At 36.3% G+C, this 57671-nt stretch carries 51 protein-coding genes and 1 riboswitch (1 of these 52 cut by a window edge); of the genes, 4 read left to right on the top strand and 47 right to left on the bottom strand.

The window, feature by feature from the left end; genetic code table 11:
* The 4 genes from metH to murQ all read right to left on the bottom strand — a co-directional run.
* On the bottom strand, positions 1 to 3265 hold the 5' portion of the coding sequence (gene metH, locus B3I52_RS15270) for a methionine synthase (protein WP_293302908.1). It extends 437 nt beyond the left edge of the window; only the first 3265 of its 3702 coding nucleotides appear in the window; its start codon is at positions 3263 to 3265; its stop codon lies beyond the left edge, outside the window.
* Between the two features lie 128 nt (positions 3266 to 3393).
* Positions 3394 to 3497, bottom strand: a riboswitch (SAM riboswitch).
* Between the two features lie 118 nt (positions 3498 to 3615).
* Positions 3616 to 4356, bottom strand: coding sequence for a Bax inhibitor-1/YccA family protein (locus B3I52_RS15265; protein ID WP_293302906.1), 741 nt, complete (start codon positions 4354 to 4356; stop codon positions 3616 to 3618).
* A gap of 34 nt (positions 4357 to 4390) precedes the next feature.
* Positions 4391 to 4963: a hypothetical protein gene (locus tag B3I52_RS15260; RefSeq protein ID WP_293302904.1), complete on the bottom strand. Its 573-nt coding sequence runs from the start codon at positions 4961 to 4963 to the stop codon at positions 4391 to 4393.
* Between the two features lie 119 nt (positions 4964 to 5082).
* Positions 5083 to 5886, bottom strand: a complete 804-nt coding sequence (murQ, locus tag B3I52_RS15255) for an N-acetylmuramic acid 6-phosphate etherase (RefSeq protein WP_293302903.1) — start codon at positions 5884 to 5886, stop codon at positions 5083 to 5085.
* A 163-nt stretch (positions 5887 to 6049) separates the two neighbouring features.
* On the opposite strand from murQ, the gene B3I52_RS15250 reads away from it, so the two are divergent.
* Complete coding sequence (locus B3I52_RS15250) at positions 6050 to 7660, top strand: S41 family peptidase (RefSeq protein ID WP_293302902.1); 1611 nt, start codon at positions 6050 to 6052, stop codon at positions 7658 to 7660.
* Here the strand turns inward: B3I52_RS15250 and B3I52_RS15245 are convergent.
* The 3 genes from B3I52_RS15245 to B3I52_RS15235 form a co-directional block, all read right to left on the bottom strand.
* Positions 7657 to 8571: an alpha/beta hydrolase gene (locus B3I52_RS15245; protein WP_293302899.1), complete on the bottom strand. Its 915-nt coding sequence runs from the start codon at positions 8569 to 8571 to the stop codon at positions 7657 to 7659. The genes B3I52_RS15250 and B3I52_RS15245 overlap by 4 nt on opposite strands.
* A gap of 61 nt (positions 8572 to 8632) precedes the next feature.
* Positions 8633 to 9707, bottom strand: a protein-coding gene (prfB, locus tag B3I52_RS15240) for a peptide chain release factor 2 (protein WP_293302897.1) whose coding sequence is annotated in 2 segments (ribosomal slippage) — positions 8633 to 9646 and positions 9648 to 9707 — 1074 coding nt in all. Because the reading frame shifts where the segments join, the coding sequence is not laid out codon by codon here.
* 247 nt (positions 9708 to 9954) lie between these two features.
* Positions 9955 to 10446 (bottom strand): DUF937 domain-containing protein, encoded by a 492-nt coding sequence (locus B3I52_RS15235; RefSeq protein WP_293302895.1) that lies wholly within the window; start codon positions 10444 to 10446, stop codon positions 9955 to 9957.
* Positions 10447 to 10611: 165 nt separating this feature from the next.
* On the opposite strand from B3I52_RS15235, the gene pgi reads away from it, so the two are divergent.
* Entirely contained in the window at positions 10612 to 12258 is a 1647-nt protein-coding gene (gene pgi, locus B3I52_RS15230) for a glucose-6-phosphate isomerase (protein ID WP_293302894.1), read from the top strand.
* Positions 12259 to 12443: 185 nt separating this feature from the next.
* A complete protein-coding gene (locus B3I52_RS15225; protein WP_293302892.1) occupies positions 12444 to 12962 on the top strand; it encodes a DUF4251 domain-containing protein in 519 nt (172 codons plus the stop codon).
* Positions 12963 to 13091: 129 nt separating this feature from the next.
* Here B3I52_RS15225 and B3I52_RS15220 read toward each other — a convergent pair whose 3' ends face one another.
* The 4 genes from B3I52_RS15220 to B3I52_RS15205 form a co-directional block, all read right to left on the bottom strand.
* Positions 13092 to 14150, bottom strand: a complete 1059-nt coding sequence (locus tag B3I52_RS15220) for a glutaminyl-peptide cyclotransferase (protein WP_293302890.1) — start codon at positions 14148 to 14150, stop codon at positions 13092 to 13094.
* Entirely contained in the window at positions 14143 to 14508 is a 366-nt protein-coding gene (locus tag B3I52_RS15215; protein ID WP_293302887.1) for a YraN family protein, read from the bottom strand. Before B3I52_RS15215 ends, B3I52_RS15220 begins: the two co-directional genes overlap by 8 nt.
* 64 nt (positions 14509 to 14572) lie before the next feature.
* Complete coding sequence (gene dnaG / locus B3I52_RS15210; RefSeq protein WP_293302884.1) at positions 14573 to 16513, bottom strand: DNA primase; 1941 nt, start codon at positions 16511 to 16513, stop codon at positions 14573 to 14575.
* Positions 16514 to 16596: 83 nt separating this feature from the next.
* Complete coding sequence (locus B3I52_RS15205) at positions 16597 to 17253, bottom strand: SGNH/GDSL hydrolase family protein (protein WP_293302881.1); 657 nt, start codon at positions 17251 to 17253, stop codon at positions 16597 to 16599.
* 97 nt (positions 17254 to 17350) lie between these two features.
* On the opposite strand from B3I52_RS15205, the gene B3I52_RS15200 reads away from it, so the two are divergent.
* On the top strand, positions 17351 to 17851 hold the full coding sequence (locus tag B3I52_RS15200; RefSeq protein WP_293302879.1) for a hypothetical protein: 501 nt from the start codon (positions 17351 to 17353) through the stop codon (positions 17849 to 17851).
* Between the two features lies 1 nt (position 17852).
* Here B3I52_RS15200 and B3I52_RS15195 read toward each other — a convergent pair whose 3' ends face one another.
* The 36 genes from B3I52_RS15195 to gmd form a co-directional block, all read right to left on the bottom strand.
* Complete coding sequence (locus B3I52_RS15195) at positions 17853 to 18803, bottom strand: hypothetical protein (RefSeq protein ID WP_293302876.1); 951 nt, start codon at positions 18801 to 18803, stop codon at positions 17853 to 17855.
* A gap of 124 nt (positions 18804 to 18927) precedes the next feature.
* The gene (locus tag B3I52_RS15190; protein WP_293302874.1) at positions 18928 to 20109 is read right to left on the bottom strand and encodes a M20 metallopeptidase family protein; all 1182 of its coding nucleotides are present in this window, start codon (positions 20107 to 20109) and stop codon (positions 18928 to 18930) included.
* Positions 20110 to 20207: 98 nt separating this feature from the next.
* Entirely contained in the window at positions 20208 to 20636 is a 429-nt protein-coding gene (locus tag B3I52_RS15185; protein ID WP_293302871.1) for an SPOR domain-containing protein, read from the bottom strand.
* A gap of 152 nt (positions 20637 to 20788) precedes the next feature.
* A complete protein-coding gene (locus B3I52_RS15180) occupies positions 20789 to 22408 on the bottom strand; it encodes a gliding motility protein RemB (protein ID WP_293302868.1) in 1620 nt (539 codons plus the stop codon).
* A 7-nt stretch (positions 22409 to 22415) separates the two neighbouring features.
* Positions 22416 to 24356, bottom strand: a complete 1941-nt coding sequence (locus tag B3I52_RS15175; protein WP_293302866.1) for a polysaccharide biosynthesis protein — start codon at positions 24354 to 24356, stop codon at positions 22416 to 22418.
* Positions 24357 to 24412: 56 nt separating this feature from the next.
* Positions 24413 to 25387 carry an MraY family glycosyltransferase gene (locus B3I52_RS15170; protein ID WP_293302863.1) on the bottom strand — a complete coding sequence of 325 codons (975 nt, stop codon included), beginning with the start codon at positions 25385 to 25387 and terminating at the stop codon, positions 24413 to 24415.
* A gap of 104 nt (positions 25388 to 25491) precedes the next feature.
* Positions 25492 to 26376, bottom strand: coding sequence for an NAD-dependent epimerase/dehydratase family protein (locus B3I52_RS15165; protein ID WP_293302861.1), 885 nt, complete (start codon positions 26374 to 26376; stop codon positions 25492 to 25494).
* Positions 26373 to 27128 carry a glycosyltransferase family 2 protein gene (locus B3I52_RS15160; protein ID WP_293302859.1) on the bottom strand — a complete coding sequence of 252 codons (756 nt, stop codon included), beginning with the start codon at positions 27126 to 27128 and terminating at the stop codon, positions 26373 to 26375. The genes B3I52_RS15165 and B3I52_RS15160 overlap by 4 nt, the downstream gene beginning before the upstream one ends.
* Positions 27121 to 28197 (bottom strand): glycosyltransferase family 4 protein, encoded by a 1077-nt coding sequence (locus tag B3I52_RS15155; RefSeq protein WP_293302857.1) that lies wholly within the window; start codon positions 28195 to 28197, stop codon positions 27121 to 27123. The genes B3I52_RS15160 and B3I52_RS15155 overlap by 8 nt, the downstream gene beginning before the upstream one ends.
* Before the next feature lie 19 nt (positions 28198 to 28216).
* Complete coding sequence (locus B3I52_RS15150) at positions 28217 to 29443, bottom strand: hypothetical protein (RefSeq protein WP_293302855.1); 1227 nt, start codon at positions 29441 to 29443, stop codon at positions 28217 to 28219.
* Entirely contained in the window at positions 29436 to 30224 is a 789-nt protein-coding gene (locus B3I52_RS15145; protein ID WP_293302854.1) for a glycosyltransferase family 2 protein, read from the bottom strand. The genes B3I52_RS15150 and B3I52_RS15145 overlap by 8 nt, the downstream gene beginning before the upstream one ends.
* Before the next feature lie 11 nt (positions 30225 to 30235).
* A complete protein-coding gene (locus tag B3I52_RS15140) occupies positions 30236 to 31186 on the bottom strand; it encodes an NAD-dependent epimerase/dehydratase family protein (protein WP_293302851.1) in 951 nt (316 codons plus the stop codon).
* The gene (locus tag B3I52_RS15135) at positions 31180 to 31626 is read right to left on the bottom strand and encodes a dTDP-4-dehydrorhamnose 3,5-epimerase (RefSeq protein ID WP_293302848.1); all 447 of its coding nucleotides are present in this window, start codon (positions 31624 to 31626) and stop codon (positions 31180 to 31182) included. The genes B3I52_RS15140 and B3I52_RS15135 overlap by 7 nt, the downstream gene beginning before the upstream one ends.
* Positions 31614 to 32729 carry a CDP-glucose 4,6-dehydratase gene (gene rfbG / locus B3I52_RS15130; RefSeq protein ID WP_293302846.1) on the bottom strand — a complete coding sequence of 372 codons (1116 nt, stop codon included), beginning with the start codon at positions 32727 to 32729 and terminating at the stop codon, positions 31614 to 31616. Before rfbG ends, B3I52_RS15135 begins: the two co-directional genes overlap by 13 nt.
* Complete coding sequence (gene rfbF, locus B3I52_RS15125; RefSeq protein ID WP_293302843.1) at positions 32723 to 33511, bottom strand: glucose-1-phosphate cytidylyltransferase; 789 nt, start codon at positions 33509 to 33511, stop codon at positions 32723 to 32725. The genes rfbG and rfbF overlap by 7 nt, the downstream gene beginning before the upstream one ends.
* 43 nt (positions 33512 to 33554) lie before the next feature.
* On the bottom strand, positions 33555 to 34499 hold the full coding sequence (locus tag B3I52_RS15120) for an NAD-dependent epimerase/dehydratase family protein (protein ID WP_293302841.1): 945 nt from the start codon (positions 34497 to 34499) through the stop codon (positions 33555 to 33557).
* Positions 34477 to 35730 carry a glycosyltransferase gene (locus B3I52_RS15115; protein WP_293302839.1) on the bottom strand — a complete coding sequence of 418 codons (1254 nt, stop codon included), beginning with the start codon at positions 35728 to 35730 and terminating at the stop codon, positions 34477 to 34479. Before B3I52_RS15115 ends, B3I52_RS15120 begins: the two co-directional genes overlap by 23 nt.
* Positions 35727 to 37199, bottom strand: coding sequence for a lipopolysaccharide biosynthesis protein (locus B3I52_RS15110; RefSeq protein WP_293302837.1), 1473 nt, complete (start codon positions 37197 to 37199; stop codon positions 35727 to 35729). Before B3I52_RS15110 ends, B3I52_RS15115 begins: the two co-directional genes overlap by 4 nt.
* 147 nt (positions 37200 to 37346) lie before the next feature.
* Positions 37347 to 37907 carry an acyltransferase gene (locus B3I52_RS15105; RefSeq protein ID WP_293302834.1) on the bottom strand — a complete coding sequence of 187 codons (561 nt, stop codon included), beginning with the start codon at positions 37905 to 37907 and terminating at the stop codon, positions 37347 to 37349.
* A gap of 12 nt (positions 37908 to 37919) precedes the next feature.
* Positions 37920 to 39215 carry a hypothetical protein gene (locus B3I52_RS15100; RefSeq protein ID WP_293302832.1) on the bottom strand — a complete coding sequence of 432 codons (1296 nt, stop codon included), beginning with the start codon at positions 39213 to 39215 and terminating at the stop codon, positions 37920 to 37922.
* A gap of 4 nt (positions 39216 to 39219) precedes the next feature.
* Positions 39220 to 40257, bottom strand: a complete 1038-nt coding sequence (gene pseI / locus B3I52_RS15095; RefSeq protein ID WP_293302831.1) for a pseudaminic acid synthase — start codon at positions 40255 to 40257, stop codon at positions 39220 to 39222.
* A 3-nt stretch (positions 40258 to 40260) separates the two neighbouring features.
* Positions 40261 to 40971, bottom strand: coding sequence for a PIG-L deacetylase family protein (locus B3I52_RS15090; RefSeq protein WP_293302828.1), 711 nt, complete (start codon positions 40969 to 40971; stop codon positions 40261 to 40263).
* Complete coding sequence (locus B3I52_RS15085; RefSeq protein ID WP_293302827.1) at positions 40949 to 41617, bottom strand: formyltransferase family protein; 669 nt, start codon at positions 41615 to 41617, stop codon at positions 40949 to 40951. Before B3I52_RS15085 ends, B3I52_RS15090 begins: the two co-directional genes overlap by 23 nt.
* The gene (gene pseG, locus B3I52_RS15080) at positions 41610 to 43067 is read right to left on the bottom strand and encodes a UDP-2,4-diacetamido-2,4,6-trideoxy-beta-L-altropyranose hydrolase (RefSeq protein ID WP_293302825.1); all 1458 of its coding nucleotides are present in this window, start codon (positions 43065 to 43067) and stop codon (positions 41610 to 41612) included. Before pseG ends, B3I52_RS15085 begins: the two co-directional genes overlap by 8 nt.
* 14 nt (positions 43068 to 43081) lie before the next feature.
* On the bottom strand, positions 43082 to 44389 hold the full coding sequence (locus B3I52_RS15075) for an aminotransferase class III-fold pyridoxal phosphate-dependent enzyme (protein WP_293302822.1): 1308 nt from the start codon (positions 44387 to 44389) through the stop codon (positions 43082 to 43084).
* A 5-nt stretch (positions 44390 to 44394) separates the two neighbouring features.
* The gene (locus B3I52_RS15070) at positions 44395 to 45156 is read right to left on the bottom strand and encodes a glycosyltransferase family protein (RefSeq protein ID WP_293302819.1); all 762 of its coding nucleotides are present in this window, start codon (positions 45154 to 45156) and stop codon (positions 44395 to 44397) included.
* The gene (locus tag B3I52_RS15065; protein WP_293302817.1) at positions 45144 to 46016 is read right to left on the bottom strand and encodes an aldo/keto reductase; all 873 of its coding nucleotides are present in this window, start codon (positions 46014 to 46016) and stop codon (positions 45144 to 45146) included. The genes B3I52_RS15070 and B3I52_RS15065 overlap by 13 nt, the downstream gene beginning before the upstream one ends.
* The gene (pseC, locus tag B3I52_RS15060; RefSeq protein WP_293302815.1) at positions 46003 to 47190 is read right to left on the bottom strand and encodes a UDP-4-amino-4,6-dideoxy-N-acetyl-beta-L-altrosamine transaminase; all 1188 of its coding nucleotides are present in this window, start codon (positions 47188 to 47190) and stop codon (positions 46003 to 46005) included. The genes B3I52_RS15065 and pseC overlap by 14 nt, the downstream gene beginning before the upstream one ends.
* Positions 47191 to 47202: 12 nt before the next feature.
* Positions 47203 to 48213, bottom strand: a complete 1011-nt coding sequence (gene pseB, locus B3I52_RS15055) for a UDP-N-acetylglucosamine 4,6-dehydratase (inverting) (RefSeq protein ID WP_293302812.1) — start codon at positions 48211 to 48213, stop codon at positions 47203 to 47205.
* Positions 48214 to 48291: 78 nt separating this feature from the next.
* Positions 48292 to 49389, bottom strand: coding sequence for a Wzz/FepE/Etk N-terminal domain-containing protein (locus B3I52_RS15050; protein WP_293302809.1), 1098 nt, complete (start codon positions 49387 to 49389; stop codon positions 48292 to 48294).
* A gap of 3 nt (positions 49390 to 49392) precedes the next feature.
* Positions 49393 to 50439 carry a Gfo/Idh/MocA family protein gene (locus tag B3I52_RS15045; protein ID WP_293302778.1) on the bottom strand — a complete coding sequence of 349 codons (1047 nt, stop codon included), beginning with the start codon at positions 50437 to 50439 and terminating at the stop codon, positions 49393 to 49395.
* A complete protein-coding gene (locus B3I52_RS15040) occupies positions 50439 to 51011 on the bottom strand; it encodes an acyltransferase (protein ID WP_293302776.1) in 573 nt (190 codons plus the stop codon). Before B3I52_RS15040 ends, B3I52_RS15045 begins: the two co-directional genes overlap by 1 nt.
* A 2-nt stretch (positions 51012 to 51013) precedes the next feature.
* Positions 51014 to 52132 carry a DegT/DnrJ/EryC1/StrS family aminotransferase gene (locus B3I52_RS15035; protein WP_293302774.1) on the bottom strand — a complete coding sequence of 373 codons (1119 nt, stop codon included), beginning with the start codon at positions 52130 to 52132 and terminating at the stop codon, positions 51014 to 51016.
* Between the two features lie 14 nt (positions 52133 to 52146).
* A complete protein-coding gene (locus B3I52_RS15030; RefSeq protein ID WP_293302772.1) occupies positions 52147 to 53406 on the bottom strand; it encodes a nucleotide sugar dehydrogenase in 1260 nt (419 codons plus the stop codon).
* A 20-nt stretch (positions 53407 to 53426) separates the two neighbouring features.
* Positions 53427 to 55886 carry an SLBB domain-containing protein gene (locus tag B3I52_RS15025; protein WP_293302769.1) on the bottom strand — a complete coding sequence of 820 codons (2460 nt, stop codon included), beginning with the start codon at positions 55884 to 55886 and terminating at the stop codon, positions 53427 to 53429.
* 45 nt (positions 55887 to 55931) lie between these two features.
* Entirely contained in the window at positions 55932 to 57068 is a 1137-nt protein-coding gene (gene gmd, locus B3I52_RS15020; protein ID WP_293302766.1) for a GDP-mannose 4,6-dehydratase, read from the bottom strand.
* Between the last annotated feature and the right edge of the window lie 603 nt (positions 57069 to 57671).

Raw genomic sequence — 57671 nt, 5'->3', positions numbered from 1 at the left:
AGTTTTTCTCGTATTCGGCTACCAACTCATCACAACCAATACCCGTAGTTAAAGCAAATCCACCAAAATAATCCTGTTTACCGCTACCTTCTGGCGCAATAAAATCAGATAAAGCATAATAAGGCTGACCATCTACTTTCTCGGCCTGTTGGCGCAACGTATGGATCCGTACTTTCTCGGCTTTGCCATTTTTTAACGCTGGCGTAACTTTTAAAGTACTGCTTGGTAAATCCAATTCAATATCATCGCCTATGGCTTGTGCCGGCCAAAAACCAAACACCGCCTTTGCTCTCAATAACTTTTCATCTACAATGCGCTTTAGTAAAGCCTGTGCATCATCAAATAGCTTCTTAGCCTCGTCGCCTACATTTTTATCTTCAAAAATTCGAGGATAGCTGCCACGTAGCTCCCAAGTATGGAAAAAAGGTGTCCAATCGATATAAGGAAGTAGCTCTTCTAATGGGTAATCTTCCAATAATTTTGTACCTGTAAAGGTTGGTGCAGGTGAAATTTTTGCTAGATCTATCTGGAATTTATTTGCTCTTGCTTCTTCAATTGTTTTATAGCGTTTATCCGAGCGTTTGTTCAAATGTGCTTCACGAGCTTTATCATATTCGGCTTTAATTTGGGCCACATAAGTATCTTTCAGCTCGCCGTTCATTAAAGTGCTACAAACGGTTACACTTCTCGATGCATCTAACACGTGTATGGTTGGCCCAGAATAGCCAGGCGCTACTTTAACGGCTGCGTGTATTCTCGAAGTGGTAGCGCCGCCTATAATTAACGGAATGGTAAAACCTTCGCGTTCCATTTCTTTAGCAAAATGAACCATTTCATCTAAAGAAGGGGTAATTAAGCCACTTAAACCAATAATATCTGCATTAATTTCTTTGGCTTTTTTAATGATTTCTTGCGCTGGCACCATTACGCCCATATCCACAATTTCGAAGTTATTACAGGCCAATACTACACCCACAATATTTTTACCGATATCATGTACATCGCCTTTTACAGTTGCTAACAATACTTTTCCGGCTGATGAGCTTTGATTTTGATCGGGATTATCTAGTTTTTCTTGTTCTATAAACGGAAGGAGATAGGCTACTGCTTTTTTCATTACTCTGGCCGATTTTACTACTTGCGGCAAAAACATTTTTCCAGCGCCAAATAGATCCCCAACAATGTTCATCCCGTCCATTAATGGCCCTTCAATTACTTGAATTGGTCTTTCGTATTTCTGTCGAGCTTCTTCTACGTCATCATCTAAAAACTCAATTATGCCTTTTACCAAAGCATGCGATAAGCGTTCTTCAACCGTTCCTTGTCGCCAAGCTTCGTCCTTTACAACGGCCTTACCTTTATTTTTTACAGTTTCAGCAAATTCAACTAAACGTTCAGTGGCGTCATCTCTACGGTTTAAAAGCACATCTTCTACACGTTCTAAAAGTTCGGGCTGTATTTCCTGATAAACCTCTAACATACCCGCATTTACAATGCCCATATCTAAACCGGCATGAATGGCATGGTACAAAAATGCAGAGTGCATGGCTTCACGCACTACGTTGTTTCCTCTAAAAGAGAATGAAATATTGGAAACCCCACCACTAACTTTAGCATGAGGCAAGTTTTGTTTAATCCAACGGGTAGCTTCAATAAAATCTACCGCATAATTATTATGTTCTTCTAAGCCTGTAGCTACTGTTAAAATATTCGGGTCGAAGATGATATCCTCTGGGGGAAATCCAACTTTGTTCACTAAAATATCGTAACTACGTTTGCAAATTTCTATTCTGCGATGATAATTATCTGCTTGTCCTTTCTCATCAAAAGCCATTACTACCACTGCAGCGCCATAAGTTAACACAGTTTTCGCATGTTTTTCAAAAACTTCTTCTCCTTCTTTTAAAGAGATAGAGTTAACGATACCTTTACCCTGCAAACATTTCAACCCAGCTTCAATTACGCTCCACTTAGAAGAATCTACCATGATGGGCAACTTGGCAATATCAGGCTCTGAGGCGATTAAATTCAAGAATTTAGTCATGGCCGCTTCCGAGTCGATCATACCCTCGTCCATGTTTACATCAATAATTTGCGCACCACCTTCTACTTGCTGTAGTGCAATAGCCAATGCTGCTTCGTAATCGCCACCTAAAATTAGTTTAGAAAATTTTGGAGAACCTGTGATGTTGGTACGTTCGCCCACGTTCACGAAAATACTTTCGGGTGTGATGGTTACAGGTTCTAATCCGCTTAAACGCAAATAAGGTGCTATAGCTGGTATTTTTCTTGGTTGGGCTGTTGCCGCTTTTTTAGCAATACAACCAATATGTTCTGGTGTAGTACCGCAGCAACCACCCACAATATTCACAAATCCGGAAGTGATGAAATCATCTACCAAATGAGCAGTTTCATGTGGCAGCTCATCATAAGCGCCAAACTCGTTAGGCAAACCTGCATTTGGATAGGCAGACACGTAACATTTCGCTTTCGCAGCCAATTCCTCAATATGTGGGCGCATTTCTTTGGCTCCCAAAGCACAGTTAAAACCAATACTTAATGGATTGGCATGTGCTACAGAATTTAAAAATGCTTCTGCCGTTTGGCCAGACAAAGTTCTGCCCGAAGCATCGGTAATGGTACCAGAAATCATGATTTCCAATTTCTTACCTACTACTTCTTCGTATTGTTTAATGGCCGCAATAGCCACTTTTGCATTTAAAGTATCAAAAATGGTTTCGATTAAAAGTACATCTGCGCCGCCATCTACCAAACCTCTAATTTGCTCATAATAGGCCTCAAAAAGTTCATCGTATGAAATAGCCCTGAAACCTGGATCATTTACATCTGGCGATAGCGATAAGGTACGGTTGGTTGGCCCAATGGCTCCGGCTACAAAGCATTTCCTATCGGGATTTTTAGCCATAAACGCTGTAACCGCTTCTTTCGCAATCTTAGCACCTTCGTAGCTCAGTTCGTAGCTCAACTCTTCCATCTGGTAGTCGGCCATAGAAATACGTTGTGTACTAAAGGTATTGGTCTCGATGATATCGGCCCCTGCTGCTAAATATTCGGTATGGATAGCCTTAATAATATCCGGCCGGGTGATATTTAACAAATCGTTATTTCCCTTTACATCACAGGGATGTGTTGCAAACCGCTCACCTCTAAAATCTTCTTCGGTTAGGGTGTAACGCTGTATCATGGTACCCATGGCACCATCTATAATTAAAATACGTTTTTCTAGTTCTTGTCTAATGCTCATGCTCTTACAGATATGAGATGCGAGAAATGAGATATGAGAATAACCTTGACAACAAATGTGTCAAATCTCAAATCTAATGTCTCAAATCTATTAGCTTACTCTAAAAGTATGGAATTGGTTTCCCTTTAAACTTATCTTCTCTCGCCACTGCTGAGATTAGAAATTAGCACCTTGTTGGCACAGGTTGCTAAGACTTCGTTGGGTCTAGTCCCTCCGTCTTTCTTAATAAGCAGTACAAAGGTGCAACATCCGCTTATCATTTCCAAACATATCAGTAACACAACCAAATAAAATTACAAAGGCCAAGCAAAAATGCTCGGCCTTCGATATAATATTTTGTAAAAAATGAACTAGCGTCTATCTCCAAAAACCCTCAATAAAGAAAGAAACAGGTTAATAAAAGTAATATAAAGCGACAAAGCCCCCATTAATGCTAATTTTTTGCTATCAGCTAATGCAATTTCATTTCCATGCTCATCTAATCCTTCGCCTATTCTTTTAATTTCTTGAACTTTATAAGCGGTTAAAGCTGTAAAAATAGCAATACCCACAAAGCCTAAAACATAACCTAAGGTATCACTACCGATAAACATATTGATGATACTTACCACCACTAAACCAATTACACCAGCCATTAATATAGGACCAAATTTACTTAAATCTACATCGGTAGTATAACCCATAACCGCCATCACAGCGAAAATGATAGCTGCAGCAGCAAAACATATTGCGATAGAAGCAGAAGTATAGATTAATAAAACAAAACCTAACATTACGCCAGTTAAAATAGAGTACAATAAGAAAATACCTACCAAAGCTGGGTAAGATAACCTTTGCATTGCTGCTCCCATTAGCATTACTAAACCAAGTGGTGCAAATATGGCAATGTAGCCAAGCACTGTAAATCCTCTATCGCCTATCAAGTAAGACATTATTCCTGGAGAGGTAGCCAACATAAATGCCGACACGGCAGATACGGCTAATGCTACAAACATCCACAAGAAAACATTAGCAAAGAATTTTTTAGAAACCGATTTTTCCTGTACAAAAACCGAGTGATCTTGATATTGATAATTTTGTTGTTCCATCATTAATTTAAATTGGTTAACGGCTAAAAATACACTTTTAGTTTAATCTTTTGGTCAAAATTTCCTCAACTTTTTTGAAAAACTGTAATGGCTTAAGTGTTCTCCAGTGTAAATCATCTAGTTCGCCACCAAAATTGATATAGTAATCGAGACTATTTTCACGAAACTCTGTAATGACATGTGCATTGAAATTAACACCCGCTATCCACCCCTCTTCATCATCCACTTCCTGAAACCATTCTTCGTAGTAGTTATCGTCTGAGGCATGAAAATTTAAGATATTCTCTCCTATCAGGATAAATTTACTGATTCCTTCATCCATCATTAATTCGAGAATTTCCCTTTTTAAAATCATGATATCATTGGTAATGGCATCATTCCACTCTCCAATAAATTCAATGATGGCATACCTTCTGTCATAATCGGCGTAAAGCACCTTGAGATAAAGCGTGTTAGAGCCAAAGATATCCCACTGGGGGTGAATAAGATAGTTATAGAGCTGTTTGTCGTAATAAAACTCCGAATATTCGGTATCGTAGAAAGGAGACCGCTCATCTTCAGCGGCAATATAATCGTCTCTCCACTGATAATATGGTTCAATCTCGTGCATGAAGCGAAATTACGATTTTAGATTTACGAAAGAGCTAAAAAAACAAGCCACAGATGCACAGATATTTCATTTATAAAAGAAAAATCTGTGTATCTGTGGCCAAAAAATCTATTGTGCGCTTATTTGCTTGCTTCTACAGCTTTACGCACACTACCGTACTTAATTAAAAGTTCTGCAGCTTTTTCTTCGTCTATATTTAATTCTTCCATCACCATGTGGGTGCCTCTATCTACCAATTTATGATTGGTAAGCTGCATATCCACCATTCTATTTCCTTTTACACGACCAAGCTGTATCATCACCGTGGTACTTAGCATATTTAACACTAATTTTTGTGCTGTGCCCGATTTCATTCTTGTAGAGCCTGTTAAAAACTCCGGACCAACCACCACCTCTACAGGAAAATCGGATTCGGCAACTATTGGACCGCCTTGGTTACAAACAACACAACCTGTAAGCACACCATGCTGGCGGGCCGTGTTTAAACCTCCAATTACATAGGGCGTAGTGCCCGAAGCAGCTAAGCCAATTAAACAATCTTTTGCACTAATATTATACTCCTGTAGATCTTTCCAGGCCTGTGCCACATCATCTTCGGCAAACTCTACCGCTTTGCGAATAGCAGAATCGCCACCGGCAATAATACCTACTACCCAATCAAAAGGCACTCCAAATGTTGGTGGGCACTCCGAGGCATCTACCACGCCCAAACGACCGCTGGTACCCGCCCCAATGTAAAACAACCTGCCTCCTGCACGCATACGCTCGGCTACGGCAGTAGCTAGTTTCTCAATTTGAGGCAAAGCTGCTTCTACAGCCAATGGCACCAATTTATCTTCGTTATTGATTCCTTTTAAAACCTCCATAACCGACATTTTATCGATGTCTTTATAGTTTGATTCTTGTTCGGTAATTCTTTTCATTTAATTATTTTTCCTGCTGGTTTTTCATACAAATATTAAAAATACCCGCAATATCACGCAATAGTTTTCAAATATCGGCATTTATTATTTAAAAACTAAATAGTAATTTTTACGTTTCTTCTGAGAACGCACTTATTTTCTTACCTTTGCCTATCTCAAAATAATGAAAAAAAACACCCGTCTCAATCTATTGATAGCGTTGGCCTACTGCGTAACGTTAATTGGAGGTATGTATTTGGGATATAGATTTTTAAAAGACCAAGGCTTTAACGTACAAAAAGACATTAGGCTTGCCAATACCGAAGAAGAAAAGGTAGAAGACATTATCCATATCATTAAAAAAAAATATGTTGATGAAGTTAATGCAGACAGCCTAAAAAACCTACCTATAGATAGCCTTCTGCATCAACTTGATCCGCATAGTGCTTATTTACCGCCAAAAGAAGCTTTTGAACTCGCCGAAACCCTTGAAGGAAATTTTGAAGGCGTAGGTGTAGAATATTATATCCTTAATGATACTTTATTAGTTACCCATGTAGTAAAAGATGGGCCGGCTTTTGCAAGCGGAATTAAGCAGGGCGATAAAATACTAAAGGTAGATACCACCACAGTTAGTGGGCGCTCGCTACCCCGCTCGGCCATGATGGGAAAAATTAAAGGTAAAAAAGGCACTACAGTACAACTTACCGTTTTGCAGCAAGGTGCCACAACACCTACCTTGTTTAATATAAAACGAGGCAAGGTAGAAGTAAGCAGCATTGATGCAGCTTACATGATTAACCAAGAAACGGCCTACATTAGAATTGGCAAGTTTGGCGCCACTACAGATACAGATTTTGCCAACACCCTTAAAAACCTAAAAACCAAAGGCATGAAAAAAATGGTGCTTGATTTAAGGGATAATGGTGGTGGTTACCTTACCGCGGCTACTGCTTTGGCAAATCAGTTTTTACCAGAAAACAAACTAATTGTTTATACCCAAGGCAAACACGAGCCGCGTACAAATTATTTCACCACTGGTGGGGGCGAATTTGAACAAGGAAAATTGGCTGTTCTAATTAACGAAAATTCGGCATCGGCTAGCGAGATTTTTGCAGGTGCCATACAAGACTTAAATAGGGGCATTATTATTGGCCGCCGCTCGTTTGGAAAAGGCTTGGTACAAGAACAATTTGCTTTTGAAGATGGCTCGGCACTTAACCTAACCATTGCTCGTTATTATACGCCATTGGGCAGAAGCATACAAAAATCTTATAAAAGAGGCTACAAAGCCTATCAGCAAGAAATAAAAGATCGACTAGATAACGGAGAGCTTACCGCAGAATCGGCCAAAGCCGATAGCTTAATGAACAATATGCCCTACATTACAAAAGACGGTAAGAAAATTTTTGCTGGAGGAGGCATACAGCCCGACATTTATGTAAAGCTAGATACTTTGGGCTATAATAATTTTTATGCTACCTTACTGCAAAAGAAAATATTTGTAGATTTTGTTTTCGAAACTCTTGCAGACAGATATACTTCTGAATATTTAAATAAAGCAGTATCGGTTTTTAACATCTCCGACCGTGATTATGTAGATTTCTTGAAGTACGCGGAAAGCAAAAAAATAACAATCGACACCAAACAATTAATTCCGGCGAAGCCTTTAATTTATAAAAACCTAAAGTTAATGCTCTACAAGTATTATTTGGGAGATGTGGGTTATTACAAGGCGCACAACCAGAGTGATGCCATGGTTAAACAAGCTTTGGGCTATTTGGCCTCTAATTAAATTTTATTCGCCTGCAACCAGTTCTTTAGGCGCTCAAACCAGTCGTCGTTAGTAGTTTTATTGAAAAGCCCAAAGCCATGGCCCCCAGCTTGGTAAATGTGCAGCTCGGCAGGCACACCGTTTTTTACCAAAGCCTCGTTATACCTCAAGCTATTTTGTACTGGCACCGCTTTATCATTGTTAGCATGCACCATAAAGGTAGGCGGTGTTTCTGCCGTAACTTGACGCTCTGACGAGAAATATTTTCTCTGCTCATCCGTAGGTTTTTCTCCTAACAGCCTTAGTACCGAACCTGCGTGGGTATATTGCCCAAAAGTAATTACTGGATAAATTAATATAGAAAAACTAGGCCTTAAACTAATATTATCTTCATTGTCAATTTTCATATCGGCATAGTGCGTACTTGCGCTAGAGGCGAGGTGCCCGCCTGCAGAAAAGCCCATGATGCCTACTTTAGCAGGATTTACGCCAAATGAAGCAGCATTTTTCCTTACCAAGTAAATGGCCTGTAAAGCATCTTGCAATGGGCCAATTGTTTTATCTTTCATAATTAAATCGCTCGGCAAGCGATATTTCAACACAAAAGCAGTAATACCAATTTCCTGAAAACGTTTAGCTACTTTTAACCCTTCCTTATCCAAAGCCAACAAGGTATATCCACCTCCGGGACAAATAATAACGGCAGCACCTGTTGGATTTTTCGGTTTAAAAATATACAATTCAGGCTTTGATACCTTCGTTATTCGAGCCGTACCATCTTTCACTAAATCATTTTCTTCTACATAACTTGCCGGAGTAGGTTTTGCACCCGGAATAGCGCCTCCGTATAACGAAATTACCTCTTGCGCATTTGCATTTATCATTGTAACTAAAAGGGCGGTTAGCAGTCCGAAAAATCTAAAATTAGTCATTGTTATCTTGCTTAATGGTTAGAGCAAATCGTAAGTCGAAAATCTAATATCGTAAATCCAATTAAAATTCCATCAAATACGCTTTTAAAAACTCATTGATATCTCCATTCAGCACCGCATCGGGATTTGAAGTTTGATAATTGGTCCTATGGTCTTTCACACGTCTATCATCCAACACGTAACTTCTAATTTGCGATCCCCATTCAATTTTTTTCTTGCTTCCCTCTATCGCTGCCGTGGCTTCCATACGTTTACGCATTTCAATTTCGTACAATTGCGATTTTAATAAACGGATAGCATTTTCTTTATTCTGTAATTGCGAACGTGATTCTTGGTTTTTAATGATAATACCCGATGGTTTGTGGTATAAACGCACTGCAGTTTCCACCTTATTTACGTTCTGTCCTCCAGCACCACCAGCCCTAAATGTCTCAAATTCTATATCCGCAGGGTTAACCTCAATATTTATGGTATCATCTACCAAAGGATAAACATATACCGAGGCAAAAGAAGTATGGCGCCGGGCATTAGAATCGAACGGTGAAATACGTACCAGACGATGCACACCATTTTCGCCTTTCAAATAACCATAAGCAAACTCGCCGCTAATTTCTAAAGTTACCGTTTTTACACCAGCTACCTCTCCTTCCTGATAGTCTTGCTCACTTACTTTGTAGCCATTTTTCTCGGCCCACATAAGGTACATGCGCATTAGCATGCTTGCCCAATCGCAGCTTTCGGTACCACCAGCACCAGCAGTAATTTGCAAAACAGCATTTAATTGGTCTTCTTTACTGTTCAGCATATTTTTCAGCTCCAATTCTTCTACTGCCTTCAAGGCCCGTTTAAACTGTTCTTCCACCTCTTCTTCGGTAGCATCGCCAGTTTGCTGAAAATCATAAAGCACCGCCGTATCTTCGTAAGCTGTATTAGCTTGTGAGAAACCATCTGTCCATTTCTTTTTAGTGCTTATTTCGGCCAATATTTGCTCGGCTCGTTTAGGGTTATCCCAGAAATTTGGATCGAGGGTAATTTTTTCTTGTTCACTTATTTGGTATAAAAGCTCATCAACGTCAAAGATACCCCCTCAGAGAAGCTAATCTATCTCTTAAATCCTGCAACTGTTCTTTAGTCATAAGGGCAAATATAGCAAAGTTGCTTATTAAATTATTGGAAGTTTGTAACGTTGAAATGTTTTTGAAAAGCAGTTGTAGCGGTTCTTTGGCTCCGTCAGTTCTGCTATTCACCTTACTTTTTCCGTAAGTTTACCATCAAAGCAAGGTTCGGCAAGTTTCTTTTTGCTTAGTTTAAGAAAAACCTAGAGCTATGTATTATAAACTTTGTTGACAACACAAAACCATTGCCAACAAAGCATTGAAAATATTAAAACAAACCCTTCAATTTGTCGAGCAAACCGCCACCAACACCATTTTTACCTTTTCCACCGCCTAGCATATCTGTAATATCGTTCAAATCAAATTTACCGTCGGCGCCACCTGCTAGTTTCCCAAGAATATCTTGCAGGTCAAACGAACTGTCTTTCGGGTCGGCGGCTTTGTTAAAGAACTTTGCCATAATCATAGGAATTAACGAAGCGCCTATGCTTTTGGCCGTATCCATGTTTATGCCCAATGCGCCTAACTTGCCCGCAAAATTATCAGAAACTTCGTTTACTACTCCGCCAGCATTGCCTTGACTTAGTGAGCCAATTAAGTCTGTAATATTGCCACCACCTATTTGGTTTTTCAGTGCATCTACAATAGAACCAGATGCAGCCTGAATTACCTGTTCATTCTGTTCGTTAGGAATGTCGGGGTTATTAATTACCAGTTCCTGAGCATTATCTCTAATTAATTTTTCTAAATTTTCTAGCATAATCAGTCTTTAATTGAACAACAAGATAAGGAAAACTTTATTGCTAATTTTGAGTAGGTAAAATAATTTTCTCCACTTAGTTGCTCAGCGCTACTTTAAGCCGCTTATTTATTAGCATTTAACCTACAGATTTGTATTTTTACCAAATACTAAAAATACCATTCTATGTTGCCAAAAATTAATTTCACGACTACCAAAGCCTATCAATACTTAGCCGATCACTATATCAACATTAACCAGACCGACATTAAATCGCTGTTTGCAGCAGATCCAGAGCGCTTTAGCAAATTTTCAATCTTATTGGAAGCTATTCTTTTCGATTATTCGAAGAACAGAATTAACGATGAGACGATGGCTTTACTTATTCAACTAGCCAAAGAATGTAAATTAGACGAAGCCATTAAGGCAATGTTTAATGGCGAAAAAATAAACGAAACCGAAGGTAGAGAAGTATTGCACATTGCGCTGCGCAACCAAAGCAATACGCCAATTTTTGCAGATGGCAAAGATGTAATGCCCGAGGTAAATGCCGTTTTGGCCAAGATGGAAAAATTTAGCCATGCAATTATTTCTGGAACATGGAGAGGCTATACAGGCAAAGAAATTACCGATGTAGTTAATATTGGCATTGGGGGTTCTGATTTAGGGCCAGTAATGGTTACCGAAGCTTTAAAGCATTACAAAACAAGGTTAAATCTACATTTTGTATCTAACGTAGATGGCACGCACATTGCCGAAATTTTAAAAACCGTAAACCCAGAAACCACGTTATTTTTGGTTGCTTCTAAAACCTTTACTACACAAGAAACCATGAGCAATGCCAATACGGCAAGGAACTGGTTTTTAGCGCAAGGCGCTAAAGAGTCAGATATTGCGAAGCATTTCGCGGCTTTATCTACCAATGCGAAAGATGTTGCTGCCTTTGGTATCGATACCGAAAATATGTTCGAGTTTTGGGATTGGGTTGGCGGCCGTTACTCTTTGTGGAGCGCCATTGGCTTATCTATCTCATTAGGCATAGGTTTCGATAATTTTAAACAGTTATTGGCGGGTGCCCATGCCACCGACAAACATTTTGCAGAGACTCCTTTTGAACAAAATGTTCCGGTAATTTTAGCGATGTTAGGTGTGTGGTACATTAATTTCTTTGGTGCCGAGACGCAGGCTATTTTGCCTTACGACCAATACTTGCATCGTTTTGCAGCTTATTTCCAACAGGGAGATATGGAAAGCAATGGAAAATACGTTGACCGCAACGGCGATATTGTGATGTACGAAACCGGACCGGTAATTTGGGGCGAACCAGGAACTAATGGCCAACATGCTTTTTACCAATTAATTCACCAGGGCACAAAATTAATTCCTTCAGATTTTATTGCTCCGGCACAAAGCTTAAACCCCATTGGCGAGCATCATCCTATTTTATTATCGAACTTTTTTGCGCAAACCGAAGCTTTAATGAACGGCAAAGACGAAGAAGAAGTAGTTGCCGAATTAACCAAAGCAGGAAAAACACGCGAACAAATTGAAAAATTAGCACCGTTTAAAGTGTTCGAAGGAAATCGTCCAACCAACTCTATTTTATTAAAGAAAGTTACACCTTACAGTTTAGGCAGCCTAATTGCCGTGTACGAACACAAAATTTTTGTGCAAGGTATTATCTGGAATATCTTTAGTTTCGATCAATGGGGCGTTGAACTTGGAAAGCAATTGGCCCAAAAGATACAGCCAGAGCTGAAAGACAATTCATCAATAACATCGCATGATTCATCTACCAACGGATTGATTAACCAGTATAAGAGTTGGAGGTAAAATTAATCCGTCATGGACTGGATCGTACGAAATGGGAAAATCTAACTCAATTGACAGCATTGTGCTAGATTTAACTCCGTTGATTTTCAATTCTCCTATCGTTGAAAACGACGGATAACTTTTAAACTTTTATGGATTTTGGATGTTTTTATCATCATAGCTATAAATTGATAAATAGTAACATTATGAATAAGTTAAAAACATTATATGTAATGGCATTTGCCTTAATTTCTATTAGTGCAACTGCCCAAACCGATAAAGCTACTACCACCAAAATTGTAGCAGCAAAAACATACACTTTTGTGGCCAGAAGTGCGAGCCCATTAAACAGCTCCGACATTAGTAAGGTAATGAGTAAAATGCCAGGCGGTACGGGTAGCGGCACCATTAACCTTAACGAAACCTATTATGAGGTAAAAGTAAGTCCAGATAGTGTAGTTGCTTACCTTCCTTACTTTGGCAGATCATTTTCGGCGCCAATTGGTCAAAATGAAGGAGGTGTAAAATTCAACTCTAAAAAATTTGAATACAAAAGCACCAAAGGGAAAAAACGTGGATGGGATGTTATAATAGAACCGAAAGACGTTAATGAAAACTATCGTTTGGTGCTTAACATTGGCGATGGAGGCTATGCCACTTTGTCTTTAAATAGCAATGTTAAACAAAGCATTACCTATCAAGGTTATTTAAAGGAAAACGAATAGCGCTTTCTGTCTTTTACATCTCTCCCTTTGGGGGAGAGAATATTACGGCATTGGCTGGTGATAACACCAGCCAAACCTACTACCTAATTCGTTGTTGGTGAAAGCACCTACAAGAGGCAAAGTGTGCTTCTAGTTCTCGCCCAACTTAATCTCAAAAAGATTTGGCCACTTCTTGCCGGTTACGAATAAACGTTTGCCCACTGCATCATAAGCGATACCATTTAACACGTTATTGCCAATCTCGTATTCATCTTTAAAAAAATTTTTGGGAACCAGCTTAGTAAGATCTACTTGAGCCTCTACAATTCCTGTTTTGAGATCAATAATTACAATCTTATTTGTGCCATAAACATTGGCGTATAGCTTACCGCCAATATACTCTAATTCATTCAATTGATTAACTGGCCCCTGGTTATCATAAACTTCCACAAAACCTTCTTCTTGATATGTTTTGGCATTCATAAACCAAATGCGGTTACTGCCATCGCTACGTAGCAATTGCTTACCATCATAAGTTAAGCCCCAACCCTCTCTACTGCTTTGGTAAGGGAATGTCGCAATTTCTTCCAATGTGTTAGCATCGTACACTAAACCTACATTTTCTTGCCAAGTAAGTACAATTATCTTGTTGCCAATTTTCACCGAACCTTCGCCAAAATATTCGGGTTTTAGTGGTACACCTTGTGTAGCTTTACCCGTTTGCAACTGCACATACTTTAAGTACGACAATCCTTTTCTGCCGGTACTTTCTAGTAATTTTCCGTCAACAAAACTTAAACCTTGGGTATAGGAAGAAGTATCGTGCGGAAAAGTATTTACCAAGCTATATTTTAGCTTTAGCGGTTTTTTATCGGTAGTGAGAATAATGTTATTGGTAACCGTATCAATTTTATCGCCACTTTTTACAATTGCGGTAAGCATTCTATACCCCAAAGGGAGGTTTTGCGTGTCTAAGGTTACAAACTCTTTATTCGTTTTTTCTGCAAACTGTTTTCCGTCTATTAAATAACTGATATTTTGTATTTCGGTTTTCTCCGGAATGTCCAGTTCTATTCTCACAGGTTTTCCGTTATGAAAGCTCTCGCCCTGTAAAGGGCTTTTAAAGGCGATATAACTAGCTACTTTATTATTACAAGCAAATTGAAATAGGGCAACTAGTACAATTAATAACGAAAATATTTTACGCATAGGGCCAAAAAGCATCTTCTATATGATTAATTTTAAATTGATTATCTTTAGTTATTAGCACTGCCACAATATCAAACCTTATTTCTCCTTTATGTTCCATAATTTCGATATAAGCTTGTGCCGCCAATTCTAGCTGGCGTTGTTTGGCTTCGCTTACAAAGTCTTCGGGCATACCAAAAGCCACTGAACTACGTGTTTTAACTTCGATAAAGATAATAGTATTTGATTTAAGCGCAACAATATCTACCTCGGCTTTGCCGAAAAACCAGTTTTCTTCCAAAATCTCGTAGCCTTTTTGTACCAGAAATTGTACTGCTGCTTTCTCGCCAGCCTTGCCTATATCGTTGTGAACCGCCATAACAAGTTAAATTAGAAAGTTAAAAAGCGCTTAACAGAAAAAGCGGCCACTTAAATTTAGGGCATTATTCGTTAATTACTATACCAAAATGCGAAGAAATGGTCATTTCTACTCTTTTCATTAAAGAAAATTGATTTAAAAGAATCTCCAGATTGGACTCGTCTTTTTCCGTTTTCAACTGCTCCTGAACCTCTTTCTTCATTCGATTTATCTTTTTCCTTTTAAGATGAAAAATACTATCTAAAACTGTTTTCTTTAAGTGCTGCGCTTCTTGCTTTACATAGATACCGTGTTTTTTTTCCCAGTTTGGACTTAACTCGTACTGAGAAGACGATAGGCTTATGGCCAAATCGGCTATTTCTTTATCATCGTTATGAAAAAAGCTGTTTGCGGTAGGCAAATATCCCTTTTCTATACTATTCCAATATAGTTTTACTACCCTATCAAACAAACCGTTCTTAAACACTACATCGGCCAAATTTTGTATAATAAAAGTGCCAACGTACATATTTTCAATACCTTCCCAATAAACCAGCTCATTCCCATAAGTGATGAGCACCCTTAAAACTTCTAACTCTTGCTCCCGATCTTCTTCTGCTATGGGAATTTCTCTAATGGGTTCATCATCGGCGAACAAGTCATCGGGCGGCATATCCATAGATGCCTGGCTAACCAGCTTAGCTGTAGATGTTTTTTTATGCTTAGCTACTTTAATAGCATTAAGTTCGATAAGCAGTACACGCTCTTCTATCTCGAGCAAGTGGCTACATTCTTTAATAAATACCGAAGCCTTAATATTATCTGGAATTTTAGCGATACTCTCTACAATATCTCTAATAATCCCCGCTTTCTTAATGGGGTCTTTTCCGGCTTCGGCCAGTAAAATATTGGCTTTATAAAGGATAAAATCTTGTCGCTGCTCTTCAATATAGGTTTTAAAAGCTCCTGCACCTACTTTGTGCATGTAAGAATCGGGATCATCGCCATTTGGAAAAGAAACCACTTTTACGTTTAGTCCCTCTTCCAAAATCATATCTAAGCCACGCAACGAGGCCTTTATGCCCGCAGCATCGCCATCGTATAAAATGGTAACGTTTTGGGTAAAGCGAGCAATTAGCCTTATTTGCTCTATGGTTAATGATGTTCCCGAAGAGGCCACCACGTTTTCGATATAAGCTTGTTGTACCGCCAATACATCGGCGTAGCCTTCTACCAAATAACAGTTATCATTATCTCTAATGGCTTTTTTGGCCTGAAACAAACCATATAGCACGTTAGATTTGTGGTAAATATCGCTCTCTGGCGAATTAACGTATTTGGGTACATTTTTATCTGTCTTTAATGTACGCCCCCCAAAACCAATTACCCTGCCCGTAAAGTTATGAATGGGGAACATTACCCGTCCGCGAAACCTATCGTACAATTTCCCCTTCTCATTGCGAATGGAGAGCCCTGTTTTTTCCAAATACTCTTCGGTATGCTGGTTTTTAAGGGCTTCTTGTGTGAGCGCATCCCAAACATCGGGCGAATAGCCTAAGTTAAATTTCTTGATAATGTCTTCCCTAAAACCGCGTTCCTTAAAATAGCTTAGGCCAATTGCTTTACCATCATCGCTATTCCACAATTGGTCTTCGAAAAAATTAGCCGCAAATTGCGAAACGATGTAAAGACTTTCTCTGGCACTATTAAGCTCAATATTCTCTTTACTTTCTACCGTTTCCTCAACCTCAATATTGTATTTATTGGCCAAAAATTTCAGTGCTTCTGGGTAGCTGTACTTTTCGTGGTCCATTACAAAGCGAACCGAATCGCCTGCTACGCCACAACCAAAGCACTTATAAATACCCTTACTTACCGAAACGTGAAATGAAGGTGTTTTTTCGCCGTGAAAGGGGCAGTTACCAATTAAGCTAGAACCACGTTTTTTAAGGTGCACAAAATCTCCAACAACTTCCTCAATTCGGGCCGTTTCCTTAATTTTCTCTATGGTTTCCGCTGTAATCATACCCCTAAATCCCGCAAAATGGGACTTCAAATTTAGCAATAAATAATTCGATTAAGCCATTTCCCTCTTTAGCGGCCAGCGGTTTATTTGATAAAAGGCAACATTTGCTCGGCAACAAACTGATTCCCTTTATCATTTAAGTGAACCCTGTCTCTCGTTAAAATATCTTTTTCTAAATCTTGGGGATTATTCTTCTCTTCGTAAGCTTGAAATGCTTTTCTTAAATCGCATAGCGGAAGGTTATTTTTTGCAGCCAACGCTCTAATTCCTTCGGCATATTTATCCAATTCGGTATCCAGCTCGTTACCTCCTGCTTTTTTCTCGCCAATTACCGATGGGGTACAAAGCACTACTTTACTTCCGGCAGCCTGTATTTTGTTAATCAAGGCTTGATAAAACTTTAGATATTTCGGATAATCTGTACCTGTTTTAGCGGTTTGTTTGTGCCAAACATCATTAATACCCACATAAATAAATACTAAGTCTGGTTTTTTTGCCAACACATCATCCTCTAACCTTAAATAAAGATCATAAACTTTATTACCGCCAATGCCCGCTCCTATTAATTCAAATCTATTACTGTCAACCTGCTTTTTAAGCACACTGATGTAACCATTTTTACTTACACCGCCCTGTGTAATAGAGTCTCCAAAAAATACCACACGCTTACGATTTGATTTCATAGCCGTTAACAAAAAAACAACACCAATAACAATACACAGTTTTAAAGTAGTTTTCATTTTCTTCTAAATTTTAAGGGCTAATTTAATTGTTTAAGCTTAAATATCAACATCGTTAATTATTTTCTATCTTTGATTGATAATACTTAATATACTGATGAAATTACTGGTTAAACCTTCATTTACCATCTTCCTATTATTTTTTCTTGTTGGCACAGGCTATGCTCAAAGCAAAAAACAAACAAGTTATAATACGATTGTTATTGCCGAAGGGCAGCGCTTTAGTGGAAAAATTACGGCTATTAACGAGACCGAGTTAATAGTAGAGGACAAAAAAGCGGTTTCGAAACGTATAGGTTATGAAAAAATAAGCAGTATTAAAGTTTTTAAACGCCACTCTGATGTTGGTTATGCCATAATTACGGGCGCTTTAGCTGCGGGAACCATTGTAGCCGGACAGGCTGGCAATGATGGCAATATGGCTATGCTAGTAGGAGTTGGCGGAACGATTGCCGTAGTTAGTTTAAGTATGATTTTGCATAATGTGATACATGGCCCAGAAGTTAAAATGAAGGCCAGCAAAGAAAAAATTAATTATAAAACCGTATCAGAGAAACTGAATAAATACGCTGCCGATCCTACCGAAACGAAGCTTTAAACTACTTCCCTTTCCCCAAGCGGTAATCTTTGTGTAGCACCAAAAAGCTAGCTCTTTCTTCTTTTTTAAACGGATAGTCCCAATTGCCTTGATAGGTAATTTTTGTAGGCAGCTTTACCTCGTCAAAATAGCTCATCTCTATGTTCATCTGCACATCAAAATCGAAAAGCATATTGCTGTATTTCATATCCACATAACGCCCTAAAATTTCGAAGTTGCGTTTATCAAAAATAGTGACCAGTTCTTTTATCATGATTCCATCTTTGGTCCATTTAGATAAATCTGGCTTAACCGAAACCTTAAACCTATACACAGGAATAGAATCTAAATAAGTACCACTATGGAAAGCGTAATCGTAGTACTGGCGCATATTTGCTGTAAATATTTCGGTTTTACTGCCAATAAAAGGTACTCCTTTTATTGGTCGCCCCGGGTTAAATATTAAGGTTTTTAATTTATCCTTGTAACCTTCATTCCCTGTTTTTTTACCCTTGCCGGTAGTTGGAGCAGCGTGGGGTATAAAATCGGTATTATAGGCATTCATAAAAATGTAATCGAACATTTCTACCGTATAGAGCTGGTATTTTCCATTCTTTTTGTAAACCTTGCCATTATCCTCTTTCACTAGATATTCCATTTTATACGGGCCATCATTATTATGGCGTATTTTACGGTAAATCTTTCCATCAACCTGATTTTTTTTATCGTAAGTAAACACACGGTTTTCGGCAATGAAGGTGTATTTTTTCATATTCCTAAATGCCTGATAAAAACTGGTGTCGTTAATGATGGCATCGATAAACGTTTCGATACTTAACCGCTTAGCTTTAATGTTTACCACAGAATCGAGTGTAATTGTCTTAATCGTATCGGGATTAAAACGAGGTATTTGTTGTGCTTTTGCCGCAACAAAAAATAACATACAAGCTATAAAGCAATAAATTCTTTTCATATATAATTAACCACAAAGGCACGAAGAACCCTAAGACAAATTTTTGGGTGCTTACTTAATTCTGAGCAATGACCACGCCAAACTTAAATTTTAAAAGCCTTCCCTTTGGAAGATTTAGGGTGACTTAATTACCTAATTGTTTCAATGCAATGTAAGCCATTAATCCTGTCGAGTTTTTTAACGCATCTTCATCTATATCAAAATTAGGGGTATGCACAGAATGTTTGGTATCTTTCTCTGTATTGCCTGTACCTAAACGATAAAAACAAGCGTTAGTTACTTGCGAATAGTAAGCAAAATCTTCGGCTGCCATCCAAATATCTAAATCAACAACATTTTCCTTCCCTAAATAGTCTTCGGCAAAAGTACGTGCATTGGCCGTCAGCTTTTCTTCGTTAATTAAGAAAGGATAGCCCCTATGAATATCAAAATGGCAGCTTCCGCCCATGCTATCGGCAATACCTTCGGCCATTTTTTTCATTAAACGATGAGCTTCGTTTCTCCAATCTTCATCCAATGTCCTAAAAGTTCCTGCTAACTTTACTTCGTTAGGGATAATGTTGGTTGCCCCATTGGCCATTACTTTTCCAAACGAAAGCACCGATGGTAAACGCGGATCGGCTTTGCGGCTAACAATTTGCTGCAAGGCTACAATAATGTGTGCAGTAATTACTACCGGATCAATGTTTTGATGTGGCTGCGCTCCGTGGCCACCTTTACCGGTAACCGTTACGTACAGCTCATCGGTAGAGGCCATATAAATTCCCGAACGGAAACCTACTTTACCCGCATCCATCATGGGTAAAACATGTTGGCCAACCATTGCCTGTGGTTTCGGGTTTTCCAACACCCCTTCCTTGATCATGATACTGGCACCGCCGGGCAATAACTCTTCTGCAGGTTGAAACACCAACTTTATCGTTCCGGCGAAATCATCCTTTAATTGGTTAAGGATATAGGCCGTACCCAACAATGAAGAAGTATGCACATCATGTCCGCAAGCATGCATTACACCTTCGTTTTTAGATTTGTAAGGCTTATCATTAGCTTCAGTAATTGGCAAAGCATCCATATCGGCACGCAAGGCGATAACTTGGTCTGAAGGTTTACTGCCTGTAATTAAACCTACCACGCCCGTATTGGCCATTTCTGTAAATGGAATGCCCCAAGCTTTTAGTTTATCTTTAACGTATTTTGACGTTTCGTACTCGTGAAAAGACAGTTCTGGATTAGCATGTATATGTTGGCGAAAACCTACTACTTCATTAAATATTTGAGCAGATAGTTCTTGTATTTTTTGTTTCATCGTTTTTTAGTTTTTTGGATGGTTAGTTGGTTTGTTTTTTGGTTTAGCGTGCTTCTCGGTTAACCGATTAAACAGCTTCAACAATTAACCAACTAATTTTATTGCTCTAAAATTGGTGCATTTATCTTCTCTCTAAAAATAAACAGCGTTGGATAGCTTGGCCGTAATTCGTTAAGAAACTTCTGAGCTTCTAGCCTTGTCCTATAATCACCAACTCGCAGATAGTAATTGGGCTCTTTATAAGTGATATAGGTATTTAATTTAGGATAACTTGATTTAAATTGTGCTTGCTGCGAAAAAACCTCTCGCCTATCAGAACCGTAATAAATTTGCACCCTGTAGCCCATTGAAGACACCATAGCATTACTTGTAGGATTAGTGGTGGTTGGTCTTGCCTTATTCAATTCAATTCGTTTTGCAATAAGGCTGTCTATCAACGGGTCTTTTACTACAACAACATCGCCTTTGGTTTGGGCAAAAACTTGACTGCAAAACAAAAAGGAAACTAAGACCAATGGTATTTTCATTTCGTATTAAAATTGTTTCCCCTAAAAATGAATGGGATAAATACAAAAATCGACATTATTGATGGGCAATACAAATGTTTTATAACACAAAAAAAGTCTTCAGTAGCAAAACTGAAGACTTTCTAGTTGATTAAGTTTTAAAAAGTGCCCGCTTAGAAATCGTAATACAAGTTCCTAAAACTGGTCTTTAACCCAAAAGTAACCATGGCCGTTTTATGGCTCACCAAACTATTTTTTTCTTGTCTAAGCACCCCGCCTAGCTCTAACCTTAAATTATATTTTGGATTTAGCAAATAAGCCACTTTTCCTTGCAACATATAAAGCTCTGTTAAAATACCTTGGCCAACATGGCTGCCATATTGTACAGAACGCGTATTATAGCTCTTAAAAATATCTTTACCGTAATTTGCCCCTGCGGGATCTAAGCCGTAAGCCGAGTATAAAGCTTGCCCTTGAAAATCGAATTTCTTAACGCTATAATTTAACAAGCCTAAAAACTCTCTAAAGTTGGCCCCATACGGGTGCGCTAGTGGCTCACTGTAATTGGAATAGTTAGAAAGCCGGTCAAAGTGCGCATAAGTATAAGGTCGGGCAGTATTAAACTCGGCCAAATAGTTCAATTTAGCTATGCTGAACAAATCGGCTCCTCTAAGTCCTAGCTGAATGGCCCATTTATTTGCCCAATAGCCATCGCCTTTAAAAAACTCTTTGGCAGTAAATTCGTCGAACATAAACTGTCCGTACAACGCTGTTTTTTTCAATAGCTCGTATTTTACATTTAGTCCTAGGCGCATTTTATCTGGCGAGGTGGTATTTGTATTTTCTACTGGCCTAGTAAAAATAAAAGGATGGATGTAATTAAAATCGAAACCCCGTTTCCCTTCTACCTCGGCATCGGCCCAAGTTACCGCTTGGAAGAAACCTACCGATAGTCTATTCGTTGCATTCCAATCTAAATAATGTGCAGCCATCCATTTCCCTCTATCGCCTAGTCTTCTATCATTGGTTAATTTAGGTGCGCCAGGATCTAACATATAAGCATAAATGGTTTGGTATTGTAAGCTCCCTAAACTTGCCCTCATTCTAAAAAACGAGTAATTAGATGATACATCTGATAGGAGTACCGAACGATAACCATCGCCTACAAAGTTTTTATCGTAACCCAAGGCAAAGTTCAAATATTTATTAGGCGTATAAGAAAGCAAGGCGGTTACATAGGCCCAATCTTGTTGCTCAGTACTTAGCTTACCATAACCTTGCCCAGGCACAACTTGGTTAGCCACTATATAATCATTCACATAAGTTGCAAATTTGCCCTGATTTTCTAAACCATTTAAATAGAATGAAAATTGCTCCCCAACATTGCCTCCTACCTGAAAACCACGAGTATTTAACCACGTACTTCTATCAGATTTAAAATCTTTACCAATCTGAAAATCAGCAAGAAAGTCAGCAAAGATATTATATTCATCAGTTTTAAACTGAATTAAATGTTCTTGAAACAACTTGCGATGAACCCAGCTTCTCCTATTCAGTGTGTCGGTACCATAATTCATTAAAGAATCATAAGCAGATTTCAACTTCATATCATCTGCATAAAATCCCCTAATTGAAGAATGGAATTTAGTTTTGGTATCGTAAACTGATCTATTTAGCTTTTGATAGAGTTGATAATCGTGTAAGATATTTTGATTTGCAGTGTTATTTTCCTGCGCTTTTGCACTAAAAACAAAAAAGGCCATTAAACTGGCCATTATAGTATACTTCTTCATTAATTTTTTAGTCATTAATTGCTCCGTCTAACTCTTCGAAAACGGAATTTTTACTTTTGAACTCGACTACTAACTTCTTCATTCCTATCACTACCTGCCTGTCATCATTTATGTTTGCATAATTGATCAAGGAGTAAATTTGGCGCTCCACATCATCAAAAACATACTCTCTCACTCTGCCTATCATAATTTGTTCATGATGGGTAGGTAAAGTATTTTCATTATCATTCAAAAGCTCTTCGAACAGTTTTTCGCCAGGTCGCAAGCCAGAATATTGAATTTTAATATCTTGATTTGGGATTAATCCTGCCAAGCGGATCATTTTTTTAGCCAACTCTACAATTTTTACCGATTTCCCCATATCAAATACGAAAATCTCTCCGCCTTTGCCCATACAGCCAGCTTCTAAAACTAAACGGCATGCTTCTGGGATAGTCATGAAATATCTGGTAATTTCGGGGTGTGTTACCGTAACAGGGCCACCTTTTTCTATCTGCTGTTTAAAGCGAGGGATAACCGAACCGTTTGAGCCCAATACATTTCCAAATCTAGTCGTAATAAATTTAGTAATGGGCTTAACATCCAAATCATTGATATAGCTTAATCCATTGCTAAACACAAAGTCTTTTTGTGTTAACGAATTACTAAGTGATTGTACATAAATCTCCGCAATTCGTTTAGAAGCCCCCATAATATTGGTCGGGTTTACGGCCTTATCGGTAGAAACCATTACAAATTTTTGTACCCCGTACCTCACCGAAAGATCTGCGATCATTTTAGTGCCCTGCACATTATTCTTGATGGCCTCGCAAGGGTTATCCTCCATTAATGGCACATGCTTATAAGCTGCGGCATGGTAAACGTAATGCGGTTTATACATCTCGAACAAATGCACCATACGCTTTTCATCTTTTACATCGCCAATAAACGCATGAAAATTATTGTTTTTGTGGTTTTCTTCCAGCTCAAGATAGATGTCATGTAATGCTGTTTCAGATTGATCGCAAAGGATAATCAACCCTACCTCAAAATTCATTAGCTGACGCACAATTTCGCTACCAATAGAGCCAGCAGCACCCGTGATTAATATTCTCTTGTCTTTCAACTGGTTCTGCAAGCCCTGCACATCAATCTCTATAGGTTTGCGGTTCAACAGATCTTCAATGTTTATGGTCTGGATTTGCGACTTGTTGAGCTTACCGCCTTCCCAAGCATCTGCAGGTGGTATATTTAACACCATTACATCATGCTCCAAGCATACATCTACAATTCTATTTTTACGCTCTAAGGGAATGGTGTATGAGGCAAAAATCACCTCGTCAACCTCATGATCCATAATTAATTTTTCTAAGTGCTGCGCACTCAAAATTTTAACCCCATCAATGGCTTTACCTACCTTACGTTCATCATCATCTACAAAAGCCATAATGGTTTTATTTACCTTTCCATCATGGTCAAAAGTTCTTTTGGTAGCCAAACCAGCTTCGCCTGCCCCATATACAATTACTTTACGCTTGTCTAGGTTTAGGTTTTTAATGTACATGAAAAAATATTTGATCAATACCCTATAGGAAATTAATAGAAGGAAAGAAGTAAGTAGGTTGACAATTAAAACGGTATTAGAGATATAGGGAGCATGCCCAAAAGCGGTAATCGCAAAATTCAGCAATGCAAACAGACCATTACTAATGATTACGGAAAAGAGTATCCTGAATGTATCTTGTGCACTGGTATAACGGATGATACCTGCATAGGTTTTTACATTAAAAAAAACAATGGTATTTATGGTGGCAGCAATAAGAATATTCCTACTAAACTCTACCAGATCTATTGCCGATAACTCTAAATTTAGTTTTACGGTATAGGCTATAGTTAGCGATATGGCACAAATGCCTAAATCGAGAAGGAAGATGATCCAACGAGGGACGATATTTATTTTACCAAACAAAGCAGCTAATTTTAACTAAGGTACAATAATATTTATATTCCATCAAAATTATTACATTAGTACTTGTAGGACATTAATAGCTGCTGCTTTCCCTCGAGTTTAAAACGTAAGAGGAGATAAATGGAAATGAACGCTAAAAATAAATACATAGAATAATTCATCATATCATGATTTAGTGATATCAATGCAACGTTCAGCAATAGTTGTGCCGCTATATATAAAGAAGACACCAGAAGATGGGAATATCCTAGCTGGTTACACAAATATTGATAGAAATGACTACGATGGGCGACAAAAATATTCTCTCCTCTTATTTTTCTAAATAATACAGTAAATGCAGTATCTGTTCCATAAACCAAAAGCAATAAAATATAAGACAAATTTTGTGTGGTTATAATCAGTTGTCCTATAAGAAATAGTATAATAAAGGCCATGCCAACACTTCCAACATCTCCGGCAAAACATTTAGCTTTTTTTCTAAAGTTGAAAAAATTGAATACTACTAAAGATAAGCCAACTACAATTAAAAGCTCTGGAGAAGTGAAAGCTACCAGTTTTTCATTAATATAATATAAAGTACCTATAGTAAGCAAACTATAGCCGCCAGTAATGCCGTTAATACCATCCATAAAATTATAGGCATTGATAGTAGCGATGGCAAAGATCAAAGCGATGAGTATGCAATACCAATTTAAACTGAACAAATTCCATTGAAAAAAAAGCAACAATACTGAACTTAAATGTATGCCTAAGCGCACTTTATTGTTTAGCGTTAAGATATCGTCTAAGAAGCTAACGATTGATATGGAAAACAAACCAATTACGAAATAAGGATAAGGAAAGTTGTTTATCATCGCATATACCAAAACTGATATTGGGAATATAATACCGCCGCCTCGAATGGTGATACTTGTATGTGAACTACGATGGTTGGGCTTATCGATGATATTGAATCGGTCGGCCAGTTTGAAATAGATGAGTTCTAAAATTACAAAAAGAACAAAATATAGAAGTAGAATTGAATTTTGCATTAAGTCCTGAAAATAAAATTGTTATGGAAGCATAGATTAGTACTCCCGTAGTACTCTATCCCTACTTAAACTTTACTTGTGACCTAGGGATAAGGTAGCAATAGCTATAGCTTAAAAGAGTCCAAAACTGAACGAGGCGACCAAGCCAATATAGACCTCGCTTTATCATCATTAAATGTTAAATCAGAAGTGATTTTTTCAAGCTTTTTCGAGTTTAATGGAAATTGCGGAACCAAATCCCCTATTTTCGCCAAAGTCTTAGCAAAACCGACTGGCATATTGAGTATGGGTTTTTTATTTAACTGGTTTGAAATATGTGCCGATAATTCGTTGAAACTAGGATGGGTACCATCAGTAAGGTTATATATACCGCCCACTTGGGCTACCTTCGTAATGATAGCGGCAACATCATCAGCCATCACCATACTTTTCCTCGCCTTTCCACCTCCTACGTTAAAATAATAGCCATTTCTGATTCCTTTAATCATAGCTCCCAAATTGCCTGGTGGATTAGGACCGACTAAAAGCGGTAATCTTAAAATACCACAAATGACATTGTTTTCAAGACACCAATCTTCAACAATTTTTTCCGCTTGAATTTTACTATGCCCATAAGCATCTATTGCAGCCAAAGCTTGGTTTTCATCTATACCTATGCCGCTTTCGGCACCATACACTGACACTGAACTAATAAAAATAAAGGCTTTTGGCAAAGAATAAGCTTGTTCTATTCCCTTTAGAAGATTTTCTGTACCTTTTACATTTACATCGTAGAATTCCTGTTTCTCGGCGTCTGTATTTGGAACGGAATGAGCTTTTCCTGCAGCATGTACAACTAAATCTACTGGCAAAACGTTTGGAATCTGAGTAGATAAATCACAAATTATATCTGAATTACTTCGACCCATCGAGATTATATCGCCATTTTTAAAATATTTAGTAATTTCTTTACCTAGGAAGCCGCTTCCACCTGTTAAAAGCATTTTCATAGACCTAGTCTCTTTTTTATCGCATTAACTTCGTGAACAGTAAAATAGTATGCGCTTTTTAACCAGTTAAACTTTAGTTTATTTCTATAAATACGCCAAGTATAACCAACGGCGGTAAACTTTTTAGAAGACAATGATGAGGAATGCACCCGATAGAACATCAACTTATGATTTAAACCTTTTGCAAGTGCATTTGTTTTAAGCATTTTTAGCCAAAACAGATAATCTTCATGCCCAATTTTATCGAAATAAACTATGTCTACTAACCTAGCATCAAACATTGAGGTCGACATTGCAATCACATTACCGTTCAACAGCTTCTGATAAGTAACATGGTCAGGCACTCTGTTTACTGATCCGATTATAGAACCATTAGCATTTATCCTATAATATTGAGTGAAAGATATAGCCGAATTATTGTCTTGCATAAAAGCACATTGCAGTTCTAACTTCTTTTCATGCCAAACATCATCAGAATCGAGAAACGAGATATAATCAAAACGAGCATTTTTCATTCCTAGATTTCTAGATTCTGCAACGCCCATATTTTGACTGTTTATAATTAATTTAATACGAGTATCTATTTTACAAAACTCTTCTATTATACTTCTTGAATAATCTGTTGAATAATCATCAATAATTATCAATTCCCATTCTTTATAGGTTTGCTTTAACACAGATTCGATAGCCTTTCTTATAAACCTTTCTGAATTATAAGATGGCATAATTACAGAAACCTCTCTCTTATGCACTGTTAACAGTCTTACAAAGTTCTAAATATAGATTATAATAATTTCTAGCCATAACTTCGTCGGTGTATCTATTGGTGTACTTTATGTATGCCTTTTCAATTCTTTCTTGTATAAGAAATTTGTCTTTATATTTCAAAATTTGCTTACAAAAATCATCCACATCATCTAGCTTGAACTTTGGCACCTCATCATCTTCAAAAAGTTCGATAAAAGTAGGTATATCACTAGTGAGACAGAAAGTTCTAGAAGATACAGCTTCTATAAGAGCTAGAGGTAGTCCCTCGCTCCTAGATGGCATTACATACATATCATAAAATCTAAAAAAAGAGCCTATATTCTTTCTGAAGCCTATAAACAAAATTCTGTTTTGCACATTTAATTCTTGTGCTAATCTTTTCAAACTTTCAACTTCCGGCCCATCCCCTACAATAACAAAACAATAATCTTTAAGGGTCACTAGACCTTTTACTACTGTATCTAACCCTTTTATTTTGGACACAACTGCATGTGTGCCTATCACATAGGAAAATTTACTAACAAAGGCTTCCATTAGTTTGACATCCTCTTCAGACATTAAATCGTTCTGCAAGGGGCCTTTTCCATTATTGACAACTTCTATTCTCGATTTAATTTTATCAAGATAATAAGTCTTAGCTACCTCGGTGAGTACTACTACAGCGTGTTGAGAATTTAGAAGCGAAAGCCACATCTTGGTATATAAAAAAGCTAAAAATGAAGAAAATTGATTTTTGAAATCTTCATAAATAAAGCTATGAATGGTGGTAACAAATCTGGAATTAGAACCGAAACGCCATTTGTTTAACCAAACATACACATTCGGTCTTATACCACTGGAATGAACAATATCGTAATTATTTAAAGCAATTGACCCTGAAAAAAAATCTATTTTATGTGTCTTATGAGGGAAATGCAACGACACTTCGTTATCAAAAAAATAAATATCGATCTCGATATTACTATTTAATTGCTTTAGCTTAGGAATTAAATCCTTAAATAGAGTTATAGAACTTTTATTATCAAGTCTGGGCAACAAATACGCGATTTTCATTCAGGGCTATGATTTAATTTTAACTATTAGTTACCAGCTCCTTGCTTACCTTGTTAGTGTGTAGGAGATAGAAAAAACCAAATATTACATAATAACTCCACGCAGTCCATATGATAGAGTTATTTACTAGGCTAACAATAAAAATTGTCAGCAAAAACAGATTTAAATTAAAAGCATTACGATAATAATTACGGACAATAATAGCCATATAAGAGAAAAATATTAATGAAAATACAAAGCCAAAGTTTACAGGCAAAAGAGTAAAAACGTTATCGCTTACATCGTTTCCTCCTTGGGTTAATGCTGAACCTGGAGCTCCTATAAAATACCTAACTAAATTTTCATTAATAATAGACCAAAAGTAATCTAGCCTCTCCCACCTCCCCGACGATATGTCGTCGGCTTCCAATCTATTAGAAAAAGCAGTGTATAACAGTCCTAAATTTGAAAGATAACTCTCATACATAAAAAATAATACAACAATAGATAATATTGTTACCAAACTTATTTTCCTCACTACACTTCCTGAGCTTATATTTTTAAAAACATAATAAGATAGTCCGAATAAAAGTATTAAAGCCCCTCCTTTTGAAACTGTTGGCATAACGGCAACAATAGCGACGATTGAAATTATTATAAATCTCGACAATGACATCCTCCAGTTAGACAAAACTAGGATTAGATAAATAGTAGATGTAAAGACTGCTTGCACATTAGCGCCTCCCATTATTCCACCAAATCTGCCAAATGCTACATAGTCATCTGCCAATACATCCACATGTTCTATAAATGGAAGTCCAGAAATATAAAAAACTGAATTTACAGCATGAATGGCTAGTATAATAAATAAAAAAAAGGAAACTTTAACATTTCTTAGGTTATCAAAATTTATTCTTTCAAATAGCATTAGCACTAACGGCACAAAAAAAACATATCTATTCGTACCAATTAAGTTTATCAGATTCTCATTATAATATAATGAGCGTAATAGCACAATGATTAAAAACAACCCAACTAATATTACATATAGGAACTTATGCAGCGCATTTATTTTTCTTAAATTTTTAAAGAAAACAAATGCTAGAAGCGAATAAGGAAGTATTGTAACAAAAAAAGAAAGACCTAAAAACTTAATTTTTAAAAAAAAATCTAAAATAGCCGCAATACCAAAATAAAAACAGAGATAAATAACAACTTTTTGTCCAAATATTATTTCCTTATTGCCTTTATCTTGTTTTTCAAGCATTACTTCTAAACTTTGCTATTAGATTTTTCAAATAGAACTTAAAGAGTTCTCTATAAATCACATAAATATAGCTTGAGACTTTAACGTCCCGAAACCCAAATTTTAAGGTGTATTTAACCAAAGCATGAATTGTCTTGATGTGAGACAAATGAGCATCCTTGTTGTACGCAGAATTACTGTTAACTCGATATTTTATTAAAGGATCTTCAATATATACTAATGAGTATCCATTTTTGACTAAAGTTAACCAAAGGTAAAAATCTTCACATGCAGTTAGCGTAGGGTCTTCATCAAAACTAATAACATCTGAATAAGAAATCAAGGTACTCGAAAGTGCGATTTGGTTTCTTTTAATGAGTTGATTAATATTCCGGATTGACTTACGATTTGATATTTGTTGTTTCGTGTCACTACCAAACAAGATTACTTCTGTATAGATTATTTGTTTAGCCTTTTCATTTGCTTTAAATACCTCAATCTGTTTCTCTAATTTATTAGGTAGCCAAATATCGTCATCATCGCAAAAGGCAATAAAATCTCCACTTCGTTTTGTAAGCCCATAATTTCTATTAGCAGCAATTATACCTTCATTATTATTCTGGTAGGCTTTAATTTTTGAACTGTTAAAGCTCTCTATATGGCTAAAAAAATCGTAGTCTGAAAAATTGTCGACGACTATTAGTTCAAAGTCTTGAAAAGTTTGATTTAGAATAGAACTTAAAGTTTCGGCTAAAAGTTCTCTACGATTATAAGTTGTTACAATTACACTTATTAGTGGCATTATTCATCTTTTTAAGCATTATTTTTCTCTAGAAAACTGAATAGATCATGTATTCCTTGCTCCAAATCCCATTTTGGTTTAAATCCTATACTACGAATCAAACTATTATCGATCGAGTAATTATGGACAACAGTATTCATTTTTTTCTCAGCTTTTATGATGTCTAATTCAATATGATAACGACTTTTAAATATCTTTTTTATTGTCTTAGCTATGTCTAAAATTGAAATAGTTATTCCTGAGCTGAGATTATAAGTTAGACTATCATCTGAGGTTTCAATTATTTTCTGAATTCCTTGGCAAACATCCCATCCATGTATGAAATCGCGTAAAGGAGAGCCATCAGATTGCAGAACTATTTTTTTTTCAAGATATGCCATCTGACACAAGTTATTAACGGCCAACCACCAGCAATTATTCTCTTCAAAAACAGGTGAACCATAGCTATTTGAAAGGCGTACATTATGGCAACGAAGAGCTGTTGTGTTATTGAAATAATTACAAATTATTTCCCCTATCTGGTGTGTTAAGCCATAAGGGCTTTGTGTATCTGGTTTTTGGCTTTCATTAATTTTTCCATTTAGCTTAGCGCCGTATACTTGTGCCGTAGAAAGATAAATGAATTTTTTTAGTCCTTGTTTTGAAAAAACATCTAGCAAAGTCCATACTGGGGTTATATTTACAGCGCTAACTAAAGTAGGTGAATTATTGGATTGATTATGATCTAAAGAAACCAGATGAATTACAATTTCATATTTATCTTCTGCTAGCTCTTCCAAAAAGCTTTCATCTCTTACATCTCCAACTACGATGCGTTCCATTTTGGAAACCCAATCTTGGTCTGACGGTATTTTAGAGTGACAAAGCGACGTCACCGCATATCCTTCTGCTGCTAAGTGAAGACAGAGCCGACCACCTATATAGCCGCTACCGCCCGTAACAAGAACTCTTTTCTTCACCATTTATATGCAATCTCTGTCAAGTCACTCTTTCTTTCAACCTCATTTGGATCATGTTCTAAATCGGCTAAGTTTAACAACAAATTAAATTCTTCGCCAATTCCTTTAAAAGCAACCCATAGACCTGGAGGAATAGTAATTCTCTGGTAATTATTTTCGCCTAAAACAACATCAAAAAAGCATTCTTTCGTAACGCTGTTTTCCCGACGATCATAAATTACAAAGCGAATTTCTCCAACTGGAACTACAAAATTTAAGGTCATCTTCAGATGTCTTTTCCATGGTTTTGCGTCTCCGAAATTTATTGTAGAAAAATAAGCTTCTCCAAAATCTACATATCCAGGATCTGATTTTTTCATGCCATGTAACACATCACCCATAGGATGATATATTCTTTTTAATGGACTTAATAGAACCCCTTCTATTGTTGTTACTTTGTCCATTGTATCTCATCCATTGTGGCCAAATCTTCATATCTCTTTATCTGAGATGTTGTATAAGAGAACATTTCGCCTTTTTTCTTATAGAACTCGAAGTACCAATCACTCGTAAACTGGATTAAATTTTTGTAATCAAGCGTCGGTTTCCACTGAAAATAAAACAAAGCTTTATCACAATTTAACTTCAATAATCCAGCTTCATAGAACTTGATGTCTCCAGTTACAGTGTAAGCGTCTTTCGAATTTTCGAAATTCCAACGTGTACTCATATCCTCTAACAACTCTTGAACTGTATGATTATATTCGGGTTTTGGTCCAAAATTAAAGCTTTCTCCATTCAAGGAGTGATCTTTAAATAGTCTTTCTCCTAATTGCAGATATCCGCTAAGTGGCTCTAAAACATGTTGCCAAGGTCGGGTCGCTCTTGGACTTCTAATCTCTACTATTTTACCTTCACTCCACGAACGCATACAATCTGGAACAATTCTATCTAAAGCCCAATCTCCTCCCCCAATAACATTTCCGGCTCTCGCCGATGCTATTTGAACTGTTCCTTTTTCATTTTTAAAAAATGAGTGAAAGTAGGATTTAAAAATCAGCTCGGCGGCTCCTTTACTTCCGCTATAAACATCTTTTCCTCCTAAAGCATCTGTCTCCTTGTAACCATAAATCCATTCAACATTATCATAACATTTATCACTTGTAATAATAATTGCAGTACAGGGTTTTTGGTAGTTACGTAAACATTCCAAAATATTGGTTGTTCCCATCACATTGGTGGAAATTGTATCAACAGGTTCTTTATATGAAAGAGAAACAATTGGCTGGGCCGCTAAATGAAAAACAAAATGGGGCTCTATTTTTTCGATTATATTTTTTACGGCACTTAGATCTCTAACATCAGCAAAATAATGAATCATCTTTTCCTCGAGCTTTAACTCTTCAAACATTGATGGCTGAGTTACTATTTCATTCGATATCCCGTAAACATCTGCTCCTAATGATATTAGCCACGTACTCAACCAGGCACCTTTAAACCCTGTATTTCCTGTAACTAAAACTCTTTTATTACGATATATATCTCCAAACACTATCTTTTCTACCATTTTACCCAAGGTGCTTCATTATTATTATACAATTCATTTAATAGGGAGTATTCTCTAGATGTATCCATTGGTTGCCAAAAGCCATCGTGTTCAAAGACTTTTAGTTCACCTAATTCCACTAATTTTTTCATAGGTTCTTGCTCTAAAACCAAGTCCTCAGCATCACTTAAGATGTCTAAAAATTCTCTGTTACAAACAAAATATCCTCCATTAATTCGCCCGCCGCTTGCTTGGGGTTTTTCGTTAAAACCAATTATGGTCGAACCATCGTCTGAGATGCCTAATTCGCCGAAACGGCCTGGTGGGCGCACTCCTGTAAGAGTTACCATCTTCCCATGTGATTTATGAAAGGTTACCAAAGCGTCAATGTCGATATCGCCAACGCCATCGCCATATGTAAGCAGAAAGTAAGGATCGTTACCTATGTATTTTTTGATACGGCGTACTCTAGCTCCTGTCATCGCTTTAATTCCTGTTTCGGCAAGAGTAATTTCCCAACCATCTTCGTCATGGCTTGTCTCTGAAATTACCTGTTCAGATTTCTTACCTAATTTTATGGTAACATCTGCACTCCTAAGCTCGTAATTAATAAAAAAATCTTTAATAACTTCGCTTTTATATCCCATACATAAGATAAAATCTGTATACCCATAAACTGCATAAGTTTTCATAATATGCCAAATTATCGGCTTGCCTCCAATTGGTATCATTGGTTTAGGAATATCATCCGCAACATCGCGAATTCTTGTACCATATCCTCCACATAATATTACTGCCTTCATAGTTTTTTATAATTGTAAATCAGAAAATCTTATACTAATTAAATTAAAGATTCGTCATTTCCCAAGCAATTGTTTTTTGAATCGTGTCTTTAAAGTCTAAAACTTCAAAATCGACAAATGATTTTAAAAGTGAGATGTTTAGGCAAAAATCCTTAACATCTGTTATCTTAGAATCAAGGTACTTAACTCTTAAGTCTGGCAAATATAATTTAATTACATCTAAAATACTGTTCAAGCTATGAGTTTCCCCAGAACCAACATTTAGTGTTTTATTGATGCAATTGCTTTCAACTACTTGAAAAATAAATTTAACCAGGATATCAACATAAATATAGTCTTTTGACTGGCTACCATTACCCCAAACTTCTACTAGCTCTCCTCTTAGGGCTCTTCTTATAGCTATATTAATAACTCCTTGCTTTTCGGAGGTGTGAAATTTTCCGAAAGGATTGGAAATCCTTAGTATCAAATAATTAATACCATATTGCTTTTGGTAGAGCCGTAAGTAATTTTCAATGGTAAGTTTTACAACCCCATAAGAACTCATTGGATAACAAATTTCATTTTCAGAAATCAAACTTACTTTCTTTTCTCCATAAACTGCACCTCCAGATGACAAATACAAGATATGTTTACAATCGAAATGTTTCATTACATCCAGCAGGCCAATTGTTGCGATTAAATTACCATTAATATCTCCTAATATATTATTGCCAGATGATAAAGGTGTAGTTGATGTGGCACAATGAAAAACTTTTGTAAACTTCCATCTTGTAAAAAGTTCCATCAGCAAATTTACATTCGAGTAATCACCAACTACATATTCAACGGAATTGCATCTCTCTGTATGAAGATGTCTTGATAAAACAATAAACTTATATACTGAATTTGTCTTATTATTTAAAACATAATCAATTATATTCTTGCCTATAAAGCCAGTTCCGCCAATTAGCAATACTGTTTCCTTAGTTTGCAAGAACTTTTTCATATGTTTCTTTAAGCTTCATTCCATAACTTTTTGGGCTATAATCCTTATAAACTTTTCGAGCATTATCACCCATTTTCTTCCTTAAAACTTCGTCGTCATATAAGTGCTTAATTTCATAAGCGATGCTTGTAGTAAATGTTTCCAAATCATTTTTCAATAATATCCCATTAACGCCATTTTCTATTACTTGGGAAATACCTGCAAAATCAGTCGCAACGATAGCTTTCCCATAGCCTAAAGCCGACAAAATTACCAAGGGCATATCCTCATCCTTTATCGAAGGTAATAGAAACAAATCACATGCTGAGATAAAGTCCTCGCTATTCTTTCTATACCCTAGCAAAAAAACATTTGAAGATAAGTCTAGTTCGGATATATGATTTCTCAAGAGCCCTTCATCTATACCATTTCCAATAAAAGCACAATACACCTTGTTTTTAGAAATACTTCCGTTTTCAAATAATTTATACAATGCATCTATCAAATATCTCTGTCCTTTTCTTTCAGATAAAAATGCTACTTCCACAATCAAAAAGCTATCTTTTGGTATATTCAATTCTTCACAAATATCAGTTTTGTTTATTCTAATTTCTGGTAATGGGACACAATTGTTTATTACTAGTATTTTATTGGGATCAAAATTTCTGTTGACTACCAATTGTTGTTTTGCGTTATTTGATGCGTTAATAAAACGACTAACATTCTTATGAACAAAAGCATCGTAAAATTTTTCGAAAAAAATCTTACGTTTTCTTGCTTGATTATTTACTTGATAAATAACTTTTGATCTAATTGTCAAAAAATTTGCGACAACTAGAATGTTACAGCTTTTAGCTGCTGGATAACCTCCATTATTAACGTGAATAATATCTGGCTTGGTCGTTAATAATAGTTTCATAAAAACAAAAATGTTCCACAAAAAATATAGACCTATCTTTTCAATAATAAAAAAAGGGATTTTAATTATTAGCCTTAATGCTTGATTACTAATCTTGGCATTTACTTTATAAAAAAAAGTTTCGTTGGATAGTAAGATTAATGGAAAATTCCCTTTTCTATTTAACAAACCTTCATTTTTTAAACCTTCTTCGTATTCTTTGTGTTTTCTGTAAGCATATATTAGGTCATAACTTTCGTTCAAAACCTCATTTTTAATTAAGAAAGACATGAGCCGTTCGCTGCCACCATAGATATAACAATCACTAAATACCAATAATCTTTTCTTTTTCATGGAGCTACGGCTTTAACTTTAAAAATTTCTCTAAAAATATCATTCAAAACTTTTCTAAATTCCGATGAAAACAAATAATAAGTGAGGCTGCCTAGTGCAGAATATGATATAAATACTATGGTATATTGCAATATTTCTAGTTTTCCCTGCTGGACTGGAAGATAAACTTGCAGCTTTAAATTAATTAAATAGATCACAATACTACAGGATAATATGGACACTATATTTCTTTTTAAAAAAACAATCCAGTTGATATTAAATATACTTTTAGCTTGATACAAATAATATAATCCTGAAATAAAAAAAGCGAAAAATTTAAATAAACCAAAAGAGAACAGACCGAAATATTTAAAGCTTATTAATATACCCACCCAATAAACAGCTGGTAATATGGCACTCACAAAATATAGATTTTTTATTTTTTGCAATGATACCATTGCTATTCCCATTGGATTCGACAAAAAAGTAAAGTAATAGCTAGCAAACATTATTGAAATGATGGGTATGGCAGAAGCATAAGATACTCCTACCCAGCTTAAAACAAAGCTCTTCATTGTAACTATAATTACAGTAGTGGGAACTAAAGATAGAGGTAGGCCTAAAACTAATAATTTATAAAATGTGCTCTTAAATTCGGTTAATTGATTTCGTCCTAAGTAGTGGTTGAATTTTGCTGCGAAAGGATTATAAACGATACTATACAGAGATCTGGCTAAAGTCATGACCGAAATGCAGATATTAAAGATTGCTACTTCTTTTAAACCTACAAATTTACCTATAACCAAAATATCTAGCTCATAATAAAGCACCCAACATATAGTTACAAAAAGACTATTAAAAGCTAGGCCTTTAGTTTTTTTATAAACTCTAGAATTAAATTTGATCTGCTTAAAAAAGCCTAAAAAGCTATATTGATAATTTTTTATAGCCAAAAAACCACCTAAAAAAACACTTATAAATGTCAAGAATTGTGTTAGTGCATAATAGGCTACAATATGATATTCTCCATTTTTAAAAAATAAAAATACCGAAGCAATTTTAAATAAATTTAAGATGGAATATATACGTTGATACTTGTAATCATGCAAACGGATATTAAATATTAGCTGGATTATTCTGTGAGCCACCAAGATGGGTAAGCATATAATAAAAACTAGAAGAAGCTCTTTTATTAATTGAACTGTATCTTCTGTATTTAGCCCAGAAAGAATACTATGGGGAAAAAAATAAAAGATTAATACAACAACTCCGAAAAGTAAAAATACCGTTGCTAAAATAAATGTAACAAAGCCTAAGGTTTCTGTTTCTTCTTTTCTATCGTTTTTTGCAAAAGCTTCACTGGCAAATTTTACTCCAGCATTTAAAAACCCGAAATCTGCATATGATAGAAATAAGTTAAGTGACATTACGAAAGTGTAAATACCAAAATAACGTTGATTTTCGGCCAAATAAGGAGTTACTACAAACATAGTTGCAAACCCAGTGACAAGGCTTAATATCTGCCAAAGATAAATCTTAAGAAATTGCTTCACTAAATATTATATTCGAGACTAGCTTTATAATTTTCATTTAACTACTAGAGCGTATGGTTCATAAGTATTGAAGAGAGACCAATATTAAAGCTCTCTTTCTTTAATGAATTTTGCCGGCACCCCCCCAACTATAGAGTTTTCTTTTATATCTTTATTTACAACACTACCAGCGGCTATTACCGCTCCGTTTCCTATTGTAACTCCAGCAAGTATTACTGATTTTGCACCTATCCAAACGTCATTACCAATAGTTATGTCTTTTGAAATATTCGGTTGGTTTCTGATTAATTCACCTGATTTAACTCCGTGATTCGTATTGATGATCAAAACATCTGGTCCTACTAAACAATCATTACCTATTACAATCGAGTTAGAGTCAGCGTAAATGCACGAGTTATAATTAGCAAAAAAATTCTCTCCTATATCAATTATTCCTTCATTTTCACTAACAATTCTTACCCCAGGACAAACTCTGAAAAAATTTCCTACTTTAACCTTTTTCATATTCCCAAACGTAACATTTTCTGGTATTACGAAATTAGAATGCAAAAAGATCTTTTTATACGCAAATTTTCTAAGGCCATTCCCGCCAAGCGTGGATGGATAATTTTTTAATAGCCATTGTAAAAATCCTCTAATATTCATTTTGGCTTCTAGTTATTTAATCTTATCTAAGATTAATTTTGGATCGAAATAAGGATTAATGTAGTCTGTCAAAACTGAAACATCAACTTTGGCCTTTTGCTGTAATATTTCAAGAAGTTCCTCCTCATTTTTAGCCGACGGAACTTTTCTATTATTTCCATCGAATGGAGAAACGACAGTATAGTTATCTAATCCATTTCCATTTTCTAATCTTGGTTCAAAAACTACATAATTAATGCCAAATAGCAGCGCCTCAAAAAAAGCAGTAGATGTTACTCCTATAACTAAAGAGCTACGTTTTAACGAAGTTTCTAAATCATCCATATCAGCAAAAAAGAAATCATTGTCTAAATGTTTTAGGTACCAATCTACATTTTCACTAGGATGAGGTCTCAATCTTACTTTAGAAACTCCAAACTTTTTTAAAACATTCTGAAGGCTTAGCAAATAATATATGCAGTTTCCTCTATCGCTTAAACTATATGTATCTCCCAACGGAGCCCCAGGAAGTGGCTTTGGCAAAACTAGGATATCGTCAAAGTCAAATTTTAAATTCCCAATTTTCGTTGTATTATATTTGGGATGGCCATTCACTAAAATTTTATCTGGATTAACTCCTGCATTCACGTAATTTTGCTTGATGGCCTCTCCCCAAACCACTAAATAATCAGTTCTGTTATCATCACGACTGCCATATATTCCTGGCAAACCGTGGTTCAACAAAAATGACGGTCTATCAAGTTCTTTAAAAATTTGAATAGATAGTTTTTCAAAAAACCCTAAATCATTTGGTAAAAATAAGGCTCTTATATCTTTCTGTATGATAAAGTTTTTCATTGCGCTCTTCACCTCGTTAATTTCATTAAAAAAGTGTTCCGTTAATAAATCCTTTACATCGGCATATATTAATTTTAATTGCAATGATCTTACTTTTTTGAATAAAAGATGGTCAGATAGCTGGGTAAAGCTTTTTGAAATTATCCAAGGTGGGGGAGAAATCAAGTATTCTTGCCCATCAAACTTGTCAGAAACATTAAAATATGCACTGCTCCAAATTTTAATCTTATTTATTGATTTTTTACCTTTTGAATTAAATTTTAAAAAATAAGCAAAGGTAAGAGTTATTGCTTTTTCCTTTAACTTATCCCTGAAAGATATCTTTCTTTCATGAGGATTTTTAAAATTACCTCCAAAGAAATAAATCTTTTGATCCAATACATAACGTAATAAATCATAATATTCCCTATTCTTTACGTCTGAGTTGTTAAGATAGTTATAAAGTGCGCATAATGACTTGTCTGATTGCATTATATCAACTTAAAAACTTTAGGTCCATCCTAGTTCCTTCTTCTATATCTGTATTTACTTGTCTTCCCAAAATTTCTTTAAAGTACTTTGGATGCAGCCCAAAACCCGGTCTAATAGATCTTACATTCTCTTCTGTAATAGTTTCCCCTGCCTTAATAGTTTTAACTACGTACAAAGATCGAGAAAAGTCTTTTCCTTTACTTTGCTTTTCTGTCAAGGTATAATTCAGAGTACCTATTGCTTTTTCAGTATCTCTAACTGCCTTCACCATCTCTGTAAATTCCTCTTCATTCATTGAAAATGATGCATCTGGTCCGCCTATAGATCTATCCAGAATAAAATGCTTTTCAATAATTTTAGCTCCTAATACTGTTGCCACAATTGGCGCAGTACTTCCCATAGTATGATCTGAAAGACCTGAAATTACATCAAACCTATCTTTTAGATCTTGGATCATAACTAAATTTGCCTCTTCTATGGGAGCTGGATAACTAGAAGTACATTTCACCAATGCAATGTCATGGTTCCCTTTTCTTCTACAAGCTTCTATTGCTAATTCAATATCTGCTAATTCTGCTATTCCAGTAGAGATAATAACCGGCTTTCCTTTTGAAGCTACGTATTCTATCAATGGTATATCCGTTATTTCAAAAGACGCAATCTTATAAGCAGGCACGTTAAGTGTTTCTAAAAAATCAACTGCTGTTTTGTCAAAAGGAGAAGAAAAGCAGATTAGCCCTTCTTTTTCCGCTGCAGAAAACAACTCTTGATGCCATTCCCATGGCGTGTAAGCTTCTTGATACAAATCATGCAGATACTTACCTTCCCAAATTGTTCCCTTTATTTTAAAGTCATCTCTTTCCGAACTGATAGTCATCGTATCCGCAGTGTATGTTTGCAATTTAATGCAATTGGCTCCTGCCCTTTTTGCTGCCTTTATGGTTTCGATTGCGGTAGCTAAACTTCCATTATGATTTGCAGATAATTCCGCTATAATAAATACAGCGCTAGAACTGTCTATACTAAATGATCCTATTTTCATATGTTAACATATATTTCTCACTAAACAAAACGCTTCCGCATATTCAACGCCCACAACAATGCCCCATCGTTGGGCAACTATCTTTAATGCTTCTGGAGAGCGGGGATGTGGATATTCTCTTTTTTCGAATTCATAGCATTCCATCGCGGCAATTTTATCGTTTAATGATTGCTCATCTATCGAAATAAAAACATTGGGGATAAAATGCTTTGGGTCTGTGGAAGCTCTCCATTCAGTACCAGACATGGTTTCAAATGTTATAATAGTCTTAACAACTTCATCTTGCATTGGTCTGCAACAAGTAACAACTGCTTCAAATGTCCTTTGATGGTCTATATTTACATCTCCGCCATGATGTGTAAAAATCACTTCGGGCAAGAATTCTTCTTTTTCCTTTTCGATAACCTTTATAATCTCTAGGAGTGGTACCGAATCAAATCTGTTATCAGGAAAATTATGAATTGACACTTCATGATAGCCTATTTTCTTTTGAGCTTGATAAATGTTATTCCGATGCTCTTTCAAATGTGTGTCCCATAAATCTAGATCTCTATTATCGGATCTGGAAGTGATACCTTCTCCTAGGATAATGACTTTTGCAGTTATTCCAAAATTTCTAATCAACCTAGACATTGTACCACCCAAACCAAGAATCTCATCGTCTGGGTGTGCAACTACAATTAATATTTTTTTATTTTTTAGTGATTGTAACATTCGCCGTTAGTTTATTATTAGAAACGATTTGGCCCTTATTAAATTCAAATTTAAAATTTTTTGTTTCTAGAAATGCATTGGGGTAGTTATCCGCATCTAGCATTCGAATAAAATCATAAAGCTTTTCGATTTCGAGTATATTGTCTGTAATTAAACTTTCTTCTGGCTTTCTTCGAGTAAAAATGGTTGGCTCACCTTTCTGCGGCAGGGGAATTATTTTTGTTTCAATAATTTCTTTAATCATCTCTTTTATAAGTGTCCCTGCTCTACTAAATATCTCAGCAGCTGTGCCCGATAATGATAAATCTCTTTTTAAATAAATATTACCAGTATCTAAGCCTTTGTCTACTTTCAATGCAGATAGCTTAGTTTCCTTATGCCCATTTATTATTAGATTTTGAAGAGGACTTCCACCTCTTCCATAGGGTAAATCTGTCATATGAAAAACTACGCAATCGTAATTATTAAATATGGTTTCTGGAATAATCCACGACCAATGTAAAAAAAAAACGTATTCGGGATTGCTCTTTACTGCATCAATAAGTTCTGCTTTAGTATAAACGTTAATTACATCATAACTCCGTGAAATCTCATCCTGCACAGGTTGTAAAATCGTATTACAATTTGCTAAAATTATTTTAGGCATATGTATTCAAATATTTTTCAAACTCGTAAATCTTATCGTTTTTATCAGAAATTTTCTGGCTATAACCAAGCTTTTTGAACACTTTCATTGAAGCAATATTTTCACTAAAAACTTCCGCTCTAATAACTTTTAAATCAAGATCATAGTCGGCCAATAATTCAACACCAGATTTCAAAATAATTGTTCCTAAACCTTTTGAATGATAAAATGGGTCGACCAAGAAGCTGATAAGTGCTTCGCTACCACTAACATCAAACCTTACAGAGCCAAAGGGCTTTTCCTTTAAATATCCAATAAAATATAAACAACCTTCATCTTGGATTTTATTTAGGAACCAACTTCTATGTTCTTCAAAACCTATAGGATTTGAATTAAAGAAAAACTCTCTCAATCTTTTGTCACTTGCCCAGTGATATGTTATATCCAGATCCTCTAGAGTTGCCATTTTCAAAGAAACTTCCTTTTCTATTTCTAATTGTTTAAAGCAGGTCAGAATTCTTTCTCCCGATTTACCGTCAATTATTGAAGGTATTGGTTTCAAACTTTTACTGAAATATATATCAATTGCGTCTTTTATTGAATCAATGGAAAAATTTTTAGCACTTATAAAAGCTCCCATCTTCCTCAAGCTATTATACACGTTGATTTGATTTTGGGCGTAAAATCCTGATATTGCCCTTGTGTTCAACGCTAGTACCTCGATCAAAATACCACTAGATGGAACGATAGCTAAATCCGAATCATGAATAATTTCTTTCATTTGGCTCTCATCAAGAGAAATTGATAGGCGAAATCTATCATCGCTTTTGATGTCTTTCTCTAAATCCTCAAGCGCCTTATAACTTACCCCTACAACAACATTGACTAAAGAGAAGCGAGTATCTTTCTTTAAAATATTTACCGTACGCTGCGTTAAATTTTCATGATCCGACCCTCCAAAGCATACTAGAACCGATTTTTCTACCTTTTTAAGATCATTTTTTGCATTCAAAAAAGATGGCCTCAACAAAGCATAATCCATTCCGATTGCGAATTGAGTATATCGAGCTACTTTATAATTCGTCGATGAAATGCCTGGAGCAGTATTTATTATTAAATCTGAGTAAAAATATTTGTCATGTACATCATCAATGCAAACTAGCTTACAACTTTTGCTTATAATTTCTTTTTGGTAACTAGAATCTAATTCATAATGATCTAAAACAACGATTTCATTTCCCTCTAGCTTTTCTATAAAAACCTCTTCTTTATCAATTTGATAAAAGTGAAAACCGCTATTTTTAATTTCCTCGGCTACGCTAATAGGGCATTTAAAGCAAAAAAAATAAATGTCAAAATGTGCAGCAAGCATTTTACCTAGAGCAATACAACGTATTAGATGACCTAGTCCAATCTTTTCATCTCCGTCCGCTCTAATATATACTTTGGCTTTCACTTCTTCGATTTCCAACCTTACCGATAGTATTAATTCAGTCTTTTAAATCCTGAATGGCAAATTGGGCCTTCCAATAAGCTCATAATATCTAATTCTCCATGCTCACATTTAGACAAAACAGCATACACTTCACTTAAAGCATTAAAATATAAATCAAGATATTCTTTTGTATGTACCGTTGCCGCGTAAAAACTAGTGCTTGCTAAGAACCCTTTTTTTAACATTTCTTGAGTAACAAATGTTTTATACGCTAAAGCATTCTCACTATTAAAGCTGTAAGTAGTTAAGGCGGGTATGCCGGCCAGTGTAATTGAAAGTCTATGTTGTTGCGCCAAATCTCGCCATCCATTTTGTACGTCTTTCCCAATTGTGGTGATGGTTTCCCAAGATTTTTCTTCCTGCATTACCTTTAGAGTGGCCAATGCTGCTGTTGGACCGATACGTTCTGTCCAAAATGTACTGCTGATAAAAGTGGTTTGCGCCGCTTCCATTACTTCCTTTTTACCAACTACAGCTGTCAAAGCATATCCATTTCCTATTGTTTTTCCATACATGGTCATGTCTGGTTCTACACCGTATTTTTGATAAATACCTCCAAAGGTTTCTCTAAAACCCGAAGTGCATTCATCGAAAATTAGTACAATTCCCTTCTGGGTCGCTAAATCCCTTACCTTTTGTAAAAAATTATCTTCTGGGCCAAAATTACGTACAACTTCCATTTTGATAACTCCAATATTTTCTCTCTGCACAATCTCTAAAAGCTCATCATAATTGTTATAATGAAATGGATGAACAGAGTTCTTTAAATTTTTTGGAACTCCATTAGGATTCAGTCCTGGTATTAAGTGGCCTGATAAGTCATCACCACCATTGTGATTTGCAGACAAATACCAATCATGCCAGCCATGATAGCCGCAAATTGCTACGTTATCTTTTCCAGAAGCAGCCCTAGCAATTCTAATTGCTATAGCGTTTGCCTCGCCTCCACTTCTAGCAAACCTCACCATATCCGCCCAAGGGTTAATTTCTATAAGTTTTTCGGCCAAGTAGACTTCTTCAGGACAACTTAAAGTAGACATGTTTCCACTTTTCACGGTTTCCATCACTGCGGCATCTACCTGATCATTTCCATATCCTAATGTATTTGTCCCAATCCCCATGATACACATATCTATTAGCTCCTTACCGTCCAAATCCCAAACCTTACATCCTTTAGCTTTAGAAAAATAAGATGGCCAATGCTCTGGTAAAAACATTTCGGGTCTTTTAGATAACAGCATCGTACCACCAGGTATCAATGCTTTGGCTTTCTTGTAGAGTTCTTGTCCTGAGCCCATGTTTATTAGTCGTTTTTAATAGATTTTAAAAGTCCTTCGTTTCTTACAATATCTTCGTTAATAGCAGAAAGATTTTGTTCAATTATTTCATTGGTATAAGCAATCCACGATTTATTAATGCCACATCTATCTATTAATGCAGAAATTAATTGAAAATCCTTTTCTTCGTCAACTGTCATTCGAATTTTGGAGAAGTCTGAAAAGCACGGAAAATTAATAGCATTAAAAATCTTTTTGCCTTTCATGTTAGCGTTATTTCTTATATAAGGTGTTACATGCTCCTTTTCAGATTCAAGTTTAGCTTCTTTCCACGCCTGTTCCAGCACAGAAAACTTGAAAACTTCTATGTCCTGTCCATCTGGAAAATGCTCAATAACAGTATTGGAGCAATAGTCTACGTTATTTACAATGGCGCATTGAACCACAGCATCAACTAAATCAGGATCAATTAAAGGACAATCTGCCGTAATTCTAACAATCCAATGTGGGTTTTCTTTAACTGCGCACTGGTAAAATCTATCCAATACGTCATTTTCAGAACCTCTGAAGTACTTTACATTTAATTTGTCACAAAGATCTACTATCGAGTCGTCTTCTGTTTTTTTTGTTGTAGCTACGACAATTTGGCTGATACTTTTACATTCTTTCAGACGATTTAAGTGTATTTCAAGCAAGGTTTTGTCGGCTATCTTTCGTAATACCTTTCCTGGCAACCGTGTGCTACCTGTTCTAGCCTGCGTTATAAGTAACGTTTTTAAATGTTCCATTTTGACGGATTGAGTAAATCTGAATTTTCAATTTGGATTTGATTAATATCAGACACCAGATCGTCTGATAAACAAAAATTTAAATCTTCAATATTTTGTTGAAGCTGGCTTATATTATCTACTCCAATTAAGATTTGATCTATGTAATCCTGCATCAAACAGTAATTTAAAGCTATCTGTTGCAAAGAAACTTTTGTTTGCTCACTTAGTTCTCTAATTGTATTTAAACTACCTTGCAATTGCTTAACAATTTCGCGATTATCGTTAATATCACTAAAAAATAAGCCTTGTAAAAATACTGAGCGTGTATGGACAATTTTCCCCTTTTTCTTGGCCTCTCTAAGCAAATCACCTCTTTGATTTTCATTATCAAAGAGATTGAAAGGTATTTGTATAACATCTACATTATCATCATTGATAACCGCGACTGCCTGTTCATTGGTATAAACAGAAACTCCTATATATTCTATTTTTACTTGGTTTTTCAAAGCAACAAGTTGTTCCATAAATTCTTTGCCGCGATAATAAGTGTCAAACGAATGGAACAGCATTACTTTCAATCTGCTTACCCTTAATTCTTTTAAATACTGATCAACTTTTATGGAAATATCGCTATCTATGACATGTGGCAGCTTGGCTATAACATCAAATATGATAGTTGGATTTGCCTTATGAAACTTCCCTATAACTTGCTGGGCATTTCCATACGCTTCTGCTGTATCTAAGCATTTTATTCCAGAGTTAAAAGCTAGCTTAAGCATATCGTCAACTTCTCTTTGATTTGGTTTTTTAGATACATTGTTAACACCATATTTCTGACCAAATTGAACAGTACCTAGAATTATTTTACCTGTTTTCATAAAATTGAAAAATAGTATCTATTACGTATTGCTGTTCATCTTCTGTTAAAGTAGGATACATGGGTAAGCTAATACAATGTTTATAATAGCTTTCAGCATTCGGCATATCTCCTTCTTTCCAACCTAAGTTTCTGTAATATGGCATTAAATGACAAGGAATATAGTGTATTTGCGCAAAAATATTATGCTCCTTTAAGTAGTTATATAATGCGAGCCTATCTTGTACCTCTAAAATATACAGATGATAGGCATGACCTTTTACAACACCAGACTGACTAATTACAAAATCCTTTTTATTAAATGCGGTAAAGTATTTTCCTGCAATTTCTCGCCTTTTCTGTATTCCATCTTCAGCTCTGTTTAATTGGCTTATGCCCAAAGAAGCTTGAAAATCTGTAAGTCTATAGTTATATCCAAGCGTTTGCATTTCCATATACCAGCCTGGATATGTTTCTGCCTTGGAAGTTCCGTTTGCGAAATCCAAAGTGTTTGTATAGAATTCATCGTTTTTGGTAATACCATGACTTCTAAGCATTAATAGTTTCGCGTAAATTTCTGGATTATTAGTTGTAATCATGCCGCCCTCTCCACAAGCAATATGTTTTACAGGATGGAAAGAGAAAATCGCCAAATCTGCAAAATTACCATTCCCACAGCTTTGACTATTATTAGAACTATCTACAAAAAAGCCACCTGGCGCATGGCATGAGTCTTCAATTATCCACAACCCGTATTCATCTGCTAGCTCTCTAAATTCTTCAAGATTAACTGCTTTTCCAGCAAAATCTACTGGAATAATTCCAGAATAAGTTCCTTTAGGCGAACTTAATAATAGCTCTTTTACTTTAACAATATCTAAAAGATAAGTTTCTGGATTAATATCAGCAAATACGACTTCTCCCCCACAGTATTTGACACAGTTAGCTGATGCCGCAAAAGTGATGGGGGTAGTAATAACTTTATCACCAGGCTGAACTTGTAAAGCTAAAGTACATAAATGTAGCGCTGCGGTTCCATTTGCAACAGCAAGAGCATATTTACTGCCTACATAACTTGCAAACGCATTCTCAAATTCTTTAATTTTTGGCCCCTGAGTTAAATAATCTGATTTTAAGGCATTAATTACCTCATCAATATCTTGCTGAGTAATATTCTGTTTTCCGTAAGGAATCATTTTTATAAATTTCTAAAATGAACTATCAACGTGCTCTCTAATTAAAGACCTCAAAGAGTTTACTGTTTCCCACTCTGTATTCTCTCCTGAATTGTAAGCAAATCCAGCTTTGACCAATTTTGCTCCAAACTCTTTTTTAAAATCATCTAAAGACCACTTGTGAGTAGACGGCAAAATAGTATAATATTTCCCTAAATCATACGTATAGAACGAATCAGATGGAGTAATCATCTCTTCATGGACTTTTTCTCCTGGACGTATACCAACGATCTGCTGTTCGCAATTCGGCGCTATGGCTAAAGCGACATCCGTTATTCTGTAAGATGGTATCTTAGGTATAAAGATTTCGCCACCCCACGCATTATTCAAAGCGTGCATTACCATATCTACGCCTCCTTGTAATGATATATTAAATCTTGTCATATTGGGGTCTGTAATTGGCAACTTACCTTCGTGCCTTTTCTTAATAAAAAAAGGAATTACAGATCCATTTGATCCCATTACATTTCCATATCTTACTACAGAAAAAATAATTGGGTTGTCGCCTTTAATATTGTTTGCAGCAACGAAAAGCTTATCAGAGGTTAACTTAGTTGCACCATAAAGATTTATTGGAGCACAAGCCTTATCCGTTGACAATGCAACTACCCTAGAGACATTTGTCTTAAAACACGCGTTTATCACGTTCTGCGCACCATTTACGTTGGTCTTAATACACTCATCAGGATTGTATTCAGCAATTGGCACATGCTTCATTGCGGCTGCATGAATTACATAGTCTACGCCCTTAAATGCTCTTACTAATCGGTCTTCGTCACGTACATCCCCGATAAAATATCTAATTTGTGGATATTTCGCTTCAGGATATTCTTGAGCCATTTCAAATTGCTTTTGCTCATCTCTTGAGAAAATAATTAATTTTTTTATTTTAGGGTGTTTCAATAATATTTCTTTTGTTAAAGCTTTACCTAAGGATCCAGTACCTCCAGTTATTAGTATGCTTTTATTCGCTAAGTTTGTCATTTATCAGTATATCCTTTATCGTTTAAATATTTAATTACAAGAGAGATCAAATTTGCGTTTTTGTTCACAATCAAACCCCTAAACTATTTTCCTAAAAAAATTAATAATCATCAAATAAGCAACAACTATAAATCCAATCAAAATTCCTCCATAAAAAGCCCCCTTAATCTTTCCTAGTTTTTCCTTCTTCAACGGATAAACCGGCTCATCAATCACCTGTATCAATGGCGTTTCTTTCATCAATGCCATTTTACTCATCTCCAAATTCTTCATCATTTCCCCTAAAACAGCCTTATTCGTTTCGGCAGAGAACTGTGCTCTCTGTACTGGGGCAGCACGTTGTACTTGTCTAGTTGGGTTTAAATTTGGAGTTGCATCTGCAACGCTGGCAGCCGAATAAATAGCCCCATTCATTACTGCTCTTAACGAATCTGTTTTATGTTGTAGTATTTGTACATTATCTAATGATTTTTTAGTTTTCGTTTGCACATAAAAATCATTTACATTCTTGACGATCTCTTCATTAAAACGTTTTGCAAATGTTTCATCAGCAGATTTTACATCTACTTTGATGATGCTTAACTTTTTATCTGGCTTAGTAACGTTCAGATAACCCTTACCTATAACCTCTACAACTTTACTTACAACACTATCCCTAAGTCGTTGGGTTTTGGAATTTTTAAGCTTAACTTTATTATCTCCAATTGAAAAATGTAAATCTTTCAACTCTGGCTTTTTCTCCCAACCTTCCCTTAGCTTATTTATTTCTATATACCTTTCTATCAAAGGTTGCTTTGACAGGCTATCCAAAGGACTAAACAAGGTTTTCTCAATCATTGTACGAGACTTGTACAACTCCAAAATATTATCCCCCTGAAAAATACCTCCACCGCCGCCGCCTAAATCAATCCCCATCATAGATGCTACCCCTGCATAAGCAGCTAACCCTCCGCCCTTTTCCCCACTCTCTAATACAAATGTAGTAGTAGCAGTATAGATTGGTTTTTTGATAAAAGAATAGCCTAAGCCGAGTAATCCACCAACAAGACCTGCCGCAATAATAATCCATTTTTTACGCCACAGGTATTGCCACCATTCTTTAATTTTCAAGATCAATTCTTTTAAAGAGATCTCATCTTCATCTTTTGTTTCAACCTTAGCCGCTTGGTTATCCATACTTTATTGATATAAAGAAACTATCTTGTTTGTTACGTTTAATGTGTTACTACTTTCCCGGTTGGCATATATACTTTCTATCGTATTTACTACTTTTAAGCCGTCTTGCAAAGTAACGTCGGGTTTATCTTGGTTGTTTAATACTCGAATTACGTTAGCTATTACGAAGTGATGATTGGAAGCTGAACCAGTGTATGGCCCATAATTATTATCCTGTGGCGTTTCCAAGTCAGGTTGTTGTAAACCTTCTACGTTACAATAAGTTATTTTGTTCATGTATTGCCCGCCTATCTTAATCGTCCCCTTTTCGCCTATTACAATAATACTACTTTCCATATTATTTTGATAAACAGACGTCGAGTAATTGATTAGCCCCGAAGCACCTTTAGATAGATCAAATAAAACTATGCCGCTGTCCTCAAATTCGGTAGTATTTTGATGGTTATAGTTTGAGAATTTTGATTGAATATTATTAATGTCACCAAAGATCCATAATAACACGTCAATAAAGTGTGAAAACTGGGTGTATAAAGGCCCTCCATCCAGCTTTAATGTACCGTGCCAACCTCCCGTATAATAGCGTTCATCTCTATTCCAGAAGCAGTTGAGCTGCACCATAAAAACCTGCCCTAATTTATTGCCGTCAATAAGCTCCTTTAACCATTTTATAGTTGGAGAGTATCGATTTTGCACTACAGGAAAAACATGTTTATCGCTTTGTTTGCTTGCGTTTAAAATTCTATGAGCATCAATATTAGATAATGCTACAGGTTTTTCTATCACTACATTTCTATGCTGATGCAAACACTCCACTGCTTGTACTGCATGCAGTCCATTTGGGGTGCATATATTGATTACCTGTACTTCTTTATCTTCTGCCAAAAAAGTAGAAAGATCTTCGTAATAAGGTACATTTTGCATACTTAATGGATAAACTACATCTATAATTGCAGCAAGTTCTGCCTCGGGATGCTGTTGAATTAATTCTGCATGCCGTTTACCGATATGACCGTATCCTAATACTGCAAATTTTATTTTGTTCTTGGTCATTAATGCTGTTTAATCACCTGAAAATCTACTAATTTATATTGCTGCCCGCTCTCAGGACAAGTGGCCATATTAAACTGATCAAAAGTTAGGTGATGTCCGTATTCACTTGCCCAACCCATCTGTTTTGCTGGCGTACCAACCACTATAGCGTATGCCTTTACATCTTTGGTAACAACAGCTCCTGCACCAACTAAAGCAAATGCCCCTACGTTATTACCACATATTACCGTAGCGTTTGCTCCAATAGTTGCTCCCTTCCCTATTCTTGTCGATAAAAATTCAGCTCTGCGATTGATAAAACTCCTTGGATTTTTAACATTGGTAAAAACTACAGAAGGGCCTATAAACGCGTCATCTTCTATGGCCACGCCACTGTAAACGGACACATTGTTTTGTATTTTTACGCCATTACCGATATGAACCCCGCTTGCGACCATCACATTTTGCCCTAAAATACAGTTTTCACCAATCGCAGCGCCTGCCATTACATGAGAGAAATGCCATATTTTAGTTGCTTTTCCAATCACAGCACCTTTATCAACAACCGCCGTTTCATGTACAAAATAAGTCATCGTTATACTTTAAAAAAGAGTTTCACAGCATCAATAATATAATTTAGCTGACTTTCTTGCATTTCGGTGTGAATAGGCAACGATAATACGCTAGCGCACAAATTCTGAGTTACAGGGAAATCTCCTATACCAAAAGTAGCTGTTTTAAAAGCATCCTGCAAATGCAGGGAAATAGGATAATATACCATGCTTGGAATTGCTTTTTCTTGCAGAAACTGCTTTAAGGCATCCCTTTTACTACTGACTTGTAGTTTTACGGTATATTGATTAAAAACATGTGAAGCGTTATCGCTTCTTTTGGGAATAATAAGATCTTCTATTTCTTTAAAGGCGTTATCATAAGCATTGGCAACCTGGATTCTAGCTTGGGTGTAATTTTCCAAGTATTTCAACTTTATTTCTAAAATTGCTGCCTGTAGCGTGTCTAATCTAGAATTACACCCTACCACTTTATGATGATACTTTTTTTCTTGACCGTGATTGGCAATCATTCTAACCTTTTTTGCCAATGCTGCATTGTTGGTATATAACGCCCCTCCGTCGCCGTAGCATCCCAAATTTTTGGATGGAAAAAAGGAGGTACAACCAATATCACCCATAGTACCTGCTTTTTTAACTACTCTATTCGAAAAAGTATAGTCGGCACCTATGGCCTGTGCGGCATCCTCAATAACATACAGACTATGTTTCTTTGCTAGGTTCAAGATAGGCTCCATATCTGCACACTGCCCATATAAATGTACAGGTACTATCGCTTTGGTCTTAGCTGTAATTGCTTTTTCAATCAGTTCGGCAGTAATGTTAAAAGTAGCAGGACAAACTTCTGTCATTACAGGTTTGAGCTTTAATAAAGCGATTACCTCTGCCGTAGCCACATAAGTAAAAGCCGGCACAATTACTTCATCACCTGGTTGCAAGTTCAATGCCATTAGAGCTATCTGAAGCGCATCGGTGCCATTACCACAAGAAACTACATCATTAACTGCCAAATAGTTGGCCAATTTCTCCTCAAATGACCTTACTTGAGAACCATTTATAAAAGCTGTACTATCTAATACCGATTGTACTGCTATATCAATCTCGGACTTTATATTTTTATATTGACTCTTAAGGTCAACCATTTGGATGGCTCGCACTATAATCTTCCGTCAATTATTCCCCTATCCAAGCAAGCTTTGGTATCATACAAAATGGCATTTTCCCCGTTTTTTATCTTTGAAAAGTCCATCGATAAAAATTGCTTGTGGCTAACCGCTAAAACAATGGCATCATATTTCTTATCTAAGACAGCTATTAAATTGATACCATACTCCTTCTTTACTTCTTTTGCATCTGCATAAGGATCAAACACCTCTATATTTAATCCAAACTGTTTAAGTTCTTCATAAATATCTATTACTCTAGAGTTTCTAATATCTGGGCAGTCTTCTTTAAAAGTAACTCCTAAAATTAGCGCACTTGCTCCTTGTACCTTTTGTCCACCGTTAATCATCAACTTAACAACTTTATTGGCTACAAACATCCCCATATTGTCATTTACCCTCCTGCCAGATAAGATAACCTGAGGATGATAGCCTAATGACTGGGCCTTGTGCGCCAAATAATAAGGATCAACACCTATACAATGTCCTCCTACTAGACCTGGTTTATATTTCAGAAAATTCCACTTGGTGGCGGCGGCCTCAATTACATCAGTAGTGTCTATACCAATACGGTCAAAAATAAGCGCCAACTCATTCACAAACGAGATATTGACATCTCTTTGCGCATTTTCTATCGCTTTACTAGCTTCAGCCACTTTTATACTCGGGGCTTTGTGCGTGCCAGCGGTAATAATACTAGCATATAAGTCATCAATCACATTTGCAATTTCAGGAGTGGATCCTGAAGTTACTTTTTTGATCTTTGTTAAGGTATTTACTTTATCGCCGGGGTTAATACGTTCTGGAGAGTAGCCGCAGTAAAAATCTTCATTAAACTTTAAGCCTGAGGATTTTTCTAATACCGGCACACAATCTTCTTCGGTACATCCGGGATATACAGTTGATTCGTAAATGACAATATCTCCTTTTTTGAGTACATTCCCCAACATCTCCGAAGCTTTTAGCAATGGCATTAAGTCTGGTGCTTTAAACTGATCTATAGGAGTTGGAACAGTTACGATAAAAATATTGCAATTCACAATATCCTGAAGTGCTGAAGAAAAAGTTAACGTTTTTTTAGCTATGACTTCCTTTAATAAAAATAAGTCGGCTTCTTTAGTTCTATCTTCACCTTTTTGTAATTCCGAGGTTCTTTCTCCGTCAATATCGAACCCTATTACATTATACTTTTTGGCAAATTCGATGGCCAAAGGAAGGCCAACGTAGCCCAGCCCAATTATCGCTATTTTCATGTCAGTAGAGGTGATCAAGTTTATCTAAGCAAACTTACAATAATAGCCGCTAACGAAGCTAATCCCGTACCAATACCAATCCAAGCTTGAGGACTAATTTTTTCTCTTTCCGCTTTTACAGGCACTAAAATCTCTGCCCCTGGTTTCACTTTTGGATAGTTGTTAAAGAACAAAAATTTCTTGGCAGCTTCTGCCGAACCATTGGCATATTTGATATAGGCCCTATTTTTCCAAGCCCCACTAGTAAAGCCTCCTGCACCATTAATGTATTGCTTAAAACTTTTCCCAGGAATATAAACAATGCTGTTCGGATTTAACACCTCACCAGTAACCTTAATGGTTTGCAGTTGTTTAGGTACCCGCACAATATCTCCTTCTTCCAAAATTAAATCTTGCCTTGACAAAGGTTTCTCTAATATCCGCTCTAAGTTAATCCCTACTAAATCTGACTGCACCAACTTCTCGTCTATTTTTTTTACGTTTTCCGGTTCTTTAGCATTCTTCTCTTGAACCCTTTCCAAATTCAAGAATTTTTTCTCCTCTTCTTCTTTATTATTGATGGCGTTCTTATCATTTGGATTAACCTTTTCAGCTCCTGGTCTTTTCAAGGAGGCTCCTTCAGCATAAGCAAATGGTGTTAAGCCTCCAGCTCTTTTAATTAAATCCGATATCCGATAGTCTTTACTGGTGATGGTGTACATACCGGGGAACAGCACTTCGCCTTCAATTTTCACTTGCTTTTGAATGGCATAGCCTTCAGAGTTCCTCACCGAAATAATATCGAATGGTTTAATTTCGAACTTATCACCCAAAACACGTAGATTTTCGTCGATATTCACCACAAATAAATCTGCTATTTTAGAAGATGTAGAATTAGGATCCGTATTCTTAATTCTCCTAGATACTTCAATTCTATTTGGCGTAGCGCCCTCTCTTAAACCACCGGCCATCTGTATGATGTCTTCCAGTTTCAAATTATTCGCGAACTGAAAGGTTCCCGGAGCCCTTACTTCACCTTGTATGGTCACGGTGTATTCTTCCCTTAAATCAAAAATAGAACTAATCGTTACTTTGTCTTCCCTTGTTAATGGAATATCCTTCTCTTCTCCAGAAAGAATTTTTGCAACATCGAAAGAAATAAAATATTGTGTCTTATCAGGATTTAATCGGTTGATATAACCTCTATTTAAAAAAGCATCTTCTGTTATGCCATCTGCTTTTTTTATTAAACTGGCAAGAGTCAAACCTTTATCGAGCGCATAAACACCCGGTCTAAATACAGCGCCAATAATTTCTACCCTGTTTTCAAAGCGATCCAAAATAGCCTCCACAATAAATTTATCGCCATTTTTGGGCTGATAACTATTGTACTGAGCGGCATAAATATCTCTAATTCTTCTTTCTTTATTGGTATTTTGAAAAGTCTTGATTTTTGCGGTATAAGCTTCGGCTGTAAATCCTTTGGCAAAATTGATGACATCTTGGAGCGTTTCATTCCCTTTGATTTCGAAAATAGCGGCTTCTTTTACTTCTCCAGTAACTTCAACCCTTCTATCGTAAGCAGGGATGTTAATCACGTCTTGGTCTTGTAACCTAATATTTCCTGTCTGAATTCCCTTTAACAAAAAATCGTAAACATCTATGGTGGCCACCACCCTATTGTTCCTAATCACCTGAATATTTCTTAATGAACCATTTTGCGACGGCCCACCAGAAACATACAACGCCCTATATACATTTGCCAATGAGGGCAAGGTGTAGCTGCCCGCCTTGATCGCCTGTCCCGTTACCGTAACCTGAATGCTTCTGATATTTCCCAAGTTAATGGCCACCGAGGTTTTACCTGTTTTTAAAGCTGGGTAGGTTTTAGACATTGCGGCTTTAATCTTAGAAATGGCTTGCTCTATAGTCAATCCACCAACGGCAATTCTCCCTACATACTCTAAATTGATTACCCCTTCTGGGCTAACCTGCAAATTATAACTACGCTCATTGTCACCTGTAAGATCGATAATTAGTTTATCATCTGGTCCAATAATATAATTCTTAGGCGTTGCTATTCTTAAATTAGGTTCAAAGGTAATATTGCCTCCTTTAAATAAATCTGAGCCAAAAATCTTAGCCTGAATTTCGCCATCGTTTTCTTTCTTCTCATTCGTGATAGAACCGCCGTCTGTAGTCTCGCTGTACTCCCTACCCGTACCCACTATTGGCTTATCAGCAGTCTGTACACCTGCGCCTTGCTTCTTCAGCTTTTCTACCCTTGCCCTAAATTTTATGATTTCTTCTTGTTTAACCCCTCTCGATATTGCAACTTGTTCTAATTGCGCATCACTGGTATAACCCATCGACTCAGCCTGCTTGATCAACTGCAAAATCTGCGCATCAGAAAGCTCATCTACTTTAATATTAGTGCCAACCTGGGCAAAAACTACTGTACTTGTAATAACAAGAAGTAATAATAAAAATAATCTTTTCATGAAAGGGTGTTGTAATTTTCCTTTATCGCTGATGATAACGAAAATTTATTCAAAATAATTTAGCGTTTTATAGTTCCCTTGCTTCAGATACTCGTCTTTCTTCATTAAGTTTAAATCAGACTGCATCATGTCTTCTACTAAAGCTTGCAGATCGTACTTAGGGTCCCAACCCAACTTGGTTTTTGATTTGGTCGGATCTCCTAACAGCAAATCAACCTCTGTTGGCCTAAAGTATTTTGAATCTACCTTAACTACGGTTTCGCCTAATTTAAGTGTATCAAGATTTAATTCTAATTGCGATGCTTTCTCTCTATCGATATCTATAATCACCCCTTTTTCTTGCTCGTCCTTCCCTGAAAACTCTACGGTAATTCCTAGCTCCGCAAATGCCATACGCACAAAATCGCGAACGGTAGTAGTTACCCCAGTAGCAATAACGTAGTCTTCCGGTTTTTCTTGCTGAAGAATTAACCACATTGCCTCGATATAATCTTTGGCGTGGCCCCAATCGCGTTGTGCAGACAGGTTACCTAGGTAAAGGCAGTGCTGTAGTCCCAATGCTATCTTAGCAGCTGCTCTGGTAATTTTACGGGTTACAAATGTTTCTCCCCTTAAAGGACTCTCATGGTTAAATAAAATTCCGTTACAAGCAAACATATCATAGGCCTCGCGGTAGTTTACCGTAATCCAATAGCCGTAAATTTTAGCTACGGCGTAAGGAGAGCGAGGATAAAATGGTGTACTTTCACTCTGTGGAACTGCTTGTACCAAACCATATAGTTCTGATGTAGAAGCTTGATAAATTTTTGTTTTTTTAGTCAGGCCTAATATCCTTATCGCTTCTAGCAACCTCAAAGTGCCGATACCATCTGCGTTGGCTGTATATTCAGGCATTTCGAAACTTACCCTCACATGGCTCATTGCCGCCAAATTATAGATTTCATCGGGCTGGGTTTCTTGAATGATTCTTATCAAGTTTGTAGAATCGGTTAAATCCCCGTAGTGTAATTTAAACCTCACATTATTTTCGTGCTGATCTTGATAAAGATGATCAATTCTATCCGTGTTAAACAGCGATGATCTTCTTTTGATACCGTGAACAAAATAGCCTTTTTTCAACAAAAACTCTGTCAAATAGGCGCCATCCTGGCCGGTCACCCCCGTAATCAGTGCAACTTTCATTTATATTTTTTAGTAAAATTTGGTGCTGCAAACATATACATTCATTTATTTGTAATAAAAATGTTGTAGATGAGCGACGCCTCAAAAATAGTATTTTTATTGAATTTATATACTTACAATTTTACGTAAGCAAGTTTAGGCTTTACGCAACCTTATATCAAGCTAACGAGGTTTTGTTACCTTCTTACGTACCTGTGCCCATTTAAATTAACTACACTAAACTTTTAGGGCGCATTTGGTTAAGCTTTAGCAAGCATCTTGTAGTAGCGAAAATTTCTAAAAATATTTCAAAGTAGGGCGTATAAATAGCTGTGCTTTATATATAATGGCTAGATTAACGTGAGTTTTGGGTGTTTTATGCTGTAAATCAAACACCTAAAGTTATGTTGATTAAAAAAAATGATTAGATAGACCCTTAAAAGCTAGTCCCGAATTAATTTTGGGAGACGAAACGCCAAAATTTACCGTCACCTCCGATACTCGGAGCAGGCTCTGAATTTATTTTGCTTCGCAGCTACTTCGTGGTAAGGGTCAGTGTTACAAATAGTTTGTCATCACACTAAGAAGCTGTTTAAATTTCAATAAGAATAAATACATAGGCGG

This window comes from Pedobacter sp. UBA4863 (assembly GCF_002399615.1).
In the GTDB taxonomy this organism is placed as follows: Bacteria; Bacteroidota; Bacteroidia; order Sphingobacteriales; family Sphingobacteriaceae; genus Pedobacter.
Note: the sequence above shows the minus strand (reverse complement) of the source record. Positions and strands in the feature narration are given on the sequence as shown.

Bases quoted from the DNA above. Each gene is read 5' to 3' on its own strand.
- pseI (WP_293302831.1), bottom strand. From the start codon at position 40,257: ATGAAAATAGGATCATTTAGTATAGACAGTTCTAGCGCTGTATTTATT.
- B3I52_RS15250 (WP_293302902.1), top strand. From the start codon at position 6,050: ATGAAAAAAAACACCCGTCTCAATCTATTGATAGCGTTGGCCTACTGC.
- B3I52_RS15030 (WP_293302772.1), bottom strand. From the start codon at position 53,406: ATGAAAATAGCGATAATTGGGCTGGGCTACGTTGGCCTTCCTTTGGCC.
- B3I52_RS15190 (WP_293302874.1), bottom strand. From the start codon at position 20,109: ATGAAACAAAAAATACAAGAACTATCTGCTCAAATATTTAATGAAGTA.
- B3I52_RS15205 (WP_293302881.1), bottom strand. From the start codon at position 17,253: ATGAAAACTACTTTAAAACTGTGTATTGTTATTGGTGTTGTTTTTTTG.
- B3I52_RS15215 (WP_293302887.1), bottom strand. From the start codon at position 14,508: ATGGCGGTTCACAACGATATAGGCAAGGCTGGCGAGAAAGCAGCAGTA.
- rfbG (WP_293302846.1), bottom strand. From the start codon at position 32,729: ATGGTAGAAAAGATAGTGTTTGGAGATATATATCGTAATAAAAGAGTT.
- B3I52_RS15180 (WP_293302868.1), bottom strand. From the start codon at position 22,408: ATGAAGAAGTATACTATAATGGCCAGTTTAATGGCCTTTTTTGTTTTT.
- B3I52_RS15070 (WP_293302819.1), bottom strand. From the start codon at position 45,156: ATGGAACATTTAAAAACGTTACTTATAACGCAGGCTAGAACAGGTAGC.
- B3I52_RS15150 (WP_293302855.1), bottom strand. From the start codon at position 29,443: ATGCTTGAAAAACAAGATAAAGGCAATAAGGAAATAATATTTGGACAA.
- B3I52_RS15075 (WP_293302822.1), bottom strand. From the start codon at position 44,389: ATGGGCTCAGGACAAGAACTCTACAAGAAAGCCAAAGCATTGATACCT.
- B3I52_RS15245 (WP_293302899.1), bottom strand. From the start codon at position 8,571: ATGACTAATTTTAGATTTTTCGGACTGCTAACCGCCCTTTTAGTTACA.
- B3I52_RS15225 (WP_293302892.1), top strand. From the start codon at position 12,444: ATGAATAAGTTAAAAACATTATATGTAATGGCATTTGCCTTAATTTCT.
- B3I52_RS15110 (WP_293302837.1), bottom strand. From the start codon at position 37,199: ATGTTTGTAGTAACTCCTTATTTGGCCGAAAATCAACGTTATTTTGGT.
- B3I52_RS15200 (WP_293302879.1), top strand. From the start codon at position 17,351: ATGAAATTACTGGTTAAACCTTCATTTACCATCTTCCTATTATTTTTT.
- gmd (WP_293302766.1), bottom strand. From the start codon at position 57,068: ATGAAAGTTGCACTGATTACGGGGGTGACCGGCCAGGATGGCGCCTAT.
- B3I52_RS15145 (WP_293302854.1), bottom strand. From the start codon at position 30,224: ATGCCACTAATAAGTGTAATTGTAACAACTTATAATCGTAGAGAACTT.
- B3I52_RS15035 (WP_293302774.1), bottom strand. From the start codon at position 52,132: ATGGTTGACCTTAAGAGTCAATATAAAAATATAAAGTCCGAGATTGAT.
- B3I52_RS15115 (WP_293302839.1), bottom strand. From the start codon at position 35,730: ATGAAAAAGAAAAGATTATTGGTATTTAGTGATTGTTATATCTATGGT.
- B3I52_RS15265 (WP_293302906.1), bottom strand. From the start codon at position 4,356: ATGATGGAACAACAAAATTATCAATATCAAGATCACTCGGTTTTTGTA.
- murQ (WP_293302903.1), bottom strand. From the start codon at position 5,886: ATGAAAAGAATTACCGAACAAGAATCAAACTATAAAGACATCGATAAA.
- dnaG (WP_293302884.1), bottom strand. From the start codon at position 16,513: ATGATTACAGCGGAAACCATAGAGAAAATTAAGGAAACGGCCCGAATT.
- pgi (WP_293302894.1), top strand. From the start codon at position 10,612: ATGTTGCCAAAAATTAATTTCACGACTACCAAAGCCTATCAATACTTA.
- B3I52_RS15155 (WP_293302857.1), bottom strand. From the start codon at position 28,197: ATGAAAATCGCGTATTTGTTGCCCAGACTTGATAATAAAAGTTCTATA.
- B3I52_RS15140 (WP_293302851.1), bottom strand. From the start codon at position 31,186: ATGGTGAAGAAAAGAGTTCTTGTTACGGGCGGTAGCGGCTATATAGGT.
- B3I52_RS15100 (WP_293302832.1), bottom strand. From the start codon at position 39,215: ATGCAATCAGACAAGTCATTATGCGCACTTTATAACTATCTTAACAAC.
- B3I52_RS15045 (WP_293302778.1), bottom strand. From the start codon at position 50,439: ATGACCAAGAACAAAATAAAATTTGCAGTATTAGGATACGGTCATATC.
- B3I52_RS15105 (WP_293302834.1), bottom strand. From the start codon at position 37,907: ATGAATATTAGAGGATTTTTACAATGGCTATTAAAAAATTATCCATCC.
- B3I52_RS15235 (WP_293302895.1), bottom strand. From the start codon at position 10,446: ATGCTAGAAAATTTAGAAAAATTAATTAGAGATAATGCTCAGGAACTG.
- B3I52_RS15050 (WP_293302809.1), bottom strand. From the start codon at position 49,389: ATGGATAACCAAGCGGCTAAGGTTGAAACAAAAGATGAAGATGAGATC.
- B3I52_RS15090 (WP_293302828.1), bottom strand. From the start codon at position 40,971: ATGTTACAATCACTAAAAAATAAAAAAATATTAATTGTAGTTGCACAC.
- pseC (WP_293302815.1), bottom strand. From the start codon at position 47,190: ATGATTCCTTACGGAAAACAGAATATTACTCAGCAAGATATTGATGAG.
- B3I52_RS15195 (WP_293302876.1), bottom strand. From the start codon at position 18,803: ATGAAAAGAATTTATTGCTTTATAGCTTGTATGTTATTTTTTGTTGCG.
- B3I52_RS15170 (WP_293302863.1), bottom strand. From the start codon at position 25,387: ATGCAAAATTCAATTCTACTTCTATATTTTGTTCTTTTTGTAATTTTA.
- B3I52_RS15135 (WP_293302848.1), bottom strand. From the start codon at position 31,626: ATGGACAAAGTAACAACAATAGAAGGGGTTCTATTAAGTCCATTAAAA.
- B3I52_RS15065 (WP_293302817.1), bottom strand. From the start codon at position 46,016: ATGAAAACAGGTAAAATAATTCTAGGTACTGTTCAATTTGGTCAGAAA.
- B3I52_RS15025 (WP_293302769.1), bottom strand. From the start codon at position 55,886: ATGAAAAGATTATTTTTATTATTACTTCTTGTTATTACAAGTACAGTA.
- B3I52_RS15085 (WP_293302827.1), bottom strand. From the start codon at position 41,617: ATGCCTAAAATAATTTTAGCAAATTGTAATACGATTTTACAACCTGTG.
- rfbF (WP_293302843.1), bottom strand. From the start codon at position 33,511: ATGAAGGCAGTAATATTATGTGGAGGATATGGTACAAGAATTCGCGAT.
- B3I52_RS15120 (WP_293302841.1), bottom strand. From the start codon at position 34,499: ATGAAAAAGTTCTTGCAAACTAAGGAAACAGTATTGCTAATTGGCGGA.
- B3I52_RS15185 (WP_293302871.1), bottom strand. From the start codon at position 20,636: ATGAAAATACCATTGGTCTTAGTTTCCTTTTTGTTTTGCAGTCAAGTT.
- B3I52_RS15040 (WP_293302776.1), bottom strand. From the start codon at position 51,011: ATGACTTATTTTGTACATGAAACGGCGGTTGTTGATAAAGGTGCTGTG.
- pseB (WP_293302812.1), bottom strand. From the start codon at position 48,213: ATGACAAACTTAGCGAATAAAAGCATACTAATAACTGGAGGTACTGGA.
- B3I52_RS15220 (WP_293302890.1), bottom strand. From the start codon at position 14,150: ATGCGTAAAATATTTTCGTTATTAATTGTACTAGTTGCCCTATTTCAA.
- B3I52_RS15260 (WP_293302904.1), bottom strand. From the start codon at position 4,963: ATGCACGAGATTGAACCATATTATCAGTGGAGAGACGATTATATTGCC.
- B3I52_RS15165 (WP_293302861.1), bottom strand. From the start codon at position 26,376: ATGAAAATGCTTTTAACAGGTGGAAGCGGCTTCCTAGGTAAAGAAATT.